This is a genomic window from Janthinobacterium sp. PSRC1-1 (assembly GCF_049897525.1).
GTDB classification, from domain to species: domain Bacteria; phylum Pseudomonadota; class Gammaproteobacteria; order Burkholderiales; family Burkholderiaceae_D; genus Janthinobacterium; species Janthinobacterium tructae.
Genome location: NZ_JAFCWK010000001.1, coordinates 572,845 through 629,398, shown reverse-complemented (window position 1 = coordinate 629,398; position 56,554 = coordinate 572,845). Strand labels below are relative to the sequence as shown.

The window sequence follows — 56,554 nt, the reverse complement described above, 5'->3', positions numbered from 1 at the left end:
CCGCGCCACCCTGCGCGAGACGGGCATCATCGCCACGCGCCAGCTGGCGAAACGACAACTGACCTGGCTGCGCTCGATGCCGGAGCGCATCGTCATCGATTGCCTCGGTGCCGAGCCGGCCGCGTCCATGCTGGCGCAGATCCGGCCGTTGCTGACGCCGTTACAAAAATAATCATGCCCGTGCCGGCACGCAAAAAATCCGCACATTTTTTTGCGCCGGCATTGACAAGGAAATGCGAAGACTGGATAATGCTCGGCTGTTGGGTGATATAGCTCAGTTGGTTAGAGCACAGCATTCATAATGCTGGGGTCGGTGGTTCAAGTCCACCTATCACCACCAAAGAACATCGATCAGGTTTCACCTGGTCAAAACGAGCATCCGGTCTGACCGGTCTGTTTGGTGATATAGCTCAGTTGGTTAGAGCACAGCATTCATAATGCTGGGGTCGGTGGTTCAAGTCCACCTATCACCACCAAGAATTTGCAGCATCGAAAAACCCGCCCCTGCCCCGTGCAGCGGCGGGTTTTTTCATTTCCGGCGCCGCCGCGCATGCGGCCTGCGCACAACACCTGCGCCACTCGCATGCAATCGGGGATTGTGACAAACCGCCACTGGCGCTTACAATGAGAATAATTCTCATTCATATTATTCATCGCCCATGTCCGCCATCCAGCCCAGCCTGCAACAGCAAGTGCAGTCGCTCTACAGCGAACATCACGGCTGGCTGGTCGGCTGGCTGCGCAAAAAACTCAGCTGCCCGCATGGCGCGGCCGACGTGGCGCAAGACACCTTCGTGCGCATCATCGCTTCGCGCGACGCGCTGTTCGGCATGCGCGAGCCGCGCGCCTACCTGTCCACCACGGCGAAGCGCTTGCTGCTCGACCGCGCACGCCGCCAACTACTCGAGCGCAGCTACCTGGCGGAACTGGCCCTGCTGGCCGACAGCCTGCCCGGCGCGCCCTCGCCGGACGAGATCCTGATGGCCGTGCAGGCGCTCGGGCAGATCGCCACGGCGCTGGACGGCTTGTCCAGCAAGGCGCGCGACGCCTTTCTGCTGCACTACCTGGAAGAGCAATCGCAGGCCGCCGTCGCCGCACACCTGAACGTCTCCACGCGCATGGTGCAAAAATACCTGGTGCAAGCCTTGCTGGCCTGCCGCCACGCCTGCCCGGCCATGGCGGCATGAATCACCCCGGCGCGGATATCGCCGCCGAACAGGCCGCCCGCTGGATCGTGCAGCTCAGCGCCGACGACCCGGCCGAGCGCGACACCGCACAGGCCGGCTTCGCCGCGTGGAAGGCGGCCGACCCGCTGCACGCGAGCGCGGCCGCCGGCATGGAAAACCTGCTGCGCCAATTGAGCGCCGTGCGCGAGCCGGCCGGCGGCGACCATCGTCCCGCGCGCGCCGCCCTGGCCGCCATCGCCCCCGACCGTCCCCGCCCCCGCCAGCGTCTGCGCCAGCTGGCCGCCGCCAGCGCCGTGGCCGTGCTGGTGCTGACCGGTGCGCTGCTCATCGGCGAGCGACCCGCCTACCTGCTGGCCGACCTGCGCAGCCCCACGGGACAATGGTCCACGCATACCCTGGCCGACGGCAGCCAGATTACCCTGGCCGGCAACAGCGCCGTCAACGTGCGTTTCAACGCGGGCGAGCGGCATGTGGAACTGGTGCGTGGCGACATCCTCGTCGACGTGGCCAAGGATGCGCAGCGCCCCTTCTTCGTCGACAGCGGCCAGGCGGCGATCCGCGCGCTGGGCACGCGTTTTAGCGTGCGCAGCGAAGACGGCGCCACCATCCTGAGCATGCTGGAATCCAGAGTGCTGGCACAGGTGCCGCAACATCCGGCCGTCGTGGTGCAGGCCGGCCAGCGCACGCGCATCACGGACGATGGCGTCGGAGCGCTAACAAGCATCGATGCGGCCAGCGTGCACGATGCCTGGCGCGCGCGCCAGCTGGTGGTCGACGACTTGCCACTGGCCGAGGTGCTCGACGAACTGACCCGTCACCGCCCCGGCCAGCTGCATTACGACCGCGCGCAGATCGCCGGCATCCGCGTGGCCGCCGTGCTGCCGCTGGATGACACGGACAAGGCGCTGCAGCTGCTGATCGACAATTTCCCGCAGCTGCGCATCCGCATGCTGACGCGCTACCTGGTGATGGTGGACGCGCCCGCAAAAAAATAAATGCCCGCGCAGGTTCGTGTTGGCGCATCTCGTGCGTCAAGGCAGCTGAGATCAATCAAAAAAGGCTGTCACCATGTCCGCTCGAATCGTTAACGTTTCCTCCCCGCGCGCGCTGCGCACGCGGCTGCATCCATTCGCCCTGGCCGCCCTGCTGCTGGCCGGCGCCAGTCTGCACGCCCAGGCCGCCGCGCAGGCCAGCCCTGCCGCCATCAGCTACGCCATCCCGGCCGGTCCGCTGGCCGGCGCCCTGAACCGCTATGCGCAGCAGGCGGGCGTGTCCATCGTCATCGACGCCTCCAAGGTGCAGGGGCTGCAGACGGCCGGCCTGCAGGGCAGCCACGCCATCGAGGACGGCTTTGCCGTGCTGCTGCGCGGCAGCGGCTACGCCATCGGCAAGACGTCCACCGGCTATGTGCTGGTGGCCGCGCCGGCGTCCGCGCCCACGGCGGCGGCCAGCGCCGCTTCGGCGGCCGAACGCACCATGCCCGCGATTACCATCGTCGGCCAGGCCGAGCAAGGCGCCACCACGGAAGGCAGCGGCTCCTACACGGCGCGCAGAATCACCATCGGCAAGGGCGAGCAGTCGATGAAGGACATCCCGCAATCGGTGAGCGTGCTGACGCGCCAGCGCCTGGACGACCAGGGCATCACGGACTTGCGCGAGGCTGTCAACAACGTCACCGGCGTGGTGGGCGTGCATGGCGTGGGACCGGGTGTGGTCATCACGGCGCGCGGCTTCCAGATCGATCAGTGGCAGTACGACGGCGTGCCGATCGACCGCAACACCTATGCGCTGGGTAACTGGGGCCAGGAAAACATGGTCATCTACGACCGACTGGAAGTGCTGCGCGGCGCCTCGGGCATGCTGGTCGGCACGGGCAGTCCGGGCGGCTCCGTCAGCCTGGTGCGCAAGCGCCCGACCGCCGCGCGCAGTGTCAGCATGACGGCGCGCGTCGGCTCCTGGGACCACTACGGCGCCCAGCTCGACGTCAGCATGCCCCTGAATGCGGACGGCAGCCTGCGCGGACGCGCCATCGTCGATGAAGACGATACCCATTCCTTTGTCGACCAGGTGTGGAGCAAGAACCGCACCCTGTACGCGGCGCTCGACTACGACCTGGGACCGGCCACCACCCTGGGCCTGGCCATCAGCAACGTCAACGACCATGGCCGCCCCACCTTCATCGGCCTGCCCCGCTACGCGGACGGCAGCGCGCTGAACCTGCCCCGCTCCACCTTCACGGGCGCCGACTGGAACCGCAGCGAAGCCAGACAAACCAACGTGTATCTGGACCTGGAACACCATTTCAACAGCCAGTGGAGCCTGAAGGCATCGGCCGTGAGCATGAAGGAAAACACCAGCTCCGTGCACCAGCGCGTGGCCATGCCCATTAATCCCGACGGCAGCGGCGCGCGCTATGGCGACTTTGGCATGGATTTCGACAACCGCAAGCGCGGCATCGATACCTACGTGCGCGGCAAATTCGACGGCCTGGGCATCGCGCAGGAAGTCCTCGTGGGCGCCAGCTATGTCACGATGGCCTCGGACGACGTCTATGCGCGCGCCTGGGAATCCGGTGCGGACGTCTTCAACATCAGGCACAACCGCCCATGGCAAGACCTCGACAGCATCGCCGCGCGCGGCGTGCGTCCCGTCAGCACCTACGAAATACGCCAGAAAGGCCTGTATGGCAGCTGGAACGGCCAGTTGACCGGCAAGCTGAAAGCCGTGCTGGGCGGACGTTTCAGCTGGTACGACTTCGTGTATGCGACACCCAAAGGCCCCGAGGAACAGCTCAACGCCACCGCCAGGTTCACGCCATCGGCGGCACTGATCTACGCGCTCGATCCGCAATGGTCGGCCTACGCCAGCTATGCCGACATCTTCACGCCGCAAAGCATCCGCGATGCGCAAGACAAGGTCCTCAAACCCATCACGGGCAGCAACTACGAGGCGGGCATCAAGGGAGAGCTGATGGATGGCAAGGTCAACACCTCGCTGGCCGTGTTCCGCTACGACCACAAGAACCGTGCCGTCACCGACTATGCTGCGGGCATGGTGTGCCCCGACGGGTACTGCTCGCGCGCCTCGGGCAAGGTGCGCAGCCAGGGCCTGGAAGCGGAAGTGTCGGGCGAAGTGGCGCGCGGCTTGCAGCTGTCGGCCGGCTATGCCTACACGACGACGACCTATCTGAACGACCCGGACGAGCAGGGCAAGGTCTTTTCCACCTGGACGCCCAAGCACATGCTGCGCGTGTGGTCCAGCTACACGCTGCCTGGCGCCTGGGACAAATTCAGCGTCGGCGCCGGCGTCAACACGCAAAGCCATACGCTCGATACCAATCGGACCTTCAAGCTTGCCGGCTTCTCGATCTGGAATGCACGCCTGGCGTGGCAAGCCACGCCGCAGGTAGCCCTGTCGGTCAACGTCAACAACGTCTTCGACAAACGCTACATCATCCCGGCCTACAACACCACGGGGTCGAATAACTACTATGGCGACCCGCGCAACGTGCAGTTCACCCTGAAGTACACGCCGAAGTGGTAGGACGATCGAGAGGCTGAGCACCGGCACGCTGGCCATGACGCGGGACTGGCATTCAGTTTGCGCCGCGGCCGGCATTTTCGGCTAAGATGATGGCGCGGCATTGCGCCGCACCGCATCGTGCATCGGCCTCTCATTCATCTACACCGTCAATGGAACAAAAAGACAAGTCTTGGGTCACTTCGGTGGACGTCGCCAAACGGGCCGGCGTCTCCCGCTCCGCCGTCTCGCGCACGTTCACGCCCGGCGCCAGCGTGGCGCCCGAAACGCGGGCCCGCGTGATGGAGGCGGCGCAGTCGCTGGGCTACCAGGTCAACATCCTGGCACGCAGCATGAACCAGGGACAAAGCAACCTGGTGGGCGTCGTCATCACAGGCTTCACGGACCCGTTCCGCGTGGCCCTGCTGGGGGAAATCACGCGCAGCCTGAGCGAACATGCGCTGGTGCCGCTGCTGATGAATACGGAAGACCCCGAACGTCTCAGCGAATTGCTGCGCATCCTCCTCAGCTACAAGATTTCCGGCGTCATCATGACGTCCGGCTCGCCGCCGTCCGCCGTCGCCACGGAATACCTGCAGCGGCAAGTGCCGGTGGCCATGATCAACCGCGCGCGCGACCTGAAAGGCGTGGACGTGGTCAACAGCGACAACCGCCATGGCGGCGAACTGGCGGCCAGCACCCTGCTCGACAGCGGCGCCAAACGGCTGGCCTTCGTCAACACGCGCGCAAGCAGTTTCAGCGGCATCGCGCGCGGCAAGGCCTTCCTCGACCACCTGGCGCCGGCCGTGGCGAAGAAGCGCTGCACGGCCGGCGAATACCTGGCCGACGCCATCGGCTACCAGGCGGGCCAGGAAGCGGCCGACGCCCTGCTCACATCAAGCAAGCTGCCCGACGGCGTCTTTTGCGCCACCGACCTGATCGCCTGCGGCTTCATCGATGCGGCGCGCAGCAAGTACGGCATCGACGTGCCCGCGCAACTGCAGGTGATCGGCTTCGACGACATTCCCATGGCCGCGCTGGACGCCTACCAGCTGACCACCATCCGCCAGGATGCGGGCGAACTGGCCCGCCGCGCCGTCAAGAGCCTGGTCGAGCGCATGGAAAAATTTGCCATGCCGGGCCGCCTGAAGGAAGTGCCCGTCACCCTGGTGCGGCGCGGCACGACGCGCTAAGCGATGCAACACGGCAGATGGCGCCGCGCCGTCTGCCCGCCCGCCACCGCCCGCCGTTCCCCGTTTCCCACACTTTTTCGTCCCCCGCCTGTACTTGTTGACATCAAAAAAAATCCGGGTTACTGTTTGCACACGCGTGCTGCACACGTGTGCAATTTCTTCAAGCAGGCCAGTTCTGGCCACACCATTAAAAAAACGCCCCGTCCGCGGAGGCGTATCAAGGAGACTGTTATGTTGAACCACGTTCTAAGAATCGCCCTGTTCGGCGCCGGCGCCATCGGCCTGGCGGCCTGCACCACCCCCACCGCCACGCGGCAAGATATGGCCGCCACGGCCGCCGCCAATCCGAAGCTGGCGAAGATCGGCCAGATCGTCGTCGTGTACATGGAAAACCGCAGCTTCGACCATCTGTTCGGCACCTTCCCCGGCGCCGACGGCATCGCCAATGGCCACGCGCCCGACACCACCACGCAGATAGGCCCCGATGGCAAGCCGTACCGCCTGCTGCCCGCCGTGGCGTTCGACAAGGGCGGCCTGGATCCGCGCTTCAAGGGCGACATCGGCAACCAAGCCTTCCGCATGGAGCCGAGCGTCTCGCTGGGCGACAAGACGGCCAGTCCCGTGCATGCCTTCTGGACGCACAAGCGCCAGATCAACGACGGCAAGAATGACCGCTTCGTCGTCGAGGGCAATACGGGCGCCCTGCCCATGGGCTATTTCGACGGCAGCAAGCTCAAACTGTGGGCGCTGGCGCAGCGCTACACCTTGGCCGACCGCTTCTTCCAGTCCGCCTACGGCGGTTCCTTCCTCAACCACATGTGGCTGACCTGCGCCTGCACGCCCGTGTTCCCGAACGCGCCCGAGTCCATCGTCGCCCAGGATGACCGCGGCACGGGCCACAAGCAGGGCGAAGAGGCGGAAGTGACGCAGGATGGCTACGCCGTCAACACCATGCAAGGCCCGTTGCTGTTCGACCCCACCAAGAAGCAGACCTTCCTGCCGCCGCAAACCATGCCCACCATCGGCGACCGCCTGACGGACAAGGGCATTTCCTGGGTCTATTATGCCGACGGCTACGACATCGCCGTCGCCTCGACCAAGTCGGGCAAGAAGGCCGAGGATTTCTCGTATCACCACCAGCCGTTCACTTACTTCAAGCGCTTCATCGACAGCCCGCAGCAGCGCGCCACGCACCTGAAGGACCGCTCCGACATGCTCGCCGACATCAAGGCAGGCAAGCTGCCGCCCGTCTCGTTCTACAAGCCGATGGGCAAGAAGAACATGCACCCGGGGATGGAAAAATCGAGCGTGGCGGCCGGCGACGACGAGGGCGTGGCCATCATCAGCGCCATCATGGAAGGCCCGCAATGGAAGGATACCGTCGTCATCGTCACCACCGATGAAAACGGCGGCTTCTGGGACCACGTGGCGCCCCCGAAAGGCGACCGCTTCGGCCCTGCCACGCGCATCCCCGCGCTGGTGATCTCGCCCTTCAGCGAAGGCGGGCATATCGACCATACCGAATATGAAACCGTGTCGATCCTGAAGTTCATCGAGGAACGCCACGGCCTGGCGCCATTGAGCGAACGCGATGCGCGCGCCAACAGCCTGGCCAAGGCCCTCAAGCTGTAATTCCCCCCCTGCCTGTCTACCCTGGGTGCGCCGTCCTGTGCGGCGCGCCCGGGCTAACCACACCTGAAGGAAACGCCATGCTGCACGCACGCCATCTTCCCCTGTCCCTCCTGATGCTCGCCCTGGCCGCCTGTGGCGGCGGCGACGATACGCCGCCCCCTGTCACGCCACCGGTAACGCCGCCGGTGACGCCACCGCCCGCCACCTACTACCAGACCAAGACGCCGTACACGCCACAACAGGAAGCCGCCACCTACGAGGCCGCGCCAGCCGGCTACGCGCCCGTGTTCACCGAACTGGTGGCGCGCCACGGCTCGCGCGGCCTGTCGAGCATGAAGTACGACGCCGCCTTCTATAACGTCTGGCAAAGGGCCGCCGCCGACGATGCGCTCACGCCGCTGGGGCAAAAACTGGGCGCCGACATCCTGAAACTGATGAAGGCCAACGCCCTGCTCGGCTATGGCGTGGACGGCATCACGGCGCCCGGCTACGGCAACCTGTCGCAGACGGGCATCAATGAACACAGGCAGCTGGCCGTGCGCATGCTGGCGCGCCTGCCCGCCCTGTTCACGCAGCTCGGCGCCAATGCCGCCAGCGCGCCGCGCCAGATCGTCACCGTCAGCTCCGGCGTGGACCGCGCCAAGGACAGCGCCGCGTATTTCGCGCAGTCGCTGGCCAGCACTGCGCCGGCCGTCGCCCCGCTGATCACCTTGCCGCCCGCCCCCGCCGGCTACCCGGCCGGCAAGCCCGTGGCGCAGCCGGCCGGCACCAACCGCTTCCTGCTGTATGCGCACAAGCTGGTGCCGAAGACGGACCTGGTCACCGATGCCCTCGACCGCTACTACCCGACCTACCAGGACAGCCAGGCCTACCAGACCTACCTGAAAAGCCCCGACTTCGTGGCCAAATACACGGCCATCGACACGGACGCCACGGCCCGCACCCTGGGTCGCGAAGTGCTGGAACGCCTGTTTGCCAAGGCGTTTGTGGACAAGATCGACAACGGCACCTACAGCTTCGCCAATACGGGTACTTACAGCTTCACCAGCGACGACGGCAAGTTCACCAACACCGTCACGGGCGACGGCGAGACCACCATCAAGGGCCTGGCCGATGCCGCTTCCGTGCTGTACAACCTGTACGCCATCATGGCCGGCATGACGAACGAGGTCAAAGCCGACTTCGTGCAGTACATGCCGTCGGACGCGGCCAGGTACCAGGCCTTCGTGCAGGACTACCAGGATTTTTATAACAAGGGTCCCGGCACCACGGAGAGCGCCAACGTCACCTGGAACTACGTGCGCGCGCTGCGCGAAGACTTCTTCACGGAAGTGGACGCCATCGCGCGCGGCGACCTGTCGCACGGCGCCAAGCTGCGTTTCACGCACGCCGAAGCCATCATCCCGCTGGCCACGGCCATGGGACTGAAGACCGTCGTCGGCACGCTGCCGGCGGCGCAGACCTACAGCTATGACAACAGCAGCTGGCGCGGCCTGTACGTGGCGCCGATGGCCGCCAACATGCAGTGGGATGTGTACCGCGACGGCAGCGGTAATGTGCTGGTGAAGATGCTGTACAACGAAAAGGAAACGGACTTCCAGGCCGCCTGCGACGGCGCCCGCTTCGCCGCCGGCAGCCATTTCTATGTGTACGCGAAGCTGAAGACCTGCTACGGCCACGTGGCACAGTAAGCAGGGAACGCGGGCGGGACGGCATTCAGCCGTGCCCGCCTGTTTCACGTTTGGTGCTAGGCTTGCACGTAGGAAATTAAACTCAGCGACGGACTTCCATGCGCCTACCACTTACTCCGACCAGCAAGATGCTGGCCCTGGCACTGGCCCTCTGCGCCAGCCCCGCCCTGGCCGTCGAAGGCTATTACCAGACCAAGACACCGTATGCGCCGCAGCAGGACCCGGCCACCTATGCCGCGCCGCCGGACGGCTTCCAGCCCATCTTCACGCAGCTGGTGGCGCGCCACGGCTCGCGGGGGCTGACCAGCATGAAAAACGATGCGGCCCTGTACGCGATGTGGCAGCAAGCGGCCGCGCAGGATGCGCTCACGCCCCTGGGACGCGAACTGGGTCCCGACATCCTGGCCCTGATGAAGGCGAATGCCTTGCTCGGTTATGGCGTGGCCGGCATCGAGCAGCCCGGCTATGGCAATCTGTCGCAGACGGGCATCGACGAACACCGGCAGCTGGCCGCGCGCATGCTGGCGCGCCTGCCCGCCCTGTTCGCGCAAGTGGGGCAGGAGGCTGCGACGGCACCGCGCCAGCTCGTCACCATCAACTCGGGCGTGGACCGCGCGCGCGACAGTTCGCGCTTCTTCACGCAATCGCTGCTCGAGCACGCACCCGCGCTGGCGCCCTTGTTGTACCTGCCGCCCGCGCCCGCGCCATATCCGCAGGGACGCAAGGCCGCGGTACAGCCGATTTTGCAGCCCGATGGCGTGAACCGCTTCCTGCTGTATGCGCACAAGCTGGCGCCGCAGACAGATCTTGTCACCGATCGGGCCAACCCGCATTACGCCACCTATGCCGCCAGCCAGGCCTACCAGTACTATGAAAGAACCAAGCAACTGCATGCGCTGATGGATGCTCCCGCCAGGCTGCCAGCGGCGACCGCGCATGCGCGCCATGTGCTCGAACGGCTGTTTGCGCCCGCCTTCCTCGACCAGTTTGAAAGCGGCCGCGCCAGCTATGCGGACACGGGCAGCTACACCTTCACCAGCGCGGACGGCAAGCTCACGCGCACCATGGCGGGCAGCGGCAAGACGGTCATCCGCAGCCTGAATGCGGCCGCCACGACACTGTATGAGCTGTATGCGATCGCCGCCGGCATGCGGCATGAAGTGCCGGCCGATTTCAGCCGCTACATGCCCGTCGAAGATGCGCGCTACTACGCGTATGTGGCCGACTACGAGGATTTTTACCAGAAGGGACCGGCCACCACGGAAAGCGGCGGCGTGACCTGGCGTTTCGCGCTGGCCTTGCGCGAGGATTTTTTCAAGGAAGTCGACGCGCTGGCCAGCGGAGACTTGCGCCACGCGGCCAAGCTGCGCTTCACGCACGCCGAGATGCTCATTCCGCTCGCTTCGGCCATGGGCTTGAAGCAGGTGCTGGCGCCCGTGCCGGCATCGGCCAGCTACAGCTATGAGACGAATCCGTGGCGCGGCCAGAGCGTCTCGCCGCTGGCGGCCAACATGCAGTGGGATGTGTACCGCAACGGCGAAGGCCGGCTGATCGTGCGCCTGCTGTACAACGAAAAGGAAACCGACTTCCAGGCCAGTTGCGACGGCGCCCGCATCGCGCCCGGCAGCGTCTTCTACGACTATGCGAAACTGAAAACCTGCTACGGCCACGTGGCGGCGCGCTGATGCGCTGATGCTGCGCGCCGCCATCGCACCCTACTTCAAGGTCGGCATGGCAAATTCGGCCCCGGCCGCCGTCGAGGCCGGCCAGCGCTGCGTCACCGCCTTCTGCTTGGTATAGAAACGCACCGATTCCGGGCCATGCGCGTGGTGGTCGCCGAACAGGCTGCGCTTCCAGCCGCCAAAGCTGTGGAACGCCATCGGCACGGGAATCGGCACGTTGACGCCCACCATCCCCACCTGCACCCGGTGCGTGTATTCGCGCGCCGTGTTGCCGTCGCGCGTGTAGATCGCCGTGCCGTTGCCGTACTCATGCGCGTTGACCAGGTCCAGCGCCGCCGTGAAATCGGGCACGCGCACGATGCACAGGACTGGCCCGAAGATTTCCTCCTTGTAGATCGTCATCTCCGGCGTGACGTGGTCGAACAGGCTGCCGCCGAGGAAAAAGCCCTTTTCGTGGCCGGGCAGCACGAAACCGCGCCCATCGGCCACCAGCTTGGCGCCTTCCTTGACGCCCGTGGCGATGTAGCCGGCGATCTTCTCCTTGTGCACTTGCGTCACCACGGGGCCCATCTCGGCCGACAAATCCATGCCCTGCGTAATCTTGAGTGCTGCGATGCGCGGCACCAGCGCTTCGACCAGCTGGTCCGCCACATTGCCGACCGCCACGACGACGGAAATGGCCATGCAGCGCTCGCCGGCCGAACCGAAGGCCGCGCCCATCAGGGCATCGACCGTCTGCGGGATATCCGCGTCGGGCATGACGACCATGTGGTTTTTCGCCCCACCCAAGGCTTGCACGCGCTTGCCCTGCGCGCAGCCGGTGGCGTAGATGGTTTCGGCGATCGGCGTGGAGCCGACAAAGCTGACGGCGCGCACGTCCGGGTGATGCAGCAAGCCGTCCACGGCTTCCTTGTCGCCCTGCACCACATTAAACACGCCGTCGGGCAAGCCCGCATCCGTCAACAGTTGCGCCAGCAGCAGGCTGGCCGACGGGTCGCGCTCCGACGGTTTGAGGACGAACGTATTGCCGCAGGCAATCGCCATCGGGAACATCCACATCGGCACCATCACGGGGAAATTGAACGGCGTGATGCCGACACAGACGCCGAGCGCCTGGCGGATCGACCAGGCGTCGATGCCGCCGGCCACCTGCTCCGAATATTCGCCTTTCATCATCTGCGGGATGCCGCAGGCAAACTCCACCACTTCGATGCCACGCGTCACTTCCCCTTTCGCATCGGTAAACACCTTGCCGTGTTCGGCCGTGATCAGGGCGGCCAGCTTGTCGGCGTTTTGCTCGAGCAACTCTTTAAATTTGAACATGACCCTGGCGCGGCGCAGGGGCGACGTTTGCGACCAGGCGGGAAAGGCCGCATGGGCGGCGGCCACGGCCGCGTTCAGCTCGGCGGCAGTGGCCAGGGCCACCTTGGCGGTCACCGCTCCTGTGGCAGGGTTAAAAACGTCGCTCGTGCGCTCGGAGCGCGACGCCATGGGGTTGCCACCGATAAAGTGGCCGATCTGTTGCGTTGTCATTGTCTTGTCCTTGGTTATTTCGTCATCAGCCATTCATGGGCCGGGTCGTTTTTAAAATGCCACACGCGTCGCGGGCCGGCCATCACGTTCAGGTAATAGCCGTCATAGCCATACGGCACGGTGACGGGGTGGTAACCCCTGGGCACCATCACCACGTCGTGGTTTTCCACGGCCATGGCTTCGTCGATGGAACGGTCATCCGTGTAGACTCGTTGGTAGGCAAAGCCCTGCTCCGGGTTCATGCGGTGGTAATACGTTTCTTCCAGCGAGCTTTCCAGCGGCACATTGTCGCTGTCGTGCTTGTGCGGCGGATAGCTCGACGAGTGGCCCGACGGCGTGACCACCTCGACCACCAGCAAGCCATCCGCCTCGGCCGTCTGCGGCAGGATGTCGCACACATAGCGGGTATTGGCGCCCTTGCCGCGCACGGAGCGCGTCATGGCGCTTGGCTCGATCAGGCGCGCCGGACGGTGCGTGGTGGCTGGCGCGCTGCACAGGGCGACCTCGGCGGCGCTCACGGCCGTGATGCTGACCTGAGTATCGAGCGGCACATACACGGCGTAGGGCGAGCGATCCTCGAAGACGCTGGCGCGCCCGCCGATGGCTTCCCAGGTCTGTTCACCGGCCCGCACGGTGACCGTGCCCGTCAGCACGACGATGCACAGTTCGCGCTTGCCCGTCTCCAACGTTAGCGGTTCGCCGGCCGCCAGGCGGTGCGCGGCAAAGCCCACATGCGTCCAGCCGGCCGACTCGGGCGTGACTTCGACGATGGTCTGTCCCTGCCCTGCTTTCACCAGCAGCGGGCTCATGCCGCTTCCCTGCCCAGGCGGGGAATCGCTTCGACGAGATGTGCCAGGTAGTCGTGGCCCATCTTCGCATACTGGTAACTGGGCGCCACGGCCGGGTCTTGCTCCGCTTCCACCACCAGCCAGCCCGCGTAGCCATGCAGATACAGCCGCGTCAGGATGGCCGGGAAATCGATGCAGCCGTCGCCGGGCACGCTGAAGGCGCCATTGATGACGGCCTGCAGGAAGCTCCAGTGGCCATTGCGGGCCAGTTTCACCACGTTGGGGCGCACGTCCTTGCAATGCACGTGGCAAATCCTGTCGATATGTTTATTGAGCACCGCCAGCGCGTCGCCGCCGGCAAAGGTGATGTGGCCGGTGTCGAACAGCAAGCCGACCTCGGACCCCGTCAGGGCCATCAATTGATCCACGTCCGCCGGCGTTTCCACGTAGGCGCCCATGTGGTGGTGGTAGGCCAGGCGCACGCCGTGGTCGAGCAAGTGCCTGGCAAACGCCGTCAGCTTGTCGGCGTAGTCCTGCCATTGCTGCTGCGACTGGAAACGCGGGCGCTTATATAAAGGGCGCGCTTCGCCCTGGATGGCGTCGGCCACTTCGCCGTACACCATGACGGTGGCGCCGCTGTCGGCCAGCAGGCGCAAGTGCGATGCCACGGAGGCGATCTCTTCCTCGACAGAGCGGTGCGCCAGCCGTCCCGAATACCAGCCAGAGACGCACGCCAGGCCATACTTGCCCAGCACGGCGTTCAGGGCCGGGGCATCTTTCGGAAACTTGTTGCCCAATTCAAAACCCACGTAGCCGATCTCGGCACCTTCCTTCAGGGCCGTTTCCAGCGGCGTCTCGCCGCCCAGCGATGGCAAATCATCGTTCATCCACGAGATCGGGTTGATGCCGATCTTGACATTCCAGGTAGTCATCTCAATTCCTTTGTTTCAGACGATCGTTTTCATAACGGGCGCGCGCAGCTTGCACGCCTGGCTGGGTGGAGACCTCGGGTACGGCCACTTCCCACCAGCAGCCGCCCTCTTGCGTCGTGCGCGTGTCGTCCGTGTCGATGCAGATCAGATAGGTACGCGCGGCGGCGCGGGCGCGCAGCATCGCCTGTTCCAGTTCGGCAATGTTGGCCACGTGTTCGGACAGCGCACCCAGCGCTTGCGCATGCAGGGCGAAGTCGATACGCGGGGCGCTGTCGGGCAACATATTGTTGAACGAGGCATTGCCGCACGCCTGCTGCAATCGGTTGATGCAGCCATAGCCGCGGTTGTCGAGCACGACGATGATGAGTTTTTTGTCCAGCATGACGGAGGTGGCGATTTCCGAATTCATCATCAGATAGCTGCCGTCGCCCACCATGACGATGACTTCCGCTTCCGGTTTGGCCATCTTGACGCCGAGGCCGCCCGCGATTTCATAGCCCATGCACGAATAGCCGTATTCCATGTGGTAGCCGCCCGGTGTTTCCGTTCGCCACAGTTTATGGAGTTCGGCCGGCAAGGTCCCCGCCGCGCAGACGACGATGTCGCGCACAGTAGAATCCGGTGCCGAGCGCTGCACGGCGCCGATGACTTCGCCGTCATACGGCAAGCCGGCGACTTCCCGTTTGCCCGTGATCGCCAGCACGGTGTCGCGCCAGGCATTCGCCTCCTGCTGCGCGCGCTCCTGCCACTGGCCCGCGCTGTGCCAGCCGCCCAACTGCCGCGACAATCCCTGCAAGCCCAGTGTCGCGTCCGCCTGCAAGCCCAGGCCCCGGCGTTTCAGCGCATCGAAAGCGTTGACGTTCAGGCTGACCAGTTGCGCCTGCGCAAACAGGGAGTGCGATCCCGTCGTGAAATCCTGCAGGCGCGTGCCGACGGCCAGCACCACGTCGGCCTGCGCCGCCAGGCTGTTGGCGGCGGGCGAACCGGTCACGCCGATGGCGCCCAGCTGCAGCGGATGGTCCCACGGCAAGCTGCTCTTGCCGGCCTGGGTTTCCGCCACGGGGATGCCATGGCGTTCGGCGAACGCCCGCAGGGCGGCGCTGGCCTTGCCGTACAACACGCCGCCGCCGGCGACGATCAGCGGCTGCTTCGCGTTTTTCAACTGTGCGGCCGCTTCTTCCAGTTCCTGCTCGACGGGCGGCACGGCGCGGAAACGCACGATGCGCGGCATAAAGAATTCTTCCGGATAGTCATACGCCATCGTCTGCACGTCTTGCGGCAGAGATAACGTGACGGGACCGCAGGCGGCCGGGTCCGTCAAGGCGGCAATGGCGCGTGGCAAGGCCGTCAGCAATTGCTCTGGATACACGATGCGGTCGAAGTAACGCGACAGCGGTTTGAACGCATCGTTCACCGAGACGCTGCCGTCGCTGCCATCTTCCAGCTGCTGCAAGACCGGGTCCGGCGCACGCGACACGAAGACGTCGCCGGGCAACAGCAAGACCGGCAAGCGATTCACGTGCGCCAGCGCGGCGGCCGTCAGCAAGTTGGTGGCGCCGGGGCCGATGGAACTGGTCACGGCCAGCATGCGCCGGCGCATGTGCGCTTTCGCGTAGGCAATGGCCGAATGCGCCATCGCCTGTTCGTTGTGCGCGCGGTAGGTGGGGAAGGATTCCCGGTATTGGTACAGCGCCTCACCAATACCTGCCACGTTGCCGTGGCCAAAGATGGCGAAGGCGCCGCCGAACAGGGGGGTCAAGGAACCATCACCGTCCTCCGTGCGCAGGGCGGCCAGATAGCGTACCAGGGCCTGCGCCATGGTCAAGCGGATCGTCGTCTTCATGCGGCACGCTCCAGACGGTTGCGCGTGCGCTGCCAGAGGGAAATCAGCTGCTCGAAGTTGGCGCGCACGGCGGCGATCAGGCCCGCATCGTCCAGCTCGCCGGCCAGCCAGCGGCGGCTCGGCTCCTGGAAGATGGTGCGCCCCACCATGAAGCCGCGGCACGTGGTGCTGGCACTGGCTTGCTCAAAACTCGCAGCCAGTTTTTCGATCGGCGCGTTCAAGCCAAGTAATACCACGCCACGGCAATACGGATCGCGCTCGTGCACGAGGGCATCGATCGCTTGCCATTGCGCAGCCGACATGCTTTCCAGCTTCCACCATTCCGGATAGATGCCCAGGTTGTACAACCGCTTCACCGCGCGATACACGGTATCGTCGTGCTGCGGCAGCGACTTGGCGGGAATAATTTCCAGCAATAATTCATGGCCCGTGACTTGCGCGGCGTCGTACAAGCCCTTGATCTGCGCTTCCTGTTCCAGCCGGTTTTCCGGCGTATCGTCGGGGTGCAATTGCACCAGGCACTTGATCACGTGTTCCTTGGGCCACTGCGTCAGGCGCGACGCGAGCGAACGCCCCCAGTCGAACTGCAGCGGATTCGAGCCCGGCATCTCGACGGGACGGCCGATCCACCAGCCGCGCCCCGTCGCATCGTTGAGCGCATCGGCGCCATAGCGGTCATCGATCAGCACGCCCGTGCCGCCCTGCAAGCCGCGCGCCGCCTCCGTCTGGCCCACGGCTTGCACAAATAATTGCTTGAGCTTTGCAATCCGCGCTTCATCGCTGGCTCCCTGCTGGGCCAGCTCAAAGAATTGCGTGCGGTGATCGAAGGCAAACACACACAGCTCGTTCCACTCTTTGCGCGCCACCGTCGTGCGGTGCAAGCGGGACAAGGTGGCGTCCTGATCAGGACGGCTCAGTTTGGCCGCATTGGCGAGGAAATAGTCGAGCTCGACAGGCGACGGCATGGCCGGCGCGCAACCATGGCGCGACACGACGAGGGCGCCGCAGCCATTCGCGTAGCGGCAGCACGCGTCGTAATCCTCGCCGCGCAGCCAGCCTTTCAGGAAGCCGGACAGAAAGGCGTCGCCCGCGCCCAGCACGTTGAGCACGTCCACGCGCACGCCCTGATAGTTGAAGGCCGCATCGAGACCGGCAGGAATGCCCGCCTCGATGACGGCGCTGCCCAGCGGACCGCGCTTGACGACCAGGGTGGCCAGCGTGGCGGCCCGCACGGCGCGCAGGGAGGCCATGATGTCCGCACCGCCGCCGGCGATCATGAATTCCTCTTCCGTGCCAACGATCAGATCGAATTGCGGCAGGATCGCCTGCAAATGGCTGGTCACGCCGTCGTTCGAGACGAAACGCGTTTCGCCATCGGCCTTGCCGGAGAGTCCCCACAGCACGGGCCGGTAATCGATGTCGAGCACGGTACGCACGTTGTTGGCGCGGGCCAGTTGCAATGCCTGCGTGCTGACGGCGTGCATGGCGGACGTGGAAAAATGCGTGCCAGTGATTAATAATGCTTTGCTGGAAGCGATAAAGGCGGCGTCGACGGCGGCCGGCTCGATGGCCATGTCGGCGCAATTTTCGCGGTAAAAAATCAGGGGGAAGGTGTTTTTATCCTTGATGCCCAGCATGACGAGGGCGGTGAGCCTCTCGCGGTCGATGCCGACATGGCTGACGTCGCAGCCCTCTTTCGACAAAGTATCGGTGAGGAAACGGCCCATGTGGTCGTCGCCCACTTTCGACAGCATGGCCGATTTGAGGCCCAGACGGGCCGTGCCGAAGGCGATGTTCGCCGACGAGCCGCCCAGGTATTTGGCGAAACTGGTGGCGTCTTCCAGGGTGCTGCCGATCTGCTGCGCGTACAGGTCCACCGCCAGACGGCCCAGGCAGATCACGTCGAGCGCGCGGCCCGGGGCAAATTCAGTCGTATTCTTCATGGCATTGCTTCCTTATGACAGTTGCACGATGCGCTGCTCGCGCCACGACACGGTGGCCGCTTCGGCCAGTTCCAGGGCCTTCAAGCCGTCGTGGACGGTGGTGCGCAGGGGAGCGCCGTGGGCAAAGGCGTCGAAAAAGTGCGCCATCTCGCTGGCGTAGGCGGCGCGGTAGCGTTCCAGGAAAAAATCTTCCGGACGGTCCACGCTGACGTTGACGGCACCATACGCCGTCACTTCCGTCGGCTTGTGGTTGCCCGCCTGCAGCATGCCGGCGCTGCCCAGCACTTCGAAGCGCTGGTCGTAGCCATAGGCGGCGCGGCGCGTGGTGTTGATCTGGCACAAGCGGCCTTGTGCCGTGCGGATGGTCACGGCCGTGCAATCGAGGTCGCCCGCTGCGCCGATGGCGGGGTCGACGAGGCAGCTGCCCGTCGCGTGCACGCTGACGGCTTCGTCGTCGAGTATCCAGCGGAAGATGTCGAAATCGTGGATCAGCATATCCTTGAAGATGCCGCCCGACACCTGGATGTAGCTGACGGGCGGCGGTCCCGGATCGCGGCTGGTGACGATGAGCATCTCCGGCGTGCCGATCTCGCCCGCGTCGATGCGCTGCTTGACGGCGGCAAACGTGGGATCGTAGCGGCGCTGGAAGCCGATCATGCACAGCACGCCCGCTTCCTTGACGGCGGCGGCGGCGGCGCGCGCGCGTTCCAGGGTCAGGTCGACGGGTTTCTCGCAAAAGATGGCCTTGCCGGCGGCGGCCGCGCGCACGATCAGGTCCGCATGCGTGTCCGTACTCGAGGCGATCAGCACGGCCTTGACTTCAGGGTCGGCCAGCACGGCTTCCACGCTGGCGACGCTGGCGCCATGCAGGGCCGCCACTTCCGCTGCCGCGCCCGCATGCACGTCGACCACGTATTTCAGGCGCACGCCGGGCTGGCGCACCAGATTGCCAGCGTGAATACGGCCGATGCGGCCGGCGCCGAACAATGCCACTTGAATCATGTAAATCTCCTTGATAGTCGTCTTGTCCGGAAATGCACACGTGTGCATTTCCGGGCAAATATTTAAAACAAATGAATCGCGCCCAGCATCACACCGCTGACCTTGGCGCCCTTCTTGACGCTGGAAAACGAGTTGCTGCCAAAGGAATAGTTGGCGTTCTTGTCATTGCTCGTCTGTGTGTAATACGCATACACGGTGCTGCGCTTGGACAGGTAGTACTCGTAGCCCAGGGTCGCCTGCTTGGCGCCGCTGTCGTCGCCGCGCACCAGCGAGGTGGCCTTGACGGTGACGCTGGCACCGTTCGGCGCGCTGCCGGACACATCGCCAGCGACGCCAAAGCGGCCGATGAAGGAACCGCCGCCCGCCTTGTAGGCGCCCGTGATGGTGAAGTAGTCGCGCTGCAAGTCGCCGCTGGCCACGTCAAAGATCATGCGATTCCAGGCCACGCCCACGTCGCCACCACCGAAGTTGTAATTGGCGGCGGCGCGAAACATTTTTTCGCTGAAACCGGGACGCAAATCCTTGTGCTTTTCATAGCCAACGCCTCCCTTGATGGGACCGTTCACATATTGCACCATGCCTGAATAAATGCGGTCGCCATTCGACGCCTCGTTTTCGCTGGCGCGGTAAAGCGTGGCGCTGAAGCCTTGCACCACGGGCGTGCGGTAGCTGATGGCGTTCGCGCTGCGGCGGTTGAAGCCTTCACCACCGAGCTGGGAAATGTTGGCGTCATCCTGGATGCCTTGCCCCACGAAACGGTTGGTGTAGCCATTCATCTGGCGGATCGGCGTGGAAAAGCGGCCCAGCGCGATGCGGCCGTAGGCGACGTTTTCCAGTCCGACATAGGTATCCTTGCTGTTGAGGACGCCCGTGCCATCGTCCATCTTGACATTGCCTTCGATCTGGAAGAAGGCAAAGTTGCCGCTGCCCAGATCTTCGCGTCCGCGGAAGCCCAGCATCGAGGAATTGTCCGATACGCGCGTCAGCGATTCGCCACGCGGCGACGCGGCCGAGGTGGAACTTTCGATATGGTCGAGGCCTGCATGGATGCGCCCGTACACGACGACGCTCGACTGGGCCAGGACACAGCCCGGCATGGCCAGCAACAAAGCCATGGCGATGGTATTCAACTGCAAAGTGTTCATCCCGTTTTTCATCTTGTCTCCTGCCTGTTTTTATGGTTGTGGATTACTCATGATGCTCAACAGTGTGTTGCTCCTGCACGCGTCCACCGCAGGACGCCTGGCCTCCCTTTCCAGAACGATGCTTGATTAACAGCGCGGCAGTGCCAGCGCCGCCAGTTGCGGATACAAACGGGGACCGCCCACGAGGATGGGGTTGCCCTTTTCCAGGCCGTTATCGGCGAGGAAATCATTGCAGCGCCCGCCCGCCTCGTTGACGAGCACGATGCCCGCCAGGCAATCCCAGGAATTGATGTGCGGCTCGAAATAGCCGATCAGGCGCCCGGCCGCCACATAGGCGATCATCAGTGCGCCGGAACCGTTGCGGATGAACATGCCGCCCTCTTCCAGCACGTCGAGCAGGAACGGTAAAAAGGTGTCGGTGCCCACGCGGTGCGAAAAGCCTACGCCCAGCACGCCGCCCTGCAAGCTGGCCACGTCGTTCACGCGCAGCCGCGTTTCGCCGGCCTTCGCGGTCACGTGCGCGCCCTGCCCCAGGCAAGCATGGAACAGCTCGTCCGCATTCGGGTCGTACACGGCGCCGATGGCGGGCTGGCCGTCGACCAGCACGCCGATCGACACGCACCAGGCCAGCATGCCGTTGACGAAGCAGGCCGTACCGTCGATGGGGTCGATGACCCACACGCAGCGCGCGTCGGACGCGCCGCCACCGCGCTCCTCGCCCACCACGGCGTCTTCCGGGAAGCGTTCGGCGATCTGCGCGCGCAGGAAATCCTCCACCATACGGTCGGCGATGCTGACCATGTCTTGCAAGCCCTTTTCCTCGATCACCAGCTCCGTGCGGCGCAGAAACATGCCCAGCGCAATCTCGCCCGCCTGGCCGATGATGTGCCGCGCATAGGCATAGCGTTCCAGCGTGGCCGCATCGGCCAGTGCTGCCTGTGTCATATCTGTCATGCTTGTCCTCCAATGATGGCTGCGCCATGTTCGTGTACGGTCATGGCGACCGATGTGCCTTGCGTGAAAACCTGGCTCAAGTCGTGCGAGACGGCAAACAGTTCGCCGACGGGCGTGTCGAGCGTGTATTGCATTTCGCGTCCCAGGTAGGTGGCGCGCGCCACGCGCACCACCATGGCGCTGTCGGGCTGCGCGGGCGACAGCAGGATCGCTTCCGGGCGCACGGCGAAACTCGCTTCGCCGCTGCGCTGGCCGCGGCATGGCAGGCGCAGCCGCAGCTTGCCCATCACGCAGACGGCCTTGCCATCGGCCACCGATTCGATCACGCCATCGACGATGTTCGCGTTGCAGATGAAGTCGGCGACGAACTTGTCGGCCGGCGACTCGAACAGCTCGTGCGGCGTGCCCTTTTGCGCGATCACTTGCCGGTTCATGACGATGATCTGATCGGAAATGGCCAGCGCCTCTTCCTGGTCATGCGTGACGTACACGGCCGTCAAGCCCAGCTTGACCTGGATGTCGCGGATCTCGTCGCGCACGCGGCGGCGCAGTTTCGTGTCGAGGTTGGACAGCGGTTCGTCCAGCAGCAGCACCTTGGGCTGCAGCACCAGCGAGCGGGCCACGGCCACGCGCTGCTGCTGACCGCCCGACAATTCGTTCGGGAAGCGCGCGGCGAAATCGGCAAGGCCCACCAGGCGCAGGCTTTCCTGCGCCCGTTCGATGGCGCGCGGCTTGGTCTCGCCCGAGACGGTCAAGCCGTAGCACACGTTGTCGAGCACCGTCATGTGCGGAAACAGCGCATACGACTGGAACACCATGCTGACGTCGCGCTCGGCGGCCGACGTCAGGGTGACGTCCTCGCCGGCCAGCAGGATGCGCCCGGCGCTGACGCGCTCCAGGCCGGCGATCAGGCGCAGGGTCGAGGTCTTGCCGCAGCCGCTGGGCCCCAGCAGGGTGACCATGGTGCGCGGCGCGATGGTGAACGAGACGTCGTTCACGGCCAGGGCCTTGCCGTAGCGCTTGGTGACGCCGTCGAATTCCAGCGCGGCAAGCTCTGTTGCTTGGGTAGTAAAGTGGTTCATGCGTAGCTCTTTTCCAGGTTGGGAACGGCGGCCGGCAGCGTTTTCTCGGCGCTGACGCGACGGAGGCGGCGCTTGCCGACCAGCAGGTGGATCAATTGGATGCACAGCAGGATGACGACGATCAAGACCGTGGCGTAGGCGATGGCCGTGCCGTAGTTACCGTTCGACACCAGGCCGATGATGTAGGACGTGGCCATGTCATAGTCGGCGCTGACGAGGAAGACGACGGCCGAGATCGACGTGATCGAGCGCACGAAGCCATACACGAGGGCCGAGGCGATGGCCGGGCGCAGCAGCGGCAGGATGACCTTGCGCATGGTGGTCCAGCTGCTGGCGCCCAGGGTGATCGAGGCCTCGTCCAGGCTGCCGTCGAGCTGGCGCATGGCGGCGATGCCGGTGCGCAAGCCCATCGGCATGTTGCGAAAGACAAAGCACAGGATCAAAATCGTCGCCGTGCCCGTCAGCTCGATCGGCGCCGAATTGAACGCGAGGATGTAGCTGATGCCAATGACGGTGCCGGGAATGGCAAAGCTGAGCATGGTGCCGAACTCGAACGCGCTCTTCAGGGCGAATTGCTGGCGCACCAGCAGCCAGGCCGAAAGGATGCCGACAAACGCCGTCAGCGGCGCGGCGATGGCCGAGATCGTCAAGGTCGTGAACAGCGATGGCCAGGCCTGGCCCGTCCAGTGCCAGCCGGAAGCGCCCGCCGTGATGCCGAAGGCGTCGATGTAGTGGCGCAAGGTGAAGGCATTGTCCTGGCCCCAGTTATTGACGAAGCCGCCCGCCACCACCGTGCCGTACACCAGCGCCGTGAAGGCGAACCATGGCAGCGCGATGGTCCACAGGGTGGTCTTCAGGCGCGGGTTGAGCGAGGCGTGGCCGCCGTGGTCGGCCTTGCCCGTCACCGTCACATACGATTTCTTGCCCAGCCACAGGTTCTGGATGAAGAAGGCGCCCACGGCAAAGGTCAGCAGCACGATGGCCAACGTCGCCGCGCGGCCCTGGTCGTTCGAGGCGCCCACCACGGAAAAGAAGATTTCCGTCGACAGCACGTGGAAGTTGCCGCCCAAGACCATCGGGTTGCCGAAGTCGGCCATGCTTTCGATAAAGCACAACAGGAAGGCGTTGGCGATGCCGGGACGCATCAAGGGCAGCGACACCTTGACGAAGGTTTGCCAGCTGCTCGCGCCCAGGGTGCCCGACGCCTCTTCCAGCGAAGGGCTGACGCCTTCGACCACACCAATCAATGTCATGAAGGCGATCGGCGCAAAGGCCAGCATCTGCGACAGCCACACCCCCGTCATGCCGTACAGCCAGCGGCTCTGCTCGATACCAAAGAATTCCCCGACCAGGCCCGTGATGGCGCCGTTGCGGCCGAACAGCAAGATCAGCGCCAGGCCCAGCACGAAGGGCGGCGTGACGATGGGGAGTATCGTGATGGCGCGCATCGGACGCACCCAGCGGCCATTCGTGCGCGTCACCAGCAGGGCGAACACGAGACCGAGGAAGGTGGCCGACACGCCCGTCAGCAAGGCCAGCGCCAGGGTGTTCCAGGCCACGCCGCAGCGGCCGGGACCGGACACGCAATTGAGGCTCCAGATACCGGGGTCTGCCAGGCGGCGCGCCAGGGCGGCGGCGCCCGTGCCGCCATCATCCATGGGCTGGCCGGCGCTGACGAGGATCAGCGCGACGGGGAACAGCACGAACAGGGAAATCAGGCAAATGATGAGGCCGATGGCGCCGGCGACGAAGGCGTCGCCGCGGCACACGCCGCAGGCGGCCGCGCCCGAGGTCAGCAGGAACAGCAGGCACAGGGCCAGCAGCAGCGCGCCGAAACCCAGGCCGGTGCCGGCGGCCAGCGGGCCCCAGCCCAGCCAAGCCAGCCACAGCATGCCGGCGCCGCCGATGGCGATCTGGCCCAGGCCCAGGGTCTTGCGGTGGGGATTGGCGGCCACCAGCGCGGCGCTGGCGGCGAGCAGGGCGAAGAACACGCCCAGCGGCCAGGCGCCGAACGACAGCAGGTGCAGCACGGCCGGTGCGCCACGCTCCGCGAAGAACTGGCCGTCGCGCAGCCATTCACCGGCGAACAGTCCCGCTTCCTGCTGCTGCCAGGGCAACAGGCACAACGCTGCCAGGGCGGCCAGCAGCCAGCCGTAAAATATCTTTTTCATGAGGTCTCTATCCAGCTAAGTAGGCCTGCCGACATGGCCGTTGCGGCATGCGGCAGGCTCGGTACGGTGACAGTCTTGACGCCTTAATTGCCGGCAGAATAAATTTGTGTCGTCCAGCGCTGCAGCAGGCGCTTGCGCGTGTCCGACGCGCCATACTTGGCGAAGTCGTAGTTGATGGTCTTGATGTTTTCCAGGCGCGGCGAGGCGGCGGGAATGGTGGCGGCCACGTTGGACGGGATCTGGAAGGCCAGCGCTTTCACCGCTTCGCTCTGCACGTCGGCACGCAGGGCGAATTCATAGAATTTCTTCGCCTGCTCCATGTTTTTCGCGCCCTTGACGATGCTCATCGAGCCGATCTCGTAACCCGTGCCTTCGCAGGGCGGCAAGACTTTCACGGGGAAGCCGGCCACGGTGAGTTTCATCAGATCATGCATGAAGCCGATGGCCACGCCCGCTTCGCCGCGGCCCACGTCCTCGCCCGGCGCCACGCCCGCGTTCGGATACTTGCTGACGTTCTGGCCCATTTTCGCGAGGAAATCGAAGGCTTCCTCTTCGCCGAACAGCTGCACCACGGTGGCCAGCGCGTTGTAGGCGGCACCCGAGGAATTCGGGTTGGCCATCTCGATCTCGCCCTTGTAGGCGGGCTTGACGAGGTCTTTCCAGCATTGCGGCGGCGGCAGGTTTTTCTTCTTCAGCACGTTTTCATTGTAGGCCAGGCCCAGGATGCCGATGTAGATGCCGACGGTGCGGTACTTGGCCGTCTCGGCCTGCTTGAGCGCCCACGGCTGCAGCTTGGGCAGGGTGGGCGACTTGTATTCTTCCGTATAGCCTTCGGCGGCGGCCTGCAGGTGCGGGTCGCCCGTGCCGCCCCACCAGATGTCCGATTTCGGGTTCGACGCTTCGGCGCGGATCTTCGCATAGGCCTCGCCGGCGCTCTTCCTGATCATCGATACCTTGATCTTGCTTTCCGCCTCGAAGCGGTTCTTCATCAGCTGGCACCATTCCATATCGGCCGAGCACAGCACGGACAGGCGTTCCTCGGCGGCCATGGCCGTCATCGGCAGGGCCAGGCTTATAGCAATCGCAACATTGCGCATCTTCATCGTCTCACTCCAAGTTTGTTGTCGTTGTGGTACTTCAGACCGCACCGCTATCTTGCGGTGTCACTGTCCCGGGATGTGCTTTTTCAAGACTTGCACTGCATTGCACACGTGTGCACACCTTACCACCAGCCGATTTTGACTGTCAACAAGAATCTCGGCAGGCGTGCGGCGTGGTGTTTTACCGACAAAAAAAGCCGCCAGCTGTGTGCAGCTGGCGGCTTCGGGGGATTCAGCTAGCGCGGGCGTTTATTCCCAGGCTTCCTTGCCTGCCCTCGGCTTGCCCACCATCAGCAGCGCGCCCAGGGTCAGCACGGCTGCCAGCGACAGGTAATAGCCCACGTATTGCAAGCCATGGTTGGTGGCCAGCCAGGTGGCGATGTACGGCGCCAGCGAGGCGCCCAAGATACCGGCCAGATTGAACGTCAGCGAGGCGCCCGTATAGCGCACTTCGGGCGGGAACAGCTCGGACAGCATGGTGCCCAGCGGTCCGTAGGTCATGCCCATCAGGCCCAGGCCGACAGCCATGAAGAGCGTCACTTCCCAGGTCACGCCCGAGCCGAACATGGGGGCCAGCACCAGGCCGAAGATGGCGATGGCGACGGAAACCCAGATCATGGTGGCGCGGCGGCCGCGGCGGTCGGCCAGCACGGCCGAAAACGGAATCGTCAACGCGAAGAACAGCACGGCAAACAGCTGCACGACGAGGAATTCCTTGCGCGTGAAACCCAGCTTGGTCGTACCCCAGCTCAAGGCAAACACGGTCATCAGGTAGAACAGCACGAAGGTGGCCAGGGCGATGATGGTGCCGAGGAACAGCATGCGGCCATGCTGGCGGAACACGGTGGCGACGGGCAGTTTGACGACTTCGTTCTTCTCGATGACTTTCTGGAAGTCCGGTGTTTCCGTGATCTTCAGACGCACGTACAGGCCGACGATGACCAGCAGCGCGCTGGCGAGGAAGGGGATGCGCCAGCCGTAGCTGAAGAACTGTTCATCGGTCAGGGTTTCACTGAGCAGCAGGAAGATGCCGCCGGACAGGAAGAAGCCGATTGGCGCACCCAGCTGCGGAAACATGCCGTACCAGGCGCGCTTGCCCGGTGGCGCGTTTTCCGTGGCCAGCAGCACCGCGCCGCCCCATTCTCCGCCCAGGCCCAGGCCCTGGCCGAAACGGCACAGCGCCAGCAACAACGGCGCCAGGGTGCCGATGGCGGCGTAGGTCGGCAGCAAGCCGATGATGACGGTCGAGATACCCATGGTCAGCAAGGCCGCCACGAGAGTGGCCTTGCGGCCGATGCGGTCGCCGAAGTGGCCGAACACGGCCGAACCGATGGGGCGCGCGAAGAAGGCGATGGCAAACGTGGCCAGCGACTGCAGCACGGCGGCCGACGGATCGCCGGCGGGGAAGAACAGTTTCGGGAACACCAGCACGGCAGCGGTGGCGTAGATATAAAAATCGAAGAACTCGATGGTGGTGCCGATCAGGCTGGCGAACAGCACCGTGCCGGGGGAATTTTTCTTGGGGGGGGTGCTCATTTACTGCGCTCCTTGGGGAGGGTGTCTAAAGGCCATTCTCTGGATGTTTTTTCAGGCAGCAGCACAGCACGTTGTATAAAGTAACCGCCAGTAAACTATTGTTATTTCTGACTTCCATAAGCGGCGCGCTGCTGCGTTGGCAGCCGCTCGCAGTGCTCGCACTGCGTCGCGACAGCCGCCTTGCATCGCATCCACTTCTGTTCGTCATAAATTTACAATAATTTCCCGACGGTTACTTAGGCGCATTGTCCACATATCATAGCCGTGCGCGGACGTATTTGCTGTGAATTTGCTATTAAATTCGCAAACAAATTCCACGCAACAACACGCCGTTGTTAACGGCAGGCAACGGTGAACAAACGCGCGCCAACGCGCTGTGATCAGTGCTGATTCAGAGAAACAACGGTCGTGCGCCATCCGGTTACCCGGGGCACGGCAGGAAAGGCGTCAGGGGATGGGCGACGTGTATCAGGCCCGGCGTATCGCCAGGCATTCCGTACCAGACCCGCGCGTCGGCATCGCGGCATCGGTCATTTGTGGTGAATCCTTGCCTGCGGCCCCTCCGGGTGGAGCGAGCCGGCGATGATCGCGCTGCATCACGAAGGATGCGGTTGATCTTGCTGTAAGCGGCTTATCATACGCGCAGTGGTGCGGTGCGGCAAGAAGTTGTGATGGAGCATGCCTTGCGGTGGTGTCGGCTTACGCTGCGCTAAGCCGACCTACGCCGACCTATGCATCAATCAATGCAAAACTCCGCTCAATTTCACTGATGTCGAGCGGACGTACGAGGCGCGCCACTTCCTGGCCATCGTTCAAAAAAATCAGGGTCGGCCACAGTTTCACCCGGAAGGACCGCCCGAGCGCGCGGCCGGGGCCGTCTTCCAAGCGGATATGCGGCACCCCGGGGTGCTGCGCCAATGCGGCCGCCAGCGGCGCCTGGGTGGCGCGGCAGTGGCCGCACCAGCCCGTGCCAAATTCCAGCAAGGCCGGCCCCGTCAGGGCGTCGATCTCGGCGCGCGTGGGTTGCGCTACAGAATATGTGTCGCTCATCATGCCGTTTTCCTTGTCAGCTTAGACCACTTTCATGCGCAGTTCGCCCAGGCCATCGATGGCGCCCACCAGCGCGTCACCGCGCTGCACGGCCGCCACGCCGGCCGGCGTGCCCGTGTAGATCAGGTCGCCCGGCTGCAAGGTGAAATAGGTCGACAGGTCGGCGATGGTTTCGGCCACGTTCCAGATCAGCATGTCGACGCTGCTGCTTTGACGCCGTTCACCGTTCACGTGCAGGGTGATGGCGGCATGGCTGACGTCGCCCGCCAGCGCGGCTGGGGTAATCGGGCCGATGGGCGCCGAGTGCTCGAAGGCCTTGCCCGTCTCCCACGGCCGGCCCTGCTTCTTCGCCGCGCCCTGCACGTCGCGGCGCGTCATGTCCAGACCGATCGCATAGCCCCACACGTGGCTCAGCGCGTCAATCACGCCGATATCGCTGCCGCCCTTGCCGATGGCCACCACCAGTTCCATCTCGTGCTGGAAATCCTGCGTCTGTGCCGGGTACGGCAGTTCGCCCGTCGTGCCGGCTGGCACGGGCAGCACGGCGTCGTTTGGTTTCATGAAGAAAAATGGCGCCTCGCGGCCCGTGTGGCCCATTTCCTTGGCGTGGTCGACATAGTTGCGGCCCACGCAATAGATGCGGTGGACAGGGAAAGTATCAACGCTGCCGGTGACGGGAACGCTGGGCTGGATGGCGGCGGGAATGACATACGACATGAAGACTCCTGATCGGCACGATAAAAAGGCGGTGATGAAAAAGGGACACCGCAGTGTCCCCCATTTTACGACAACGTTACTTCAGCAGTCCCGAGCGGCTCGGGTCCGGCATGCGGATGGCGACGATGAAGGAAATCAGGCACATGACGGTCACGTACCAGTAGAAATACTCTTCCACGTGCCAGGCCTTGAACTGCAGCGCCACGTATTCGGCCGAACCGCCGAACATGGCGTTGGCGACCGCATACGACAGGCCCACGCCCAGCGCGCGCACTTCGACGGGGAACATTTCCGCCTTGATCAAGCCGCTGATCGACGTGTAGAAGCTGATGATGGCCAGCGCGATGATGATCAGGCCAAACGCCGCGTACGGGCTGCTGATGTCCTTCAAGGCATGCATGATCGGCAGCACGCAGAGGGTGGCCAGGCCGCCGAAGAACAGCATCGAGGTGCGGCGGCCGATGCGGTCGGACAGGGCGCCGAACACCGGTTGCAAAATCATGTAGACGAGCAGCGCGCAGGTCATGACGGCGCTGGCCGTCTTGGTGTCCATGCCGGCCGTGTTGACCAGGTATTTCTGCATGTAGGTGGTAAACGTGTAGAACACCAGCGAGCCGCCGGCCGTAAAGCCGAGTACCGTGATGAAGGCGCGCTTGTGCTTGAGCAAGCCGCGCAGGCTGCCCGCGTCCTTGTCCTTGCGCTCGCTGGCGGTGGTTGTTTCCGTCAGGGATTTACGCAGGTTCAGCGACACCAGGGCGGCCAGGGCACCAAACACAAACGGGATGCGCCAGCCCCAGGCACGCAATTCTTCCAGCGTCAACAATTGCTGCAAGACCACCAGCACCAGCAAGGCCAGCAATTGGCCGCCGATCAGGGTCACGTACTGGAACGAGGCAAAGAAGCCGCGCCTGCCCGATTCCGACACTTCGCTCATGTAGGTGGCGCTGGTGCCGTATTCGCCGCCCACGGACAGGCCCTGGAACAGCCGCGCCACCAGCAGCAGGAACGGCGCGAAGGCGCCGATGGTTTCATAGGTGGGCAGCACGGCGATCATCAAGGAACCGCCACACATCATCAGCACGGAAATCATCATCGACTGGCGCCGGCCGTACTTGTCGGCGATGCGGCCGAACAGCCAGCCGCCCACGGGACGCATGAGGAAGCCGGCGGCAAAAATACCAGCCGTCTGCAGCAGTTGCGTGGTCGGGTTACCGGAAGGGAAGAAGGCGTGCGAGAAGTACAGCGCGCAGAACGAGTAAATGTAGAAGTCGAACCATTCGACCAGGTTACCGGAGGAAGCGCCAATGATGGCCTTGATGCGCTGCTGGGAAGTCAGCTGCGCAACGTCGTGCGGAGTATCGTGGGATGTCATATCAGTCTTCTTGTTCGTATAAAAAAGCCAGCGCCAGCCCGGTTGCCCGGGCTGGTTTTGCATCATACGCCCTGGATCCCGGTCAAAAAGCCGCCCGGCATACGCGTTAATACGTAGCGCCGGCAAATTTTTTCGCCTGCGGGCGCGCAGTATCTAGACGCGTTCCAGCACCAGCGCGATGCCCTGGCCCACGCCGATGCACATGGTACAGAGCGCATAGCGGCCGCCCGTGCGGTGCAGCTGGTTGACGGCCGTCATGGCCAGGCGCGCGCCCGAGGCGCCCAGCGGATGACCGAGGGCGATGGCGCCGCCGTTCGGGTTGACGCGCGCATCGTCATCCTGCAAGCCCAGCTGGCGCAGCACGGCCAGGCCTTGCGCGGCAAACGCTTCGTTCAGTTCGATGACGTCGAAGTCGGCCAGGCTCAAACCCGTCATGGCCAGCACTTTCAGGGTGGCGGGCGCGGGGCCGATGCCCATGATGCGCGGCGCCACGCCGGCCGTCGCCATGGCCACCACGCGGGCGCGCGGCGTCAGGCCAAAGCGCGCCGCGTTCGCTTCGTCGGCCAACAGCAGGGCCGCCGCGCCATCGTTGACGCCGGATGCGTTGCCGGCCGTGATCGTGCCGTCCGCGCGCACGACGGGTTTCAATTTGGCCAGGGTGTCCAAGGTGGTGGCGCGCGGATGCTCGTCGCGGGCAACGATGATGGGATCGCCCTTCTTCTGCGCGATGCTGACGGGACAGATTTCACTGTCGAACACGCCCGCCTGCTGCGCTGCCAAGGCTTTGACCTGGCTGGCCAGCGCGAACGCATCCTGGTCCGCGCGGCTGATGCCGAAGTCGCTGGCCACGTTTTCCGCCGTTTCCGGCATCGAATCGACGCCATATTGCGCCTTCATCAAGGGGTTGATGAAGCGCCAGCCGATGGTCGTGTCTTCCATTTTCATGCCGCGCGCAAAGGCGCTGTCCGCCTTGCCCATGACGAATGGCGCGCGGCTCATGCTTTCCACGCCGCCGGCGATCAGCAAGCCCGCCTCGCCGCTCTTGATGAAGCGCGCGGCGCTGCCGATGGCGTCCAGGCCCGAGCCGCACAGGCGGTTCAGGGTGGCGCCCGGCACGCTGTCGGGCAAGCCGGCCAGCAAGGCGGCCATGCGCGCCACGTTGCGGTTATCCTCGCCCGCCTGGTTGGCGCAGCCATACAGCACGTCGGTGATGGCCGTCCAGTCGACATTCGGATTGCGCGCCATCAAGGCACGGATGGGCACGGCGCCCAGGTCGTCGGCGCGCACGCTGGCGAGTCCGCCGCCATAGCGGCCAAACGGGGTGCGCTGAGCGTCGCAAATGTAGGCGTGGGTCATGTTCTTTCCTCCAAGAAAGTGTATTGAATAGGGGCGGTGAATCAGCGTCCGTCCGTCAGCGGCACGGCCGTCAACGCTTGCAGTTGCGTAAAGCTCAAGCCTTCGGCCAGTTCGACGACCGTGGCGCCGTGTGGCCCCAGGTCGAGCACGGCCAGGTCGCTGTAGATGCGGCTCACGCACCCGATGCCCGTGAGCGGATAGGTGCAGGCCTGCACCAGCTTGCTTTCACCGCCCTTGGTCAGCAATTCCATCATGACCCAGGTCTTTTTCGCGCCGATGGCCAGGTCCATGGCCCCGCCCACGGCGGGAATGGCGTCCGGGGCGCCCGTGTGCCAGTTGGCCAGGTCGCCCGTGGCCGAGACTTGAAAAGCACCCAGCACGCAGATGTCCAGGTGGCCGCCGCGCATCATGGCGAAGCTGTCGGCATGGTGGAAATAGCTGCCGCCGGGCAGCAGGGTGACGGGCTGCTTGCCGGCATTGATCAGGTCGTAGTCTTCCTCGCCCGGCGCCGGCGCGGGGCCCATGCCGATCACGCCGTTTTCGCTGTGCAGGATGATCTCCGCGCCGGCCGGCAAGTGATTCGCCACCAGGGTCGGCAAGCCGATGCCCAGGTTCACCACGGCGCCCTCATGGATGTCGGCCGCCACACGGGCCGCCATCTGGTCTCGATTCCATTTATTCATTTCAATACTCCTCAGGCAGCTTTGAAGCCGGCGGGGCCGGTGGCCGTGCGCGGCACTTGCACGATGCGCTGCACGAACAGGCCCGGCGTGATGACGTGTTCGGGATCGATGCTGCCCAGGTCGAGCACCTCGTGCACGGAAGCAATGCTGACCTTCGCGGCCATGGCCATGATCGGGCCGAAGTTGCGCGCCGTCTTGCGGTAGGTCAGGTTGCCCCAGCGGTCGCCCTGCTCCGCCTTGATCAGCGCGAAATCGGCGTGGATCGGCGACTCGAACACATACATGTGGCCGTCGATCTCGCGCGTTTCCTTGCCCTTGGCCAGGTCCGTGCCATAGCCCGTGGGCGTGAAAAAGCCGCCGATGCCGGCGCCGGCGGCGCGGATGCGCTCGGCCAGATTGCCCTGCGGCACCAATTCGAGCTCCAGCTTGCCCGCGCGGTACAGCGCGTCGAAGACGTGGGAATCGGCCTGGCGCGGGAACGAGCAGATGATCTTGCGCACTTGCCCGTTTTTCAGCAGGGCGGCCAGGCCCGTATCGCCATTGCCCGCATTGTTGTTGACGATGACGAGGTCGCGCGCGCCATGGGCGATCAAGCCGTCGATCAGCTCGGCCGGCTGGCCCGCGCCGCCGAAGCCGCCAATCATGACGGTGGCGCCATCGTGGATATCGGCCAGCGCATCAAGCACGCTGGAACGCAGTTTGTCGATCATTGCCTGTCTCCTTCACATCAAACCCACAGTTCATTTGTTCTTATTGCGAACAAATATTCGTATTTAGAACTTATTCGTGAGAATATGCCTGATCGGCGCGCTTGTCAATTTGCCGTTTTCGCCAGCGCCATGGCTATAATTGCCACCTTGCCCCATTGGAATCGCCATGACCGACCTCCGCAGCACGCCCCTTTCCGCCGCAGACACCGTTGACGCCGACGGCGCGCCGCGTCCCGGCGACAGCTATGTGCAATCGTTCGCGCGCGGCCTGGCCGTACTGCGCAGCTTTGGCGCGCAGGCGCCGCAACAGACCCTGAGCGAAGTGGCGGAACGGGCGCAGCTGACGCGCGCAGGCGCACGGCGCATCCTGCTCACCTTGCTGCATCTCGGTTATGTGGAAGCGGACGGGCGGCTGTTCCGTCTGACGCCCAAGGTGCTCGACCTCGGTTACGCGTATTTGTCATCCCTGCCTGTCTGGACGCAGGCGCAGCCGCTGCTGGAAGAATTGATGCAGACCTTGCGCCAGTCGTGCTCGGCCACCGTGCTCGACGGCGACGACATCGTCTACGTCGTGCGCCTGTCCGCGCACCGCACCATGTCGATCAACCTGGGCATCGGCAGCCGCCTGCCCGCCTACTGCACCTCGATGGGACGTGTCTTGCTGTCGGGCCTGGCGCCCGAGGTGCTGCGCCAACGGCTGTCGACAATGGCGCTGCTGAAAATCACGCCGGCGACCAAGGTCGATATCGAGGTCTTGATGGAAGAGATTGCGCAAGTGCGGCGCCAGGGCTGGTGCCTGGTGCAGGAAGAGCTGGAACAGGGCTTGATCGCCCTGGCCGCCCCCGTGTTCGACCGGGCCGGCAAGGTGGTGGCGGCGATCAATGTCAGCGGCCAGACGGCGGGGCCGTCCGTGGCGCACCTGCTGGAACACAGCCTGCCGAAACTGCTCGATACGGCCAGCCGGGTCAGCGCCCTGGTGCGGGTACAGCAGTGATTATTTCTTGAACCTTATTTTTTAAACTTCGCGCACGGGTCCGGGCGCGGCTGCGCCGGCATCGTTTGCGTCAGGTCGAACGTGCCTTGGTAGCCGGCAACGCCCTGTTCCAGGTAGCCGATGCTGCGCACGTTCAGTTGCGGGTCGGCCAGCTTCAGCCAGCGGGGCACGCCGATATCCTTGCGCACATGGTCATTGCCGGCGATCAGCACCACGTCGCGCGGCGCCTGGTCACGGATCAGCTTGGCCATCCAGATATCGCGCGCCACCTGCGCGTTGACGACACCTTTCATCATCATGTCGGGCAGCATGTTGCAGCGGGCCGCCTGGACTTCCTTCTGTTGCCCTTCCAGAATATCGGCCGGCACGGGCGCGGCCAGGTACGTGGCCACCATGGCGGGCGGCATGGCCCACTGGATGCCGTCGCGCACGATGCGCGAAGCATCGGCCGGCGACAGATTGCCGGCGACCAGGGTCAATTGATAGCTGATGACCAGGTCCAGCACGGGCCGGTACAAGCTCCAGTCCCAGCGCGGCTGTTCCATCACGCGGATGATGCAATCGGGGTCGGCGCAATCGCGCGCGGCACGCGTCAGCAAGGCCTGGTTTTCGCGGTCGAACTGTTCCATGACGATCACGGGACGCCAGCCAGCCGCCAGGCGGCGCTGCAACTCGGCGACGCGCAAGCGCTGGCCTTGCGCATTGTCATGCACTTCGCCCAGCAGCAACACTTGCGGATTGGGCAAGGTGTCGGCCGCGGGCGCGGGAGCGGGCGGCGCTTCCTTCTTCAGCAAGCTGCCGCAGGCGGCCAATGCCAGCACGCTGCACAGCAGGGCAGCGCGCGCGCCGGCGCGGAAAATCACGGTTGTCATGTAAGCAGTATCCAAATTGGCGATGCGCCAGATTGTACCGTCTCAGGCCGGCGCCGGCAGCTTGCGGCGCTCCAGCACTTCAAACACGGCCATGCCGGCCAGCATCGCACCGACAAACAGCCAGGCCTTCGGCTGGCCCGCCAGCAGGGAGACGAGGGCGGGGCCGGGACAGAAACCGGCGATGCCCCAGCCCGCGCCAAAGGCCAGGCTGCCCAGCAGCAAACGCCGGTCGATGCGGCGCGACGCCGGCAATTGCATGGCATCACCGAGGATGGCGCGCTTGCGGCGGCCCGCCAGCCAGAAGGCCGGCATGGCCACGCCGATGGCGCCGCCCATCACCAGCGCCAAGGACGGATCCCAGGCGCCGGCCAGGTCGAGAAAACCGAGCACCTTGGCCGGGTTGCTCATGCCGGAGACGATCAGGCCCACGCCAAAGACGAGGCCGCTCAACAGGGAAAGGAGTAGCTTGCTCATAGGTGGCGTAACAGATAGACGGTGAGGAAACCGGCCGCCATGAAGGCCATGGTGGCCGCCAGCGAACGCGGTGACAGGCGCGACAGGCCGCACACGCCGTGGCCGCTGGTGCAGCCGGCGCCATAGCGCACGCCCACGCCCACCAGCAAGCCCGCCACGATCAGGGCGGGCGTGCCCGCATCGATCTGCACGGGCGGCAAGGCTTGCCACACCTGGTACAGCAGGGGCGTGCCGATCAGGCCAGCAAGAAAGGCGATGCGCCAGCCCAGGTCGCCCTGGCGCGGGCGCAGCAGGCCGCCGAGGATGCCGCTGATGCCGGCGATGCGTCCGTTGAACAGGATCAAGAGCGCAGCCGCCAGGCCGATCAGCATGCCGCCGGCCAGCGACGCCCACGGCGTGAAATTTTGCCAAGCAATAGTCATGGTGGCCTCAGTCGGCTTCATCGTTGAACGGGGGCCGCGGCGCGCAAAACTGCGCGTACAGCACTTGCAGCACGGCCAGCACGGGCGCGCTGGCGACGCGGTAATAAATCTGCTTGCCGTCGCGCCGCGTGGCCACCAGCATCTCTTCGCGCAGCACGCCCAGCTGCTGCGACAGGGTCGGCTGGCCGATGCCCACTTTTTGTTCGAGGTCGCTGACGCAATGTTCGCCCTGCGATAGCTGGCACAGCAGCATCAAACGGTCGGCATTGCCCATGGCCTTGAGCAGCGAGCTGGCCTTGTAGGCCGAGCCACGCATGGCATCGAGGTTGTAATCGGCGTGTTGTGTTGCAACTGTCTCCATCTTGCCCTCCCACAGGCGGTCATATTCATCATCATGCGATAAACAATATACTAATCAATATATTGTTTTCCTGCTGGCGATTCGCACAAAAAAACAACAGTATTTTTCAGTGATAGCGTGCTCATGCAACGTGAGCGGCAGCGATAGCCATCATGCTATCAAAATGATAAATATTCGTAATTCAAAGCAAATATGCGTAGCAAAATTGACACGACTTGTGCTGTAATAAGACCTCATCAGAAAAATTGTGATACGCCCCCGTACAGGCGCATTATCCGTCCAGGCGCAGGCCGGTTTCGGCCACGCCGCACGGTGAACCAGGGAGTCAACGATGAAGATCTTTCAGCCGCTATGCGTGGCCGTGCTGGCGCTGTCGGCGTATGCCGGCAATGTGGCCGCCAGCGCGCCTGCCGTGAGCGACGACAGTCTCGCTTTCAACAACATGACGGACAATCCCACCTGGGAAACGCCGGACTTGCCGTATGCACGCCTGCTGACGCAGCACACGACGCTCAATGCGACCCCGCGCTGGCTCAACGCCGGCACGCGCCAAAGCGCACTGGCGCCCCCCGCCGCCGCCACTGCTGCCGTACAACAGCCGAACGTGCCGCCGCCCGTGCCCGAAGCGAGCATGGTTTCGATGTTGCTGGTGGGACTGGGTTTGCTGGCCTTGAGCATGCACGGTGAAAAACAGGAAAAATTCGATGGCTGACCTTACTTCGGCGGCCGATGCCGTTGCATTAAAAAAATTCCGCCTTGCGCGGAATTTTTTTACTTGTCCAGCAAGCGGCACACCCTTTCGATATTGCCCACCGGAATACCCGACTTCAGGGCACGCGCGATGCAGCCCGCCTTGTCCGGGCCCGAGGCGGACATGAGCACGAAGACCGTGCCCAGGGCGCTGACGGCGAGCAGCAGGATCAGCACACCCTTGACGATATCCCAGTTCATGGCGTCCCGCCGGCCCGCATCAGTGCTCCCTGGCGGAGGTGGCTGCCACCTCGGGCCCGTTCAGCAGTGCATGTAATTTTTGCATGGTGGCCCAGTTGCGCGAGGTGACGCCATCGCCCAGCAGTGCACCCAGTGACGCCACCACCTTGCTGGCCAGCACGCCATCGGGACACCAGGCATATGCGGCCCATCGCCCCAGCGCCAGCGCTTCCGGATGCCACGGCCGCTGCAAGAGCGGCGCCAGGCGCTGGACATCGGCCGGATTGTTCAGCACCAAGGTCAGCAGACGGGCCGCATCGGCCGCCGGCACCAGGCTGTTTTGCTCGATCAGTTCGGCAAACTGGCCAGCCGACAGCACCGTCACCCGGGCCGCCACGCCCAGTTTCAGCACCAGCGCTTCCTCGATGCGGGCAGCGGCCTCGGCCGGCGCCACCGCGCCCCCGTCATACACGACGTTGCCGCTGTTGAGTACTGTGCGTACCTGCGCAAAACCCAGGTCGCCCAGCAGCTTGCGCAGGTCGGCCATGGCCACGCGCTTGGCGCGGCCCACATTGATCCCGCGCAAAAGCGCCACTTGCTGACTGTTTTCTGGTTGTGCCATGTCTCTTCTCCTTGCCTATGCCGGGCTGCTGGTGCTGTCCGGCAATGGCGTCACCGTGGGCAGGCGCAGCAAGAATGTCGCGCCCTGTCCCAGCGTGCTGCTCACCGTGATGGTGCCGCCAAACTGCTTGGCAATCAAGTTGAACACGATATTCAAGCCCAGGCCCGTGCCGCCCTGTCCCCGCCGCGTGGTGACAAACGGGTCGAACACGCGGTCGAGCATGTCGGGCGCGATGCCGCGGCCGTTGTCGCGCACCTGCATGGCGATCCACTCGCCGTCGCGGCGCACGCCGATATGGATGTTGCCGGCCGTGTCCGCATCAAAGGCGTGCTCGACACAATTCAAGACCAGGTTGGTCAGCACCTGCGCCAGCGCACCCGGATAGCTGTCAAGCATGATGTCAGGCGGGCAATCGATATCGATGCGGATGCGCGTCTTTTTCAGGGTCGGCTGCAGGCTCGAAATCACTTCCCCGATATAGTCGCGCAATTCGAACAAGCGGCGCGCCTCGCTGACCTGGTCGACGGCGATCTGCTTGAAGCTGTGGATCAGGTGCGCGGCGCGATAGGCATTGTTCATGATCAGCCGCGCGCTCTCGCCGGCCGTTTCCAGGTAGCGCACGATATCGGTTTTCTTCACGCTGCCGCCAGCCACCGCTGCGCTGATGTGATCGGTGGCTTCCTTCAGCACCGAGGCACTGGTCAGCGCGATGCCGACCGGCGTATTGATTTCATGCGCCACGCCAGCGACCAGGCTGCCCAGCGAAGCCAGGCGCTCCGACTGCAGCAACGATTCCTGCGCGCGGCGCAACTCGTCCATCGCCTGCGCCGTCTCCTGCTGCGAGCGGCGCGCCATGTCTTCCGCCTCGCGGCTGCCCTCGATGATGGACTTGAGCTTGCGCTGCACCGCATTGAAGCCGCGGATCACGTCGCCCAGTTCGTCGCGCCGGTTTTCCGGCAATTCTTCGACCTCGTCGCTGCCGCGCGTGGCCAGGTCGATCAAGCCGTCGCGCAATTGTTTCAAGGGCCCGAAGACGATGCGCAGGCTCAGCGCCAGGGCGCCCACCAAAATGATGTCAAGCAGCAAAACCTCCAGCACCTTGCGCCGCACTTCGCCGCGCAGGGCCGCATCGATCTGCGCGCGGCTGAAATTGACGATGACCTTGCCGACGATCACCGGCTTGCCGCCACTGGCCGCGGCCACGGCGTCACGGAACACCAGCGGCGCCTCGACGGGCGTGCCACCCATGGCCACGTCGGAGGTCAAAGGCACCAGGGTGCCGGCCGCGTCGCGCACTTCACCGGCGAACAGGCCCACGGAAGCGTCGTAGACGCGGATGCCGACCAGTTCCGGCGGCAGCATTTCGGCCGCGACAATGCTGTCGACCTTGGATTTGTCGAGATCCCACAGGGCCGAAGGCAAGCTGGTCTGCAAGCGCGTGAGCACGCCGCTGCGCAGGCGCGCGCTGCCCGATTCAAGTTCCTGACTCAGTGTATATTGGGTATAGCTGCCAGAAATGCCCAGCACCAAAGTGACGATCACGACAAAAAGCAGGGTCAGCCGGACTTGGATACTCACCATCGATCAACACTCCCCGGGCCAGGCCAGCCGCCGGCCCGCGGCGCGGGCGCAGATACGTCAGCAATGCAAGGGCCTGATTCAAATGTACGGTATGACATGCTGATTGGCAAGATTTACAGCATTCCCAATTTCGATAGAGACTTTGATGCAGGTTGAGACATTGCGTCATGGCAATGGTAATATCCCGCAATCATCTAAGGAGTCGTCATGGCGGTCATGCATCAACATCTACCCCTGGAACAAGTGCGTCCTGGCATGGTCTTGTCGGATGTCTTGCTCGACGCGCATGGACAAGTGCTGTTGCCGCAAGGCGCGGTACTGACGGAAAACATGCTGTCCCTGATGCCGCGCCACGGCATCGCCATGCTGCCGATCCAGGCGCCGCCGCCTTCGCCGGAAGAAATCGCCGCGCAGCAGGCGGCCGATAGCGCGCGGCTGGCCTACCTGTTCCGCAAGCATGATCCGGACGATCCCGAGGACACGGCAACGACCTTGCTGCGCAACTATGTCACGCAATATCGCCTGGGTACGGGAGAGCTGGCATGAGCACCCAGCTGACGCTCGACGATATCGTCGCCCACCTCGATGACCTGCCTTCCTTGCCTGCCGTCGTCATGGAGCTGCTCAACAGCATAGACCAGGAAGACGTCGATATTTCCGTGCTGGCGAAAAAAGTCTCCTACGACCAGGCGCTGACGGCGAAAACCCTGCGCCTGGCCAACTCCTCGCAATATGGCTTGCAGGTCAAGGCCACCACCATCCAGCAGGCGATCACCTACCTGGGTTTCCAGACCACGCGCAGCCTGATCACCTCGGCCGCCATCACGGGCTGCTTCCCGGAAGGGCGCTGCCCCGGCTTCGACGACAAGGCCTTCTGGCGCCATTCGGTAGCGACGGCCGGCTGCGCCAAGGTGCTGGCGCGGCAGATCCGCTTCAACCAGGATTACGCCTTCACGGCCGGCTTGCTGCATAACATCGGTCGCCTGGTGCTGGTCAGCAGCTTTCCCGCACACTACGCGCAAGTCATCGTGTACCAGGCAGCGCACGATTGCAGCCTGCTCGAAGCGGAGCGGGCCGTGCTGGGCGTGGACCACGTGCAGGCGGGCGTGGCACTGGCCGAACACTGGAATTTTTCCGACACCATGCGCCTGGCGCTGGCCAACTACCTGCAGCCGGAAACGCCGGGCGCAGGTTTCCTGGCAGCGCTGATCCACGTCGCCAATGCCATCGTCTGTGCGCTCGACCTGGCGCAGGCGGGCGACGACATGGTGCCGCGCGTCTCGCCGGTGGCCTGGGATGCGCTGGGCCTGAGCGAAGAGACGTATCTGCAACTGTTCCGCGAAACGGAGCTGCGCTACGACGAAATTACCTCGGCACTGCTGAGCTAAACGCCGCGCCACATGCCAACGGCTCTCGCCGCGAAGCGAAAGCCGTTATGGGTACTGCGGTGTGTCCATGCTGCCCGGTCCGCGCCAGCCTGTTGCCGCCAGCAGTGACGCAAGCGGCACAGTCAGCGTGCCACCGCCACATCAGTGCGCGTAATTCGATTCTTGCGCATCGCCGCGGTCTTCCGCTTTTGGACGGCCCTGGGCGTCGGACAGACGGTATTTGGTGCGGCGGTCGCCCATCAGATCGCGCAGGTCACGGATGCTCATGCCCGTCACTTCGTGCATGCGAATCAGCAGCGAGGCGCCGACCGGCAAGCGGTGATGGCGGATCTTGCTGATGACGGGTGGCGCCACTTCGAGCAAGCGCGACAGGGCTGCGTCGTTTTTCAGCTGCATCTTGCTCAGCAGAATATCCAGCAGGTGATTCGGGTTGTAACTCTCTTGCGATGCTAATGCATGATGTGCCATGATTTTTCCTCGTCTAGTGAATGTTGAAAGAATGCCGATACGAACTTAAGGCTGGCTTAGAGTGTTTAAATAAACGTCTTTCCATCGGACTCAGCCTCCCCTCCGCCTTCCCTCCTTGTCGCACTGCCTGCACAGGACTCGCACAGCCAACGTGCGCAGCTTGCCGCGTGAGTAAATGCACTGCAACCCACTGAAATGAATTGCATATAAAGCAATATACTAGTCCAAACAGGCCGCATCTGCGCCTCGCGCAAACTTCCTGATTGTTAAATATCAATCAAGCTGCTAGTTGGCTTGCCAACGATGCTATTTCAACACATTAGGATGCCAGCGGCCGCACACAAGGCTTTGCAGCAACTTGTTACAAATCAATGGTGTCGCACGGCAATAAATGCTTTCCGGCATCGCCGGGCCGGGCGCCGTATTCACGCTGCAATCTTGTCGGCATGCTCAGCACAACATGGCCCGTCCCGGCGATTTACGCTAAACTATGGCCTGAACTTGCAGCGAGCCTGCCAGCGGGCAGCCAGAGGCGCCCGGCCGGTGATCCACCGCCTCCCGCCCCGAGCGGCGCACGGCGCAATCTCCCTGCCCGGCTTATTTGCCGCCCCACTTATTTGTCCCACTTATTTGCCGCCCCATTTACCGATAAGCATCCGACTCCATGCAGAAAAAAGTATTCATTAAAACCTTCGGCTGCCAGATGAACGAGTACGACTCGGACAAGATGGCCGACGTGCTGGGCGCTTCCGACGGCCTGGTGCGCACCGACACGCCGGAAGATGCCGATGTGATCCTGCTCAACACCTGCTCCGTGCGCGAAAAGGCGCAGGAAAAAGTGTTTTCCGATCTGGGCCGTCTGCGCGAGCTGAAACTGGCCAAGCCGCACCTCTTGATCGGCGTGGGCGGCTGCGTGGCCTCGCAGGAAGGCGACGCCATCGTCAAGCGCGCGCCATATGTCGACATGGTCTTCGGCCCGCAAACCCTGCACCGCCTGCCGCAGATGATCGAGTTGCGCCGCTCCAGCGGCGCTTCGCAGGTCGACATCAGCTTCCCGGAAATCGAAAAGTTCGACCACATGCCGCCGGCCAAGGTGGACGGCGCCTCGGCGTTTGTTTCCATCATGGAAGGCTGCAGCAAATATTGCAGCTATTGCGTCGTGCCCTACACGCGCGGCGAGGAAGTCTCGCGCCGCTTCGAGGACGTGCTGACGGAAGTGGCGGGCCTGGCCGCCCAGGGCGTCAAGGAAATCACCCTGCTGGGGCAGAACGTGAACGCCTACCGTGGCGTGATGGAAGGCGGAGACATTGCCGACTTCGCCCTGCTGCTCGAATACGTGGCCGACATTCCCGGCATCGCGCGCATGCGCTTCGTCACCAGCCACCCGAAGGAATTCACGCAACGCCTGATCGACGCCTATGCGAAGATCCCGCAGCTGGTCGACCATCTGTACCTGCCGGCGCAGCACGGTTCCGACAAGATCCTGGGCGCCATGAAACGCGGCTACACGGGCCTCGAATACAAGTCCATCATCCGCCGCATCCGCGCCGTGCGCCCGAACATGGCCATTTCGTCCGACTTCATCGTCGGCTTCCCCGGCGAGACGCAGGCCGACTTCGACGCCATGATGAAGCTGATCGCCGACGTGGGGTTTGACAACAGCTACAGCTTCATCTTCAGCAAGCGTCCCGGCACGCCGGCCGCCGGCCTGGCAGACGATACGCCGCATGAAGTCAAACTGGCCCGGCTGCAGCAGCTGCAGGCGGCCATCGACGCCAACACGCGCAAGTACAGCCTGGCCATGGTGGGCAGCGTGCAAACCATCCTCGTCGAAGGCCGTTCGAAGAAGGACACCGATGACAGTGAACTGCAAGGCCGCACGGAAAACAACCGCGTCGTCAATTTCGACGCCGGCCCGGACGGCTTGCAACTGATCGGCCAGCTGGTCGACGTGCGCATCACCGAAAGCCATTCCTACACCCTGCGCGGCGAACTCGTCGCCAGCGCCCCCGCATTGAAAAGAGCCAGTTGAAAACCAAAGCCCCGATACAGCCGCATTACTTCATCCCCGAGCCGCTGGACAACACGCGCCTGGCGCATCTGTGCGGGCCGCTCGATGAAAACCTGCGCCAGATTTCCGCCGCCCTCGACGTGACGATCTTCCGCCGCGGCGAGAAATTCATCGTCGGCGGCAGCAATGCCGAACGGGCCGTGGAAATCCTCGACCAGTTCTACGCCATCGCCAACAAGGTCGTGCCGCTGGAAGAAGTGCAGCTGGCCCTGGTGGAGCAGCGCGCGGGACTGTCCGCCGCCTCGGAACACCACGTCAACGCGCCTGCCAGCACCTTCGTCGAGCCGGACATCGCCAGCCCCGTGCTGAAAACGCGGCGCAGCGACCTGCGCGGGCGCACGCCGCACCAGATCGCCTACCTGCGCGACATCCTCGAACACGACATCAGCTTCGGCGTGGGACCGGCCGGCACGGGTAAAACCTATCTGGCCGTCGCCTGCGCCGTCGACGCGCTCGAACGCGACGCCGTCAAGCGCATCATCCTGACGCGCCCCGCCGTCGAAGCGGGCGAACGCCTGGGCTTCCTGCCGGGCGACCTGGCGCAAAAGGTCGACCCGTATCTGCGGCCCCTGTACGATGCGCTGTACGATTTGCTGGGCTTTGACCGCACGCAAAAACTGTTTGAAAAACAGGTGATCGAGATCGCCCCGCTGGCCTACATGCGCGGACGCACCCTGAACCACGCCTTCGTCATCCTCGATGAAGCGCAAAACACCACCGTCGAACAGATGAAGATGTTTTTGACGCGCATCGGCTTTGGCAGCAAGGCCGTGGTGACGGGCGACGTGACGCAAGTCGACCTGCACAAGAGCCAGACGAGCGGCCTGATCGACGCCGTGCACGTGCTGAAAGACGTGCGCGGCATCGGCTTCACGCAATTTAACAGCAGCGACGTGGTGCGCCATCCGCTCGTCGCGCGCATCGTCGATGCGTATGAAACGGCGCAAGCGGCCGGCGCCAGCGCCGCCCAGTTACTTCCCTTATTGACACCAGCTGCCGCCAAAAATGTCCGAAAAAAATAAACTGTCCTTGTCCGTGCAATACCCGGACGCCCGCCTGGCAACCCTGATCACGCGGCCCAAAGTGCGCCGCTGGGTCAAGGCGGCCCTGTTCGCGCCCGCCGAATTGACCATCCGCTTCGTCGACGCGGACGAAGGCCGTAGCCTGAACCGCGATTACCGCGAAAAGGATTACGCCACCAATGTGCTGACCTTCGCCTACAACGAAGGCGAAGAGTTAAGCGACGACGAGCCGACGCGCGCCGACATCATCCTGTGCACGGACGTGCTGGAAAAGGAAGCGGCCGAGCAAAAGAAGAGCGTGGAAGAGCATACGGCCCATCTGATCGTGCACGGCGTGCTGCATGCGCAGGGCTACGACCACATGGATGACGAGGAAGCGGCCGAGATGGAGGGCCTGGAAACGGAGATCCTCGCGAAACTCGGCATCAGCGATCCCTACGCGGACCAAAAATAAGCCGCGCAGGTCGGGTAGGTCGGGTTAGCCCGCAGGGCGTAACCCGACAACATCCACCAACGTAACCCGCCCGACACATGCTTGCGCCACCTTGATGCCAGCGGCACAGTGTCAGATAACGCTGCGCTAATCTGACCTACGCCCATCTGACGCCAGATGCCACAATAGCGCCATCAACCACACACGTAACAAGGACAGACTATGGGCACTTGGGCCACCGACGCCTTCGGCAACGACTACGCCATGGATTGGGCGCAGGATCTGCACGAATACAAAACCCTGGAACTGGTCGAGACCACGCTCGACAACGTCATCGACAGCCAGCAGGCGGAACTCGAGGCGCCGTTTGCCGCCGAAGCGCTGGCCGCGCTGGAAGTGATCGCGCGCCTGCAAGGCCAGCCCGGAGACAACGACCCGGCCACGGCGGAAGTGGACGAATGGGTGGCCGCCTGCAAGAAGAAAGTCACGCCGCCGCTGCTGGAAAAAGCACGCCTGGCGTTCGAGCGCATCATGGCCGAGTCGTCGGAACTGCGCCAGCTGTGGCAGGACAGCGAGCATTTTACGGACTGGCAGGCGGACGTGGCGGCCTTGCGCGCCCGTGTGCTGGGCCCGGACGCCGCGTAAAACATCGGGCAACGCCGCACTTCAACGTATTAAATTTGCATCAAAAGCGGGGAAATCCGGTATTCCCCCACTTTTGGTGTATCCTATATCCCTTCGCAACAACGGCTCACGCCTCCTATGCCCGAGCACCCTAGTGGCGTCAGAACTGACGTCAAGCCCCACCGGTCACTGTTTGAACGCCTGACCGCACTCATCTCCCCCGAGCCAGAGAACCGTGCAGAATTGCTCGATGTTCTACACGATGCGCATGAACGCAAGCTGATCGACGCCGACGCCCTGTCGATGATCGAAGGCGTGTTTCAGGTATCGGATCTCTGTGCGCGCGACATCATGATTCCCCGTTCGCAAATGGATGTCATCGACATCAGCAAGCCGATCGAGGAATGGATGCCGGAAGTCCTGTCCACCGCCCACTCGCGCTTCCCCGCGATCGAAGGCGAGCGCGACAAGGTCATCGGCATCCTGCTGGCGAAAGACTTGCTGCGTTATTACGCAGAAGAAACTTTCGACGTGCGCGACATGCTGCGCCCCGCCATCTTCATCCCCGAATCGAAACGCCTGAATGTGCTGCTGCGCGATTTCCGCGCCAACCACAATCACATGGCCATCGTCGTCGATGAATACAGCGGCGTCGCCGGCCTGATCACCATCGAAGACGTGCTGGAACAGATCGTCGGCGACATCGAGGACGAATACGACTTCGACGAAGCCGAGGACAACATCCTCTCGCTCAAGGAAGGCCAGTTCGGCCCCCGCTGGCGGGTCAAGGCACTGACCGAGATCGAACAGTTCAACGAAGAAGTGGGCAGCCACCTGGTGGACGACGATGTCGACACCATCGGCGGCCTGGTCTCGAAGTACCTGGGCCGCATGGCGCACAAGGGCGACATCTTCGACCTGGGCAATCTGCGCTTCGAGGTGCTGCGCGCCGATGCGCGCCAGGTGCACGTGCTGCTCGTCGAGCGCCTGCCCAACGTGCCGGAACTGGAACTCTGACATGCGCGTGCTGTAAATGCGTTTCAGACGCGTCGATCCCAACGCCCCCGCCAAACCGCCCCGCAGCACGTGGGCGCGCATGCTGACTGCCGCCGTCGCCGGCGCCGTCGCCGTGCTGGCGTTCGCCCCGTTCGGCTACTGGCCGCTGCAAATCCTCAGCCTGGGCGTGCTGTTCTACCAGGTGCTGCGCGCGGCGAACGTCAAGGCCGGCGCGCTGATCGGCTGGGCCTACGGCTTCGGCTGGTGCGCGGCCGGCACGCACTGGCTGTACATCTCGATGCACCGCTATGGCGACATGGCCGCACCGATCGCCGCCATCGCCGTGGCCTTGCTGGCCCTGTTGATGGCCATTTACGTGGCCCTGGCCATGGGCGCGGCGGCCTGGCTGCGCCAGCGCTGGGTACTCTCGCTGCCCGCCATGACCCTGCTGGTGCTGCCCGCGACCTGGACGCTGTTCGAATGGACGCGCGGCTGGCTGTTTACGGGTTTCCCGTGGCTGGCCACCGGCTACGCCCACAATGCCAGCCCGCTGGGCGGCTTCGCCCCCATCGTCGGATCGTACGGCCTGGGCTGGCTGGCGGCGCTGTCGGCCGGCGCCCTGCTGCTGCTAGTCCACCCCCTGCACCGCACGCGCTGGTTTGCGCTGGGCGGCGTCATCGCCCTGTACGCGGCCGGCGTTGGCCTGCAGTACGTGAACTGGACCCATCCTGTCGGACGCGCGATCACGGTGCGCCTGTTGCAGGGCAATGTGCCGCAACAGCAAAAATTCGACCCCGGCTTCGTGCTGGGCGCCCTGCAGATGTACCAGGGCGCCATCACCAGCGCACCGGCCGACCTGATCGCCACGCCGGAAACGGCCGTCACGGTGCTGCCGCACCAGCTGCCGCCCGGCTATCTGGATAGCCTGGCGACGTATGCGCAGCAGACGGGCAGCACGATTTTGCTCGGCATGCCCGTGCTCGACGAACAGCAGCGCTTCTACAATGCGGCGGTGGGCATCACGCCCAACGGCACGCCGGGCCCCTACTACCAGTACCGCAAGCACCATCTGGTGCCGTTCGGCGAATTCGTGCCGCCCGGCCTGCACTGGTTTGTCGCCATGATGGCCATCCCGCTGGGCGACATGGGCCGCGGCGCGGAAGTACAAGCGCCTTTGGCCGTGCGCGACCAGCTGGTGCTGCCGAATATCTGCTACGAAGACCTGTTTGGCGAAGAAATCGCGGGACAGCTGGCCAGCGCCCACCGCGGCGGCAAGCAATCGGCGTCGGTGCTGCTCAATATCTCGAACCTGGCCTGGTTTGGCGACTCGATCGCCATCCCGCAGCATCTGCAAATTTCGCAGATGCGCAGCCTGGAAACGGGCCGGCCGATGCTGCGCTCGACGAACACGGGCGCCACCGCCGTCATCGACGGCAAGGGCGTGGTGCAAAGCCTGCTGCCGCCGGAACAGCAAGCGACGCTGGCGGCCAAGGTGCAAGGCATGGGCGGCATGACGCCATACATTTTGTATGGCAATAAACTGGTGCTGGCCCTGGCCGCGCTGGCCTTGCTGACGGCCTTCCTGCTGTCGCGCGCCGCGCGCCGTGGCCGCGCCACACAGCAATAAGCGGCCGATATTGCCCGAAGAGTCACAGTGGGCTCCTAAAAACCGCTAAAATTAGCAAAACTCCGGCCCGGACGCGCTTCCAAGCATGCGCCCGGGCTTCAAGCAAACCTTAACAAAGCGCAGCCTCGCGCGCGGCGAACTCATACGATGCTCACATTTCAACAAATTATCCTGACCTTGCAAACCTATTGGGACAAGCAAGGATGCGCCCTGCTCCAGCCTTACGACATGGAAGTCGGCGCCGGTACCTTCCACACCGGTACCTTCCTGCGCGCGATCGGCCCGGAACCGTGGCGCGCCGCGTATGTGCAGCCGTCGCGCCGCCCGAAAGACGGCCGCTATGGCGAGAACCCGAACCGCATGCAGCACTACTACCAGTACCAGGTGGTCTTGAAGCCGGCGCCGGAAAACATCCTCGACCTGTATCTGGGTTCGCTGGCCGCGCTGGGCCTGGACTTGCAGCAGAATGACGTGCGCTTCGTCGAAGACGACTGGGAAAGCCCGACCCTGGGCGCCTGGGGCCTGGGCTGGGAAGTCTGGCTGAACGGCATGGAAGTGACCCAATTTACCTACTTCCAGCAAGTCGGCGGCCTCGATTGCAAGCCCGTGCTGGGCGAGATCACCTATGGCATCGAGCGCCTGGCCATGTATCTGCAGGGCGTGGAAAACGTGTATGACCTGGTGTGGACCGAGTGGGAAGAGAACGGCATCACGAAAAAACTGACCTACGGCGACGTCTTCCACCAGAACGAGGTGGAGCAATCGACCTACAACTTCGAGCACGCGAACACGGACCTGCTGTTCGAACAGTTCGGCAACTACGAAGCGGAAGCGAAGCGCCTGATCGAGCTGCAACTGACCCTGCCCGCCTACGAGAAGATCATGAAGGCTTCGCACAGCTTCAACATGTTGGATGCGCGCGGCGCCATCTCGGTGACGGAACGCGCCGCCTATATCGGCCGCGTGCGCACCCTGTCGCGCCTGGTGGCGCAAGCGTATTACGACTCGCGCGAGCGCCTCGGTTTCCCGATGCTGCCCGCCGCAGAGCAACCCGCCGCCGCTTGATCGCCTAGCTCATACACCGCCGTACCAGACAAGAACACCATGAACCAAACACTGCTCATCGAACTGCTGACCGAAGAACTGCCGCCGAAAGCGCTGGCCAAACTGGGCGCCGCCTTCACCGCCGGCATCGTCAATGGCCTCAAGGCGCGCGACTTCCTGGAAGCCGACAGCGTCGCCACCAGCTACGCCTCGCCGCGCCGCCTGGCCGTCTCCATCACCAACGTACGCGAAGTCTCGCCCGATAAATCGATCCGTGAGAAAGTCCTGCCCGTCTCCGTGGCGCTGGACGCGAACGGCAACGGCACGCCGCCGCTGGCCAAGAAACTGGCCGCGCTGGGCTTCCCCGACCTGACGGTAGCGGACCTGGAACGCGCCGTCGACGGCAAGGCTGAAAGCTTCTTCTACACCTACACGGCGCCCGGCAGCCAGCTCGCCGCTGGCGCGCAAGCGGCATTGACGGAGTCTTGCGCCAAGCTGCCGATTCCAAAACTGATGAGCTATCAGCGCCCTGACGGCACCACCGTGCAATTCGTGCGCCCGGCCCACAGCCTGATCGCCCTGCACGGCATCAACGTGCTGCCTTTGACCCTGCTGGGATTGACGGCCGGCCGCACCACCCTGGGCCACCGTTTCCTCACCGACGGCGAACCGGTCACCATCGCGCACGCGGAAAACTATGCGGCCTCGCTGATTCTCAACGCCAGCGTCATCGCCAGCAACGAGGAACGCAAGGAGCGCATCCGCGCCCAACTGCTGGACAAGGCCGGTGCCGACCAGGTCTTGATGCCCGAAGCGCTGCTCGATGAAGTGACCGCCCTGGTCGAATGGCCGGTCGTGTATGAATGCCACTTCGAGGAAGAATTCCTGGCCGTGCCGCAGGAATGCCTGATCCTCACCATGCAGACGAACCAAAAATACTTCGCCCTGACCGACAGCGAAGGCAAGCTGCGCTCGCGCTTCCTGATCGTCTCGAACATCGAGACGGACACGCCAGAACACATCATCGGCGGCAACGAGCGCGTCGTGCGCCCGCGCCTGTCCGACGCCAAGTTCTTCTTCGAGCAGGACAAGAAGAAGACCCTGGCATCGCGTTTGCCGCTGCTGGCCAACGTCGTGTACCACAACAAGCTGGGCACGCAAGCGGCGCGCACAGAAAGAGTAAAAGCATTAGCCGGCGCCATCGCCGCCAAATTGGACTACGACGTGGCCCTGGCCGAACGTGGCGCCCTGCTGGCCAAGGCCGATCTGCTGACCGACATGGTCGGTGAATTCCCCGAACTGCAAGGCATCATGGGCACGTATTACGCGCGCCATGACGGCGAGCCGGAAGAAGTGGCGCTGGCCGCCTCCGAACACTACCAGCCGCGCTTTGCCGGCGACAGCCTGCCGTCGACCGCCACCGGCGCCGCCGTGGCCCTGGCCGACAAGCTCGAAACCCTGGTCGGCATCTGGGCCATCGGCCTGGCGCCGACGGGCGACAAGGACCCGTTCGCGCTGCGCCGCCACGCCCTGGGCGTGCTGCGCATGCTGCTGGAAAAACGCCTGCCCCTGTCGATCCAAGGCTTGCTGGGCGACGCCGCCGCGCAATTCGCCGCCGTGCCTGGCTTCAAGGACCCGGTCGCGGACGTCACCACCTTCATGCTCGAGCGCCTGCGCGGCATCCTGCGCGAACGCGGTTTCTCGCCGAATGAAATCGAAGCCGTCGTGGCGCAAAATCCGGACCGCCTGGACGACATCGTTCAGCGCCTGGAAGCCGTGCAGGCGTTTGCCGCCCTGCCGGAAAGCGCTTCGCTGGCCGCCGCCAACAAGCGCATCACCAACATCCTGAAAAAGAACGAGGAAGCGCTCAAGCTGGTTGCCGACAGTGGCGTCAACGTGGCCCTGCTGCAGGACGACGCGGAGAAAAAACTCGCCGCCGCCGTCTCGCGCGTGCAGCCGGAAGTCGATGCAGCCTTCGCCAAGGGCGACTTCACCAGCACCCTGCAAACGCTGGCGCAGTTGCGCGACGACGTCGACGGTTTCTTCAACGACGTGATGGTGATGGCCGAGGATGTCGCCCTGCGCAACAACCGCCTGGCCTTGCTGTCGTCCTTGCACGGCATGATGAACCGCGTGGCCGACATTTCCAAGCTGGCGGCATAATGGGCACGCCGGCGCTGAAACTGATTATTCTCGACCGCGATGGCGTCATTAATCATGACTCGCCGGACTTCATCAAGTCGCCGGCCGAATGGCTGCCGATTCCCGGTTCGCTCGAAGCGATCGCCCGCCTGAACCAGGCTGGCTATCGCGTCGTCGTCGCCTCGAACCAGTCGGGCATCGCGCGCGAGTACTTCGACATGACGGTGCTCAACGCGATCCACCAGAAGATGCATACCCTGGCGCAGCAGGTGGGCGCCGATATCGACGCCATCTTCTTCTGCCCGCACGCGGGCGCGGACAATTGCGACTGCCGCAAGCCGAAACCGGGCATGTTCCATGAAATCTCGAAGCGCTACAACACCAGCCTGAAAGGCGTGCCCACCGTTGGCGATTCGCTGCGCGACCTGCAGGCGGGGTTCATCAGCGGCTGCGTGCCCTACCTGGTCTTGACGGGCAAGGGCGAAAAAACCAACGAAACGGGCGGCCTGCCGCCCGGTACCCAGGTCTTCCCCGACCTGGCCGCCGTGGTCAGCCACCTGCTCAAGGCGCCAGCGGCGCCAGCGCCCACCGTGGCATTCAGTATCTAATTTTCGGAGAACCGCATTGCGTAATATTTCCCTGTTCCTGCGATCCCTGCTGTTCATGACCATCATGATCGTGGCCACCATCGTCTGGGCCTGCGTGTGCTTTTTTGCCGCGCCATTGAGCTACAACAAGCGCTATTGGGTCACCTCGCGCTGGAACGTGTTTATCCTGTGGTGCGCCAAGGTCATTTGCGGCATCCGCTATGAAGTCAAGGGCGCCGAGAACTTCCCGGATGCGCCGGCCATCGTGCTGTCAAAGCACCAGTCGGCCTGGGAAACCATCTTTTTGCTGCCCAGCCTTCCTCGTCCGCTCGTGTATGTGTTCAAGAAGGAGATCCTGTACATCCCGTTCTTTGGCTGGGCCATGGCGCTGCTGCGCATGATTCCGATCGACCGCAAACAGGGCAAGCATGCCTTCAAGAGCGTGGTCGCGCATGGCAAACGCCGCCTGGCCGACGGCCAATGGATTATCATGTTCCCCGAAGGCACCCGCATCCCTGTGGGCCAGGCGGGCAAGTACAAGAGCGGTGGCACGCGCCTGGCCATTGCCACGGGCGCCGTGGTGGTGCCGATTGCGCATAATTCAGGCGAATGCTGGCCCAAGCAGTCATTCCTCAAACGCCCGGGACTGATCACCGTCTCGATAGGCAAACCGATTTCGCCGGAAGGGCACACCCCGGACAGCATGATGCAACAGGTGGAAAATTGGATAGAATCAGAAATGCGCGTCATTTCGCCTCACGCCTACAACGCTGGCTAGACGGCATCAGCGCGGTCATCCAGGAGCCGACCCTGCGCCAGCAGATGAAGACCATCAAGGTCGGCGACCAGCAACTGGATCTGTTCGCGCATGACGTCTCGACCAGCACGCCCCCGGCGGTGCGCCCCACGGCACCGCCAGCGCCGCCCGTGGCGCCACCGCTAGTGGCACCCGCGCCCCCCATTGTTCGCCCCGCCCCGCCTCCCCTGCCTTCCCCGCCACGCCCTGCCGATGGCCCTCCGCTGCGCCAGCTGCAGCTGGGCAGTCACCTGGTTGAATTCGCCCTGCGCCGTTCCACGCGCCGTTCCATCGGCTTCATGATCGACGATAACGGCTTGCGCGTGACCGCGCCCAAGCGCGTCACCCTGGCCGAAATCGACAACGCCATCCGCGCCAAGCAGGGCTGGATCGTCTCGAAGCTGCTGGAACGGGGCGAGCGCAAGGTGCAGCGCCAGCAGCGCCCGCCCGTGGCATGGGTCGATGGCGCCGCGCTGCCCTACCTCGGTGGCGACATCACCTTGCGATTGCACCAGGCGCCGCGCCACCGCGCCAGCTTCCAGCGCGAGACGAATGAACTGCACGTATGGGTCACGCCCACGGGCAGCGAACAGCAATTGAAGGAAAAAGTGAAGGGCTGGTTCCAGCACGAGGCGCGCCAGCTGTTCGAAGCGCGCCTGGACCTGTATGCGGACAAGCTGGGTGTGCGCTACGATGCGTTATCGCTATCGTCGGCCGGCACACGCTGGGGCAGCTGCACCATCGAGCGCAAGATCCGCCTGAACTGGCGCCTGATCCACTTCGCCCTGCCGCTGATCGACTACGTGGTGGCGCATGAACTGTCGCACCTGCTGGAAATGAACCACAGCCCCCGCTTCTGGGCCACCGTGGCATCGATCTATCCCGATTACGATGGCGCCAAGCAGGCGCTGAGAAAGCGCTCGCAGGAACTCCCCGTCTTGTTCAATTAAACGGGCAGCAGCGGTTCGATGGCAGCGATAGTACGCGGCGTGGCGCCACGGTGCTGGCTGGCGAAAGCCAGCGCCTTTTGTCCCATAGCCGCCAAGCGCGCGGGATCCTGCAGCAGGGCCGACGCTTGCGCCATCAGCGCATCGGCGTCCGCCACGCGCGCGGCGCCGCCAGCGGTGATCGCCTGTTCGGTCACCAGCGCAAAATTGAAGGTGTGCGGGCCGATCAGCACGGGCTTGCCCAAGGCCGCCGGCTCGATCAGGTTTTGCCCGCCCAGTGGCAGCAGGCTGCCGCCGACAAAGGCGCAATCGCAGGCCGCGTAGTACGCAAACATCTCGCCCATCGAGTCGCCCAGCAGCACCTGCGTGCCCGCCGCCACAAAATCGTCCTGCGCCAGGCCGGACCTGCGCTGCACGCTCAGGCCGTGCGTCAACACCAGCTTTTCCACCTCGTCGAAGCGCTGCGGATGGCGCGGCACGATCAGCAGCAGCACGTCAGGCGGCAGGCTGGCACGCGCCAGCGCTTCGAGGAGCAGCTGCTCTTCGCCTTCGCGCGTACTGGCGCACAGCAGCACGGGACGCGCACCGATGGCGGCGCGCAGCGCCGCCCCCGTCGCCAGGGCCGCCGCGGGCACGACGACATCGAACTTGATGCTGCCCGTCACGACCACGTTCTGCACGCCCAGCACGCGCACGCGCTCGGCGTCGTCCTGCGTCTGCGCCGCCACCAGGGTGATGCCGCGCGCCGCATCGGCAATGAGTTTGCCCAGGCGCTGCGCCTTGCCCAGCGAACGCTGCGACAAGCGCGCGTTGGCCAGCACCACCGGCACTTTGTAGCGATTGCATTGGTGGATCAGGTTCGGCCACACTTCCGTCTCCATCAGGATGCAGATGCGCGGCGCAAAATGGCGGATGAAACGGGCCGGCATGGCGCCCGTGTCGTACGGCAGATAGCTTTGCACGAGGCGCGCACCATGTTTGGCGAACAGGGTTTTACCGGTCGCACGCCCTGTGGGCGTCATGTGCGTGAGGACGATGCGGGAAGCGGGCCATGCGGCCAGCAACGCATCGATCAGCGGCTCGGCCGCGCGCGTCTCGCCGACGGAGACGGCGTGCAGCCAGATGGTGTCCGTCGCAGGTGTCGGCTGGCGGCCGTAAAAGCCCAGGCGTTCGCCCCAGTGCTGGCGGTAGCCCGGTTCCTGGCGTCCGCGCAGCCACAGCCGCGCCAGCACCAGGGGCAAGGCCAGCCACCAGGCAAGGGTATAAAGAAGTCGCATGATAGGTAATGTTGAAGTCAGGCGGGGGGATGGTCGGCCAACAGGCGCCGTGCCGCGGCCAGCACTGCCGGCACGCCGGGCGGCGCGCCCTTGTCGCCCAGGTTGATGATTTTCGGCGACCAGTTGCCTTCCGTTTTCCACAGTGGCGAATCGGCATAGATTTCCACCGTCGGACGCACAAAGGCGGCGGCGATATGCGTCAAACCCGTATCGACGCCGATCACCAGCGCCGCGTGGCGCGCCAGCAGGGTGGCATCGCCCATCGACAGCTTCGGCAGCACGCGCGCGTTGGGCAGGCTGGCCGCCAGTTGTTCGGCTTCCGCCTTTTCCTTGGGCGAACCCCAGGGCAGCAGAATCGGCATGGGCGCGAGCGCCTGGCCCAGGGCGATCCAGTTTTCCGGCGCCCATTTCTTGGCGTCGCGCGCCGTGCCGTGGAAATACACGCAGTAGGGCGCCGCGCCCATCCAGTCCGGGCGAGGCTCGCTGCCTGACACTTCCGGCAAGCCGAAATCGGCCGGCGTGTCGACCGTGTAGCCGAGTGCCGCGGCGGCCACCAGGCGGCCGCGCGCTACCGCATGCGTGCGCGGGTCCAGCGGAATGCTCTTCGTGTGAAAAATGCGCGAGATGCCTTCGTAGCCGGAGCCTTCGCTGCCATTGGCCAGGCCAACCTTCTGTCCTCCCGGCGCCAGGCGCGCGGCCCCCATGATGATGCCCGTCTTGAGCAAGCCCTGGGTATCGAACACATAATCGTAATGCGTCTGGCGCAGGCTGCGGAAGAAGGCGGCGATTTCCGCGCGCGTCTCTTTCTTGCCCAGGCTCTTGCGCCAGCGCCGCAGCGCGAACGGGAAGATGGTGCCCACGCGCGGATTCAGGCGCACCAGGCTGACATACCCCTCCTCGACCACCCAGTCGATGGTCGCATCCGGATAATGGCGGGCGATGTCCGCCACCATCGGCAGGTTATGCAGCACGTCGCCCAGCGAAGATACCCTCACCAGCAGGATTTTCAAGGGCGCCTGCGCGCCAGCTTGGCCGACCATGCTGTCAGAACGGCAGGACGGCGTCAGGCTTGGCGGCCAGGATCACGCTCTTGAACTGGCCCTGGATGCGCGCCAGTGCTTCCGGCGTTTCCGCTTCGAAGCGCATGACGATCACCGGCGTGGTGTTGGACGAACGGGCCAGGCCGAAGCCGTCCGCGTATTCCACGCGCAAGCCGTCGATGGTGATGATCTGTTCATTGCCGGGGAAGACGGCGTCGCGGCGCAGCATGTCCATCAGCGCGACGTTCTCGCCTTCCTGCAATTCCAGGTGCAATTCCGGCGTGCTGTCGGACTGCGGCAGGGAATTGAGCAAGGCCGATGGATCGGCTTCGCGCGTCAGGATTTCCAGCAGGCGCGCGGCCGAATACATGCCGTCGTCGAAACCGTACCAGCGGTCCTTGAAGAAGATATGGCCGCTCATTTCGCCGCCCAGCGGGGCACCCGTCTCGCGCAGCTTGGCTTTTACCAGCGAGTGACCCGTCTTGTACATCAGCGGCACGCCGCCATGCTTGCTGATCCACGGCGCCAGGTGGCGCGTGCATTTCACGTCGTACAGGATTTGCGCGCCCGGATGGCGGGTCAGCACGTCGGCGGCAAACAGCATCATCTGGCGGTCAGGGTAGATGATCTGGCCATCCTTGGTGACCACACCCAGGCGGTCGCCATCGCCATCGAAGGCGATGCCGATCTCCGCATCCGTCTCGGCCAGGCAGCGGATCAGGTCTTGCAGGTTTTCCGGATGCGCCGGGTCCGGATGGTGGTTCGGGAAATTGCCATCGACGTCGCAGAACAGTTCGATGACCTCGCAGCCCATGCCGCGGAACAGGTCGCCCGCGAACGCGCCGGCCACGCCATTGCCGCAGTCGACGGCGATCTTGATCGGGCGCGCCAGCTTGACGTCGCCCAGGATGCGCTGCAGGTAAGCGGCGCGGATATCGTGCGTGGTGTAGCTGCCCGGCGTACTACTGGCGCTGCCGTCGTGGGCGACGATGCTGTGGTACAGCGCCTGGATCGC

Annotated in this window: 52 protein-coding genes and 2 tRNA genes (2 of these 54 running past the window's edge); 25 read left to right on the top strand and 29 right to left on the bottom strand. The window is 64.2% G+C overall.

Annotated features, from left to right (window positions below):
* The 10 genes from miaA to ACP7DW_RS02810 all read left to right on the top strand — a co-directional run.
* Window positions 1–172 carry the 3' end of a tRNA (adenosine(37)-N6)-dimethylallyltransferase MiaA gene (gene miaA, locus ACP7DW_RS02855; RefSeq protein WP_426053497.1) on the top strand. It extends 788 nt beyond the left edge of the window, so the window shows 172 of its 960 coding nt (coding positions 789–960); its start codon lies beyond the left edge, outside the window; the stop codon is at window positions 170–172.
* A 91-nt stretch (window positions 173–263) separates the two neighbouring features.
* Window positions 264–340, top strand: a tRNA-Met gene (locus ACP7DW_RS02850).
* A 59-nt stretch (window positions 341–399) separates the two neighbouring features.
* Window positions 400–476, top strand: a tRNA-Met gene (locus ACP7DW_RS02845).
* Window positions 477–659: 183 nt separating this feature from the next.
* Window positions 660–1,187: a sigma-70 family RNA polymerase sigma factor gene (locus ACP7DW_RS02840; protein WP_426053498.1), complete on the top strand. Its 528-nt coding sequence runs from the start codon at window positions 660–662 to the stop codon at window positions 1,185–1,187.
* Entirely contained in the window at window positions 1,184–2,182 is a 999-nt protein-coding gene (locus ACP7DW_RS02835) for a FecR family protein (protein WP_426053499.1), read from the top strand. The genes ACP7DW_RS02840 and ACP7DW_RS02835 overlap by 4 nt, the downstream gene beginning before the upstream one ends.
* A gap of 73 nt (window positions 2,183–2,255) precedes the next feature.
* Window positions 2,256–4,730: a TonB-dependent siderophore receptor gene (locus tag ACP7DW_RS02830; protein ID WP_426053500.1), complete on the top strand. Its 2,475-nt coding sequence runs from the start codon at window positions 2,256–2,258 to the stop codon at window positions 4,728–4,730.
* A gap of 182 nt (window positions 4,731–4,912) precedes the next feature.
* Window positions 4,913–5,899, top strand: a complete 987-nt coding sequence (locus tag ACP7DW_RS02825; RefSeq protein ID WP_426085188.1) for a LacI family DNA-binding transcriptional regulator — start codon at window positions 4,913–4,915, stop codon at window positions 5,897–5,899.
* A gap of 231 nt (window positions 5,900–6,130) precedes the next feature.
* A complete protein-coding gene (locus ACP7DW_RS02820) occupies window positions 6,131–7,531 on the top strand; it encodes an alkaline phosphatase family protein (RefSeq protein ID WP_426053502.1) in 1,401 nt (466 codons plus the stop codon).
* Window positions 7,532–7,608: 77 nt separating this feature from the next.
* Window positions 7,609–9,222 (top strand): histidine-type phosphatase, encoded by a 1,614-nt coding sequence (locus ACP7DW_RS02815; RefSeq protein ID WP_426053503.1) that lies wholly within the window; start codon window positions 7,609–7,611, stop codon window positions 9,220–9,222.
* A 98-nt stretch (window positions 9,223–9,320) separates the two neighbouring features.
* Window positions 9,321–10,907 (top strand): histidine-type phosphatase, encoded by a 1,587-nt coding sequence (locus ACP7DW_RS02810; RefSeq protein ID WP_426053504.1) that lies wholly within the window; start codon window positions 9,321–9,323, stop codon window positions 10,905–10,907.
* Between the two features lie 30 nt (window positions 10,908–10,937).
* Here ACP7DW_RS02810 and ACP7DW_RS02805 read toward each other — a convergent pair whose 3' ends face one another.
* The 18 genes from ACP7DW_RS02805 to ACP7DW_RS02720 all read right to left on the bottom strand — a co-directional run bounded on the left by ACP7DW_RS02805 (window position 10,938) and on the right by ACP7DW_RS02720 (window position 32,821).
* Window positions 10,938–12,437, bottom strand: a complete 1,500-nt coding sequence (locus ACP7DW_RS02805; protein WP_426053505.1) for a CoA-acylating methylmalonate-semialdehyde dehydrogenase — start codon at window positions 12,435–12,437, stop codon at window positions 10,938–10,940.
* Between the two features lie 14 nt (window positions 12,438–12,451).
* Window positions 12,452–13,246 (bottom strand): 5-deoxy-glucuronate isomerase, encoded by a 795-nt coding sequence (iolB, locus tag ACP7DW_RS02800; RefSeq protein ID WP_426053506.1) that lies wholly within the window; start codon window positions 13,244–13,246, stop codon window positions 12,452–12,454.
* Window positions 13,243–14,157: a myo-inosose-2 dehydratase gene (gene iolE / locus ACP7DW_RS02795; RefSeq protein WP_426053507.1), complete on the bottom strand. Its 915-nt coding sequence runs from the start codon at window positions 14,155–14,157 to the stop codon at window positions 13,243–13,245. Before iolE ends, iolB begins: the two co-directional genes overlap by 4 nt.
* 1 nt (window position 14,158) lies before the next feature.
* A complete protein-coding gene (gene iolD / locus ACP7DW_RS02790) occupies window positions 14,159–16,000 on the bottom strand; it encodes a 3D-(3,5/4)-trihydroxycyclohexane-1,2-dione acylhydrolase (decyclizing) (RefSeq protein ID WP_426053508.1) in 1,842 nt (613 codons plus the stop codon).
* On the bottom strand, window positions 15,997–17,943 hold the full coding sequence (locus ACP7DW_RS02785) for a bifunctional 5-dehydro-2-deoxygluconokinase/5-dehydro-2-deoxyphosphogluconate aldolase (protein ID WP_426053509.1): 1,947 nt from the start codon (window positions 17,941–17,943) through the stop codon (window positions 15,997–15,999). Before ACP7DW_RS02785 ends, iolD begins: the two co-directional genes overlap by 4 nt.
* A gap of 12 nt (window positions 17,944–17,955) precedes the next feature.
* The gene (iolG, locus tag ACP7DW_RS02780; protein ID WP_426053510.1) at window positions 17,956–18,945 is read right to left on the bottom strand and encodes an inositol 2-dehydrogenase; all 990 of its coding nucleotides are present in this window, start codon (window positions 18,943–18,945) and stop codon (window positions 17,956–17,958) included.
* Window positions 18,946–19,007: 62 nt separating this feature from the next.
* A complete protein-coding gene (locus ACP7DW_RS02775) occupies window positions 19,008–20,102 on the bottom strand; it encodes a porin (RefSeq protein WP_426053511.1) in 1,095 nt (364 codons plus the stop codon).
* Between the two features lie 114 nt (window positions 20,103–20,216).
* On the bottom strand, window positions 20,217–21,044 hold the full coding sequence (locus ACP7DW_RS02770; RefSeq protein ID WP_426053512.1) for an inositol monophosphatase family protein: 828 nt from the start codon (window positions 21,042–21,044) through the stop codon (window positions 20,217–20,219).
* Window positions 21,041–22,126, bottom strand: coding sequence for an ABC transporter ATP-binding protein (locus ACP7DW_RS02765; protein ID WP_152253069.1), 1,086 nt, complete (start codon window positions 22,124–22,126; stop codon window positions 21,041–21,043). The genes ACP7DW_RS02770 and ACP7DW_RS02765 overlap by 4 nt, the downstream gene beginning before the upstream one ends.
* Window positions 22,123–24,297 carry an ABC transporter permease gene (locus ACP7DW_RS02760; protein WP_426053513.1) on the bottom strand — a complete coding sequence of 725 codons (2,175 nt, stop codon included), beginning with the start codon at window positions 24,295–24,297 and terminating at the stop codon, window positions 22,123–22,125. Before ACP7DW_RS02760 ends, ACP7DW_RS02765 begins: the two co-directional genes overlap by 4 nt.
* A gap of 83 nt (window positions 24,298–24,380) precedes the next feature.
* Entirely contained in the window at window positions 24,381–25,400 is a 1,020-nt protein-coding gene (locus ACP7DW_RS02755) for an ABC transporter substrate-binding protein (RefSeq protein WP_426053514.1), read from the bottom strand.
* 246 nt (window positions 25,401–25,646) lie between these two features.
* Window positions 25,647–26,933 (bottom strand): MFS transporter, encoded by a 1,287-nt coding sequence (locus ACP7DW_RS02750; protein WP_141170666.1) that lies wholly within the window; start codon window positions 26,931–26,933, stop codon window positions 25,647–25,649.
* A gap of 729 nt (window positions 26,934–27,662) precedes the next feature.
* Complete coding sequence (locus tag ACP7DW_RS02745; protein ID WP_426053515.1) at window positions 27,663–27,986, bottom strand: thioredoxin family protein; 324 nt, start codon at window positions 27,984–27,986, stop codon at window positions 27,663–27,665.
* Between the two features lie 18 nt (window positions 27,987–28,004).
* The gene (locus tag ACP7DW_RS02740; protein ID WP_426053516.1) at window positions 28,005–28,700 is read right to left on the bottom strand and encodes a fumarylacetoacetate hydrolase family protein; all 696 of its coding nucleotides are present in this window, start codon (window positions 28,698–28,700) and stop codon (window positions 28,005–28,007) included.
* Between the two features lie 76 nt (window positions 28,701–28,776).
* On the bottom strand, window positions 28,777–30,072 hold the full coding sequence (locus ACP7DW_RS02735; RefSeq protein ID WP_426053517.1) for an MFS family transporter: 1,296 nt from the start codon (window positions 30,070–30,072) through the stop codon (window positions 28,777–28,779).
* 153 nt (window positions 30,073–30,225) lie between these two features.
* Complete coding sequence (pcaF, locus tag ACP7DW_RS02730; protein WP_426053518.1) at window positions 30,226–31,428, bottom strand: 3-oxoadipyl-CoA thiolase; 1,203 nt, start codon at window positions 31,426–31,428, stop codon at window positions 30,226–30,228.
* Between the two features lie 41 nt (window positions 31,429–31,469).
* Complete coding sequence (locus ACP7DW_RS02725; RefSeq protein WP_426053519.1) at window positions 31,470–32,111, bottom strand: 3-oxoacid CoA-transferase subunit B; 642 nt, start codon at window positions 32,109–32,111, stop codon at window positions 31,470–31,472.
* A gap of 11 nt (window positions 32,112–32,122) precedes the next feature.
* A complete protein-coding gene (locus tag ACP7DW_RS02720) occupies window positions 32,123–32,821 on the bottom strand; it encodes a 3-oxoacid CoA-transferase subunit A (protein WP_426053520.1) in 699 nt (232 codons plus the stop codon).
* 166 nt (window positions 32,822–32,987) lie between these two features.
* On the opposite strand from ACP7DW_RS02720, the gene ACP7DW_RS02715 reads away from it, so the two are divergent.
* Window positions 32,988–33,815 (top strand): IclR family transcriptional regulator domain-containing protein, encoded by an 828-nt coding sequence (locus ACP7DW_RS02715; protein WP_426053521.1) that lies wholly within the window; start codon window positions 32,988–32,990, stop codon window positions 33,813–33,815.
* 14 nt (window positions 33,816–33,829) lie between these two features.
* Here ACP7DW_RS02715 and ACP7DW_RS02710 read toward each other — a convergent pair whose 3' ends face one another.
* The 4 genes from ACP7DW_RS02710 to ACP7DW_RS02695 are packed head-to-tail and all read right to left on the bottom strand — an operon-like array spanning window position 33,830 to window position 35,944.
* On the bottom strand, window positions 33,830–34,687 hold the full coding sequence (locus ACP7DW_RS02710) for a ChaN family lipoprotein (protein ID WP_426053522.1): 858 nt from the start codon (window positions 34,685–34,687) through the stop codon (window positions 33,830–33,832).
* 42 nt (window positions 34,688–34,729) lie between these two features.
* The gene (locus tag ACP7DW_RS02705; protein WP_426053523.1) at window positions 34,730–35,161 is read right to left on the bottom strand and encodes a DUF6691 family protein; all 432 of its coding nucleotides are present in this window, start codon (window positions 35,159–35,161) and stop codon (window positions 34,730–34,732) included.
* A complete protein-coding gene (locus tag ACP7DW_RS02700) occupies window positions 35,158–35,583 on the bottom strand; it encodes a YeeE/YedE family protein (RefSeq protein ID WP_298401140.1) in 426 nt (141 codons plus the stop codon). The genes ACP7DW_RS02705 and ACP7DW_RS02700 overlap by 4 nt, the downstream gene beginning before the upstream one ends.
* A gap of 7 nt (window positions 35,584–35,590) precedes the next feature.
* The gene (locus ACP7DW_RS02695) at window positions 35,591–35,944 is read right to left on the bottom strand and encodes an ArsR/SmtB family transcription factor (RefSeq protein WP_426053524.1); all 354 of its coding nucleotides are present in this window, start codon (window positions 35,942–35,944) and stop codon (window positions 35,591–35,593) included.
* Window positions 35,945–36,275: 331 nt separating this feature from the next.
* Between ACP7DW_RS02695 and ACP7DW_RS02690 the strand changes: the two genes are divergently transcribed.
* Window positions 36,276–36,656: a hypothetical protein gene (locus tag ACP7DW_RS02690; RefSeq protein ID WP_426053525.1), complete on the top strand. Its 381-nt coding sequence runs from the start codon at window positions 36,276–36,278 to the stop codon at window positions 36,654–36,656.
* 59 nt (window positions 36,657–36,715) lie between these two features.
* On the opposite strand, the gene ACP7DW_RS02685 is transcribed toward ACP7DW_RS02690, so the two are convergent.
* Genes ACP7DW_RS02685 through ACP7DW_RS02675 form a run of 3 tightly spaced genes read right to left on the bottom strand, consistent with a single transcriptional unit; the run spans window position 36,716 to window position 39,077 of the window.
* Window positions 36,716–36,895 carry a hypothetical protein gene (locus ACP7DW_RS02685; protein WP_426053526.1) on the bottom strand — a complete coding sequence of 60 codons (180 nt, stop codon included), beginning with the start codon at window positions 36,893–36,895 and terminating at the stop codon, window positions 36,716–36,718.
* A 19-nt stretch (window positions 36,896–36,914) separates the two neighbouring features.
* Window positions 36,915–37,496, bottom strand: coding sequence for a DUF1697 domain-containing protein (locus ACP7DW_RS02680; protein ID WP_426053527.1), 582 nt, complete (start codon window positions 37,494–37,496; stop codon window positions 36,915–36,917).
* A 15-nt stretch (window positions 37,497–37,511) separates the two neighbouring features.
* Window positions 37,512–39,077: a sensor histidine kinase gene (locus ACP7DW_RS02675; protein ID WP_426053528.1), complete on the bottom strand. Its 1,566-nt coding sequence runs from the start codon at window positions 39,075–39,077 to the stop codon at window positions 37,512–37,514.
* Between the two features lie 216 nt (window positions 39,078–39,293).
* On the opposite strand from ACP7DW_RS02675, the gene ACP7DW_RS02670 reads away from it, so the two are divergent.
* Complete coding sequence (locus ACP7DW_RS02670; RefSeq protein WP_426085187.1) at window positions 39,294–39,623, top strand: hypothetical protein; 330 nt, start codon at window positions 39,294–39,296, stop codon at window positions 39,621–39,623.
* Window positions 39,620–40,465 carry an HDOD domain-containing protein gene (locus tag ACP7DW_RS02665; protein WP_426053530.1) on the top strand — a complete coding sequence of 282 codons (846 nt, stop codon included), beginning with the start codon at window positions 39,620–39,622 and terminating at the stop codon, window positions 40,463–40,465. The genes ACP7DW_RS02670 and ACP7DW_RS02665 overlap by 4 nt, the downstream gene beginning before the upstream one ends.
* Before the next feature lie 141 nt (window positions 40,466–40,606).
* On the opposite strand, the gene ACP7DW_RS02660 is transcribed toward ACP7DW_RS02665, so the two are convergent.
* Entirely contained in the window at window positions 40,607–40,933 is a 327-nt protein-coding gene (locus ACP7DW_RS02660) for a hypothetical protein (protein ID WP_034746769.1), read from the bottom strand.
* A 664-nt stretch (window positions 40,934–41,597) separates the two neighbouring features.
* Here ACP7DW_RS02660 and miaB point away from each other — a divergent pair.
* The 11 genes from miaB to ACP7DW_RS02605 all read left to right on the top strand — a co-directional run bounded on the left by miaB (window position 41,598) and on the right by ACP7DW_RS02605 (window position 53,225).
* Window positions 41,598–42,965: a tRNA (N6-isopentenyl adenosine(37)-C2)-methylthiotransferase MiaB gene (gene miaB, locus ACP7DW_RS02655; RefSeq protein WP_426053531.1), complete on the top strand. Its 1,368-nt coding sequence runs from the start codon at window positions 41,598–41,600 to the stop codon at window positions 42,963–42,965.
* The gene (locus ACP7DW_RS02650) at window positions 42,962–44,026 is read left to right on the top strand and encodes a PhoH family protein (protein ID WP_096237787.1); all 1,065 of its coding nucleotides are present in this window, start codon (window positions 42,962–42,964) and stop codon (window positions 44,024–44,026) included. Before miaB ends, ACP7DW_RS02650 begins: the two co-directional genes overlap by 4 nt.
* The gene (gene ybeY, locus ACP7DW_RS02645; protein WP_426053532.1) at window positions 44,010–44,480 is read left to right on the top strand and encodes an rRNA maturation RNase YbeY; all 471 of its coding nucleotides are present in this window, start codon (window positions 44,010–44,012) and stop codon (window positions 44,478–44,480) included. Before ACP7DW_RS02650 ends, ybeY begins: the two co-directional genes overlap by 17 nt.
* A gap of 201 nt (window positions 44,481–44,681) precedes the next feature.
* Entirely contained in the window at window positions 44,682–45,104 is a 423-nt protein-coding gene (locus ACP7DW_RS02640; protein ID WP_426053533.1) for a DUF4259 domain-containing protein, read from the top strand.
* Window positions 45,105–45,221: 117 nt separating this feature from the next.
* Window positions 45,222–46,100: an HlyC/CorC family transporter gene (locus ACP7DW_RS02635; protein ID WP_071075558.1), complete on the top strand. Its 879-nt coding sequence runs from the start codon at window positions 45,222–45,224 to the stop codon at window positions 46,098–46,100.
* A gap of 16 nt (window positions 46,101–46,116) precedes the next feature.
* Complete coding sequence (gene lnt, locus ACP7DW_RS02630; RefSeq protein ID WP_426053534.1) at window positions 46,117–47,706, top strand: apolipoprotein N-acyltransferase; 1,590 nt, start codon at window positions 46,117–46,119, stop codon at window positions 47,704–47,706.
* 147 nt (window positions 47,707–47,853) lie between these two features.
* On the top strand, window positions 47,854–48,771 hold the full coding sequence (glyQ, locus tag ACP7DW_RS02625) for a glycine--tRNA ligase subunit alpha (RefSeq protein ID WP_426053535.1): 918 nt from the start codon (window positions 47,854–47,856) through the stop codon (window positions 48,769–48,771).
* Window positions 48,772–48,810: 39 nt separating this feature from the next.
* Window positions 48,811–50,913, top strand: a complete 2,103-nt coding sequence (gene glyS, locus ACP7DW_RS02620; protein WP_426053536.1) for a glycine--tRNA ligase subunit beta — start codon at window positions 48,811–48,813, stop codon at window positions 50,911–50,913.
* Window positions 50,913–51,500: a D-glycero-beta-D-manno-heptose 1,7-bisphosphate 7-phosphatase gene (gene gmhB, locus ACP7DW_RS02615; RefSeq protein WP_096237794.1), complete on the top strand. Its 588-nt coding sequence runs from the start codon at window positions 50,913–50,915 to the stop codon at window positions 51,498–51,500. Before glyS ends, gmhB begins: the two co-directional genes overlap by 1 nt.
* A gap of 16 nt (window positions 51,501–51,516) precedes the next feature.
* Window positions 51,517–52,257 carry a lysophospholipid acyltransferase family protein gene (locus ACP7DW_RS02610; RefSeq protein ID WP_096237795.1) on the top strand — a complete coding sequence of 247 codons (741 nt, stop codon included), beginning with the start codon at window positions 51,517–51,519 and terminating at the stop codon, window positions 52,255–52,257.
* A gap of 44 nt (window positions 52,258–52,301) precedes the next feature.
* Window positions 52,302–53,225 carry a M48 family metallopeptidase gene (locus tag ACP7DW_RS02605; RefSeq protein ID WP_426053911.1) on the top strand — a complete coding sequence of 308 codons (924 nt, stop codon included), beginning with the start codon at window positions 52,302–52,304 and terminating at the stop codon, window positions 53,223–53,225.
* On the opposite strand, the gene waaA is transcribed toward ACP7DW_RS02605, so the two are convergent.
* The 3 genes in view from waaA to ACP7DW_RS02590 are tightly spaced (at most 17 nt apart) and all read right to left on the bottom strand, a layout consistent with a single transcriptional unit that may run on beyond the window.
* Window positions 53,222–54,499 carry a lipid IV(A) 3-deoxy-D-manno-octulosonic acid transferase gene (gene waaA, locus ACP7DW_RS02600; RefSeq protein WP_426053537.1) on the bottom strand — a complete coding sequence of 426 codons (1,278 nt, stop codon included), beginning with the start codon at window positions 54,497–54,499 and terminating at the stop codon, window positions 53,222–53,224. The two genes, ACP7DW_RS02605 and waaA, sit on opposite strands and share 4 nt — an antisense overlap.
* A 17-nt stretch (window positions 54,500–54,516) precedes the next feature.
* On the bottom strand, window positions 54,517–55,539 hold the full coding sequence (waaC, locus tag ACP7DW_RS02595; protein ID WP_426053538.1) for a lipopolysaccharide heptosyltransferase I: 1,023 nt from the start codon (window positions 55,537–55,539) through the stop codon (window positions 54,517–54,519).
* Window positions 55,540–55,543: 4 nt separating this feature from the next.
* Window positions 55,544–56,554, bottom strand: the 3' portion of a protein-coding gene (locus ACP7DW_RS02590) for a phosphomannomutase/phosphoglucomutase (protein ID WP_426053539.1). It continues 372 nt past the right edge of the window; only the last 1,011 of its 1,383 coding nucleotides appear in the window; its start codon lies off the right edge, out of view; the stop codon is at window positions 55,544–55,546.

Bases quoted from the DNA above. Each gene is read 5' to 3' on its own strand.
- ACP7DW_RS02840 (WP_426053498.1), top strand. From the start codon at position 660: ATGTCCGCCATCCAGCCCAGCCTGCAACAGCAAGTGCAGTCGCTCTAC.
- ACP7DW_RS02835 (WP_426053499.1), top strand. From the start codon at position 1,184: ATGAATCACCCCGGCGCGGATATCGCCGCCGAACAGGCCGCCCGCTGG.
- ACP7DW_RS02830 (WP_426053500.1), top strand. From the start codon at position 2,256: ATGTCCGCTCGAATCGTTAACGTTTCCTCCCCGCGCGCGCTGCGCACG.
- ACP7DW_RS02820 (WP_426053502.1), top strand. From the start codon at position 6,131: ATGTTGAACCACGTTCTAAGAATCGCCCTGTTCGGCGCCGGCGCCATC.
- ACP7DW_RS02815 (WP_426053503.1), top strand. From the start codon at position 7,609: ATGCTGCACGCACGCCATCTTCCCCTGTCCCTCCTGATGCTCGCCCTG.
- ACP7DW_RS02810 (WP_426053504.1), top strand. From the start codon at position 9,321: ATGCGCCTACCACTTACTCCGACCAGCAAGATGCTGGCCCTGGCACTG.
- ACP7DW_RS02805 (WP_426053505.1), bottom strand. From the start codon at position 12,437: ATGACAACGCAACAGATCGGCCACTTTATCGGTGGCAACCCCATGGCG.
- iolB (WP_426053506.1), bottom strand. From the start codon at position 13,246: ATGAGCCCGCTGCTGGTGAAAGCAGGGCAGGGACAGACCATCGTCGAA.
- iolE (WP_426053507.1), bottom strand. From the start codon at position 14,157: ATGACTACCTGGAATGTCAAGATCGGCATCAACCCGATCTCGTGGATG.
- iolD (WP_426053508.1), bottom strand. From the start codon at position 16,000: ATGAAGACGACGATCCGCTTGACCATGGCGCAGGCCCTGGTACGCTAT.
- ACP7DW_RS02785 (WP_426053509.1), bottom strand. From the start codon at position 17,943: ATGAAGAATACGACTGAATTTGCCCCGGGCCGCGCGCTCGACGTGATC.
- iolG (WP_426053510.1), bottom strand. From the start codon at position 18,945: ATGATTCAAGTGGCATTGTTCGGCGCCGGCCGCATCGGCCGTATTCAC.
- ACP7DW_RS02775 (WP_426053511.1), bottom strand. From the start codon at position 20,102: ATGAAAAACGGGATGAACACTTTGCAGTTGAATACCATCGCCATGGCT.
- ACP7DW_RS02770 (WP_426053512.1), bottom strand. From the start codon at position 21,044: ATGACAGATATGACACAGGCAGCACTGGCCGATGCGGCCACGCTGGAA.
- ACP7DW_RS02765 (WP_152253069.1), bottom strand. From the start codon at position 22,126: ATGAACCACTTTACTACCCAAGCAACAGAGCTTGCCGCGCTGGAATTC.
- ACP7DW_RS02760 (WP_426053513.1), bottom strand. From the start codon at position 24,297: ATGAAAAAGATATTTTACGGCTGGCTGCTGGCCGCCCTGGCAGCGTTG.
- ACP7DW_RS02755 (WP_426053514.1), bottom strand. From the start codon at position 25,400: ATGAAGATGCGCAATGTTGCGATTGCTATAAGCCTGGCCCTGCCGATG.
- ACP7DW_RS02750 (WP_141170666.1), bottom strand. From the start codon at position 26,933: ATGAGCACCCCCCCCAAGAAAAATTCCCCCGGCACGGTGCTGTTCGCC.
- ACP7DW_RS02745 (WP_426053515.1), bottom strand. From the start codon at position 27,986: ATGATGAGCGACACATATTCTGTAGCGCAACCCACGCGCGCCGAGATC.
- ACP7DW_RS02740 (WP_426053516.1), bottom strand. From the start codon at position 28,700: ATGTCGTATGTCATTCCCGCCGCCATCCAGCCCAGCGTTCCCGTCACC.
- ACP7DW_RS02735 (WP_426053517.1), bottom strand. From the start codon at position 30,072: ATGACATCCCACGATACTCCGCACGACGTTGCGCAGCTGACTTCCCAG.
- pcaF (WP_426053518.1), bottom strand. From the start codon at position 31,428: ATGACCCACGCCTACATTTGCGACGCTCAGCGCACCCCGTTTGGCCGC.
- ACP7DW_RS02725 (WP_426053519.1), bottom strand. From the start codon at position 32,111: ATGAATAAATGGAATCGAGACCAGATGGCGGCCCGTGTGGCGGCCGAC.
- ACP7DW_RS02720 (WP_426053520.1), bottom strand. From the start codon at position 32,821: ATGATCGACAAACTGCGTTCCAGCGTGCTTGATGCGCTGGCCGATATC.
- ACP7DW_RS02715 (WP_426053521.1), top strand. From the start codon at position 32,988: ATGACCGACCTCCGCAGCACGCCCCTTTCCGCCGCAGACACCGTTGAC.
- ACP7DW_RS02710 (WP_426053522.1), bottom strand. From the start codon at position 34,687: ATGACAACCGTGATTTTCCGCGCCGGCGCGCGCGCTGCCCTGCTGTGC.
- ACP7DW_RS02705 (WP_426053523.1), bottom strand. From the start codon at position 35,161: ATGAGCAAGCTACTCCTTTCCCTGTTGAGCGGCCTCGTCTTTGGCGTG.
- ACP7DW_RS02700 (WP_298401140.1), bottom strand. From the start codon at position 35,583: ATGACTATTGCTTGGCAAAATTTCACGCCGTGGGCGTCGCTGGCCGGC.
- ACP7DW_RS02695 (WP_426053524.1), bottom strand. From the start codon at position 35,944: ATGGAGACAGTTGCAACACAACACGCCGATTACAACCTCGATGCCATG.
- ACP7DW_RS02690 (WP_426053525.1), top strand. From the start codon at position 36,276: ATGAAGATCTTTCAGCCGCTATGCGTGGCCGTGCTGGCGCTGTCGGCG.
- ACP7DW_RS02685 (WP_426053526.1), bottom strand. From the start codon at position 36,895: ATGAACTGGGATATCGTCAAGGGTGTGCTGATCCTGCTGCTCGCCGTC.
- ACP7DW_RS02680 (WP_426053527.1), bottom strand. From the start codon at position 37,496: ATGGCACAACCAGAAAACAGTCAGCAAGTGGCGCTTTTGCGCGGGATC.
- ACP7DW_RS02675 (WP_426053528.1), bottom strand. From the start codon at position 39,077: ATGGTGAGTATCCAAGTCCGGCTGACCCTGCTTTTTGTCGTGATCGTC.
- ACP7DW_RS02670 (WP_426085187.1), top strand. From the start codon at position 39,294: ATGCATCAACATCTACCCCTGGAACAAGTGCGTCCTGGCATGGTCTTG.
- ACP7DW_RS02665 (WP_426053530.1), top strand. From the start codon at position 39,620: ATGAGCACCCAGCTGACGCTCGACGATATCGTCGCCCACCTCGATGAC.
- ACP7DW_RS02660 (WP_034746769.1), bottom strand. From the start codon at position 40,933: ATGGCACATCATGCATTAGCATCGCAAGAGAGTTACAACCCGAATCAC.
- miaB (WP_426053531.1), top strand. From the start codon at position 41,598: ATGCAGAAAAAAGTATTCATTAAAACCTTCGGCTGCCAGATGAACGAG.
- ybeY (WP_426053532.1), top strand. From the start codon at position 44,010: ATGTCCGAAAAAAATAAACTGTCCTTGTCCGTGCAATACCCGGACGCC.
- ACP7DW_RS02640 (WP_426053533.1), top strand. From the start codon at position 44,682: ATGGGCACTTGGGCCACCGACGCCTTCGGCAACGACTACGCCATGGAT.
- ACP7DW_RS02635 (WP_071075558.1), top strand. From the start codon at position 45,222: ATGCCCGAGCACCCTAGTGGCGTCAGAACTGACGTCAAGCCCCACCGG.
- lnt (WP_426053534.1), top strand. From the start codon at position 46,117: ATGCGTTTCAGACGCGTCGATCCCAACGCCCCCGCCAAACCGCCCCGC.
- glyQ (WP_426053535.1), top strand. From the start codon at position 47,854: ATGCTCACATTTCAACAAATTATCCTGACCTTGCAAACCTATTGGGAC.
- glyS (WP_426053536.1), top strand. From the start codon at position 48,811: ATGAACCAAACACTGCTCATCGAACTGCTGACCGAAGAACTGCCGCCG.
- gmhB (WP_096237794.1), top strand. From the start codon at position 50,913: ATGGGCACGCCGGCGCTGAAACTGATTATTCTCGACCGCGATGGCGTC.
- ACP7DW_RS02605 (WP_426053911.1), top strand. From the start codon at position 52,302: ATGAAGACCATCAAGGTCGGCGACCAGCAACTGGATCTGTTCGCGCAT.
- waaA (WP_426053537.1), bottom strand. From the start codon at position 54,499: ATGCGACTTCTTTATACCCTTGCCTGGTGGCTGGCCTTGCCCCTGGTG.
- waaC (WP_426053538.1), bottom strand. From the start codon at position 55,539: ATGGTCGGCCAAGCTGGCGCGCAGGCGCCCTTGAAAATCCTGCTGGTG.